This is a genomic window from Nostoc cf. commune SO-36 (assembly GCF_023734775.1).
GTDB classification, from domain to species: Bacteria; Cyanobacteriota; Cyanobacteriia; order Cyanobacteriales; family Nostocaceae; genus Nostoc; species Nostoc commune_A.
This window is the reverse complement of sequence record NZ_AP025733.1, coordinates 1-55931: the sequence shown is the minus strand read 5'-3', so window position 1 is coordinate 55931 and position 55931 is coordinate 1. Positions and strand designations below refer to the sequence as shown.

Annotated in this window: 56 protein-coding genes and 6 pseudogenes (1 of these 62 running past the window's edge); 27 read left to right on the top strand and 35 right to left on the bottom strand. The window is 41.5% G+C overall.

Features of this window, described 5'->3' with window-relative positions:
* Together ANSO36C_RS30955 and ANSO36C_RS30950 are read right to left on the bottom strand one after the other, a co-directional pair.
* Nucleotides 1-888, bottom strand: the 5' portion of a protein-coding gene (locus tag ANSO36C_RS30955; RefSeq protein ID WP_251960679.1) for an SDR family oxidoreductase. 153 nt of this gene lie to the left of the window's left edge; only the first 888 of its 1041 coding nucleotides appear in the window; it begins with the start codon at nucleotides 886-888; its stop codon lies beyond the left edge, outside the window.
* 463 nt (nucleotides 889-1351) lie between these two features.
* The gene (locus tag ANSO36C_RS30950; RefSeq protein WP_251960678.1) at nucleotides 1352-2041 is read right to left on the bottom strand and encodes an HAD family hydrolase; all 690 of its coding nucleotides are present in this window, start codon (nucleotides 2039-2041) and stop codon (nucleotides 1352-1354) included.
* Nucleotides 2042-2516: 475 nt separating this feature from the next.
* Between ANSO36C_RS30950 and ANSO36C_RS30945 the strand changes: the two genes are divergently transcribed.
* Together ANSO36C_RS30945 and ANSO36C_RS30940 are read left to right on the top strand one after the other, a co-directional pair.
* Nucleotides 2517-3629: a major royal jelly family protein gene (locus tag ANSO36C_RS30945; protein WP_251960677.1), complete on the top strand. Its 1113-nt coding sequence runs from the start codon at nucleotides 2517-2519 to the stop codon at nucleotides 3627-3629.
* 40 nt (nucleotides 3630-3669) lie between these two features.
* On the top strand, nucleotides 3670-4134 hold the full coding sequence (locus ANSO36C_RS30940; RefSeq protein ID WP_251960676.1) for a YbhB/YbcL family Raf kinase inhibitor-like protein: 465 nt from the start codon (nucleotides 3670-3672) through the stop codon (nucleotides 4132-4134).
* A 288-nt stretch (nucleotides 4135-4422) separates the two neighbouring features.
* Here ANSO36C_RS30940 and ANSO36C_RS30935 read toward each other — a convergent pair whose 3' ends face one another.
* A complete protein-coding gene (locus tag ANSO36C_RS30935) occupies nucleotides 4423-5817 on the bottom strand; it encodes an RNA-guided endonuclease InsQ/TnpB family protein (protein WP_251960675.1) in 1395 nt (464 codons plus the stop codon).
* 223 nt (nucleotides 5818-6040) lie between these two features.
* Between ANSO36C_RS30935 and ANSO36C_RS30930 the strand changes: the two are divergent.
* Nucleotides 6041-6418, top strand: a pseudogene (locus ANSO36C_RS30930) (zinc-binding dehydrogenase); the annotation flags it as partial.
* Between the two features lie 259 nt (nucleotides 6419-6677).
* Here the strand turns inward: ANSO36C_RS30930 and ANSO36C_RS30925 are convergent.
* Nucleotides 6678-8192, bottom strand: a complete 1515-nt coding sequence (locus ANSO36C_RS30925; protein WP_251960674.1) for an aldehyde dehydrogenase family protein — start codon at nucleotides 8190-8192, stop codon at nucleotides 6678-6680.
* Between the two features lie 969 nt (nucleotides 8193-9161).
* Between ANSO36C_RS30925 and ANSO36C_RS30920 the strand changes: the two genes are divergently transcribed.
* Nucleotides 9162-9644 (top strand): hypothetical protein, encoded by a 483-nt coding sequence (locus tag ANSO36C_RS30920; protein WP_251960673.1) that lies wholly within the window; start codon nucleotides 9162-9164, stop codon nucleotides 9642-9644.
* Here ANSO36C_RS30920 and ANSO36C_RS30915 read toward each other — a convergent pair.
* Nucleotides 9634-9798: a hypothetical protein gene (locus tag ANSO36C_RS30915; RefSeq protein WP_251960672.1), complete on the bottom strand. Its 165-nt coding sequence runs from the start codon at nucleotides 9796-9798 to the stop codon at nucleotides 9634-9636. The genes ANSO36C_RS30920 and ANSO36C_RS30915 overlap by 11 nt on opposite strands.
* Before the next feature lie 52 nt (nucleotides 9799-9850).
* Here ANSO36C_RS30915 and ANSO36C_RS30910 point away from each other — a divergent pair.
* Together ANSO36C_RS30910 and dinB are read left to right on the top strand one after the other, a co-directional pair.
* Nucleotides 9851-10188, top strand: a pseudogene (locus ANSO36C_RS30910) (Rieske 2Fe-2S domain-containing protein); the annotation flags it as partial.
* Between the two features lie 33 nt (nucleotides 10189-10221).
* On the top strand, nucleotides 10222-11343 hold the full coding sequence (dinB, locus tag ANSO36C_RS30905; RefSeq protein ID WP_267145380.1) for a DNA polymerase IV: 1122 nt from the start codon (nucleotides 10222-10224) through the stop codon (nucleotides 11341-11343).
* Here dinB and ANSO36C_RS30900 read toward each other — a convergent pair.
* Together ANSO36C_RS30900 and ANSO36C_RS30895 are read right to left on the bottom strand one after the other, a co-directional pair.
* Entirely contained in the window at nucleotides 11314-11517 is a 204-nt protein-coding gene (locus tag ANSO36C_RS30900) for a CopG family transcriptional regulator (RefSeq protein WP_251960671.1), read from the bottom strand. The two genes, dinB and ANSO36C_RS30900, sit on opposite strands and share 30 nt — an antisense overlap.
* A gap of 359 nt (nucleotides 11518-11876) precedes the next feature.
* Nucleotides 11877-12164, bottom strand: a complete 288-nt coding sequence (locus ANSO36C_RS30895) for a hypothetical protein (RefSeq protein WP_251960670.1) — start codon at nucleotides 12162-12164, stop codon at nucleotides 11877-11879.
* A gap of 582 nt (nucleotides 12165-12746) precedes the next feature.
* Between ANSO36C_RS30895 and ANSO36C_RS30890 the strand changes: the two genes are divergently transcribed.
* On the top strand, nucleotides 12747-13007 hold the full coding sequence (locus ANSO36C_RS30890) for a DUF7219 family protein (RefSeq protein ID WP_251960669.1): 261 nt from the start codon (nucleotides 12747-12749) through the stop codon (nucleotides 13005-13007).
* A gap of 245 nt (nucleotides 13008-13252) precedes the next feature.
* Here ANSO36C_RS30890 and ANSO36C_RS30885 read toward each other — a convergent pair whose 3' ends face one another.
* The 4 genes from ANSO36C_RS30885 to ANSO36C_RS30870 all read right to left on the bottom strand — a co-directional run bounded on the left by ANSO36C_RS30885 (nucleotide 13253) and on the right by ANSO36C_RS30870 (nucleotide 16950).
* Nucleotides 13253-13414 carry a hypothetical protein gene (locus ANSO36C_RS30885; protein WP_251960668.1) on the bottom strand — a complete coding sequence of 54 codons (162 nt, stop codon included), beginning with the start codon at nucleotides 13412-13414 and terminating at the stop codon, nucleotides 13253-13255.
* A gap of 38 nt (nucleotides 13415-13452) precedes the next feature.
* Nucleotides 13453-14694, bottom strand: a complete 1242-nt coding sequence (locus tag ANSO36C_RS30880) for an ISL3 family transposase (protein ID WP_251960667.1) — start codon at nucleotides 14692-14694, stop codon at nucleotides 13453-13455.
* Between the two features lie 567 nt (nucleotides 14695-15261).
* A complete protein-coding gene (locus ANSO36C_RS30875) occupies nucleotides 15262-16149 on the bottom strand; it encodes a DUF3574 domain-containing protein (protein WP_251960666.1) in 888 nt (295 codons plus the stop codon).
* Between the two features lie 294 nt (nucleotides 16150-16443).
* Nucleotides 16444-16950: a helix-turn-helix domain-containing protein gene (locus tag ANSO36C_RS30870; RefSeq protein WP_251960665.1), complete on the bottom strand. Its 507-nt coding sequence runs from the start codon at nucleotides 16948-16950 to the stop codon at nucleotides 16444-16446.
* A gap of 114 nt (nucleotides 16951-17064) precedes the next feature.
* On the opposite strand from ANSO36C_RS30870, the gene ANSO36C_RS30865 reads away from it, so the two are divergent.
* The gene (locus ANSO36C_RS30865) at nucleotides 17065-17460 is read left to right on the top strand and encodes a hypothetical protein (protein WP_251960664.1); all 396 of its coding nucleotides are present in this window, start codon (nucleotides 17065-17067) and stop codon (nucleotides 17458-17460) included.
* A gap of 190 nt (nucleotides 17461-17650) precedes the next feature.
* On the opposite strand, the gene ANSO36C_RS30860 is transcribed toward ANSO36C_RS30865, so the two are convergent.
* The gene (locus tag ANSO36C_RS30860; protein ID WP_251960663.1) at nucleotides 17651-20734 is read right to left on the bottom strand and encodes a calcium-binding protein; all 3084 of its coding nucleotides are present in this window, start codon (nucleotides 20732-20734) and stop codon (nucleotides 17651-17653) included.
* Nucleotides 20735-21134: 400 nt separating this feature from the next.
* On the opposite strand from ANSO36C_RS30860, the gene ANSO36C_RS30855 reads away from it, so the two are divergent.
* From ANSO36C_RS30855 to ANSO36C_RS30845, 3 genes and pseudogenes are all read left to right on the top strand, one after another.
* On the top strand, nucleotides 21135-21575 hold the full coding sequence (locus ANSO36C_RS30855; protein ID WP_251960662.1) for a helix-turn-helix domain-containing protein: 441 nt from the start codon (nucleotides 21135-21137) through the stop codon (nucleotides 21573-21575).
* Nucleotides 21572-21772, top strand: a complete 201-nt coding sequence (locus ANSO36C_RS30850) for a hypothetical protein (RefSeq protein WP_251960661.1) — start codon at nucleotides 21572-21574, stop codon at nucleotides 21770-21772. The genes ANSO36C_RS30855 and ANSO36C_RS30850 overlap by 4 nt, the downstream gene beginning before the upstream one ends.
* Nucleotides 21773-21896: 124 nt before the next feature.
* A pseudogene (locus tag ANSO36C_RS30845) lies at nucleotides 21897-22415 on the top strand (IS630 family transposase); the annotation flags it as partial.
* Nucleotides 22416-22436: 21 nt separating this feature from the next.
* On the opposite strand, the gene ANSO36C_RS30840 reads toward ANSO36C_RS30845, so the two are convergent.
* A complete protein-coding gene (locus tag ANSO36C_RS30840) occupies nucleotides 22437-22895 on the bottom strand; it encodes a TniQ family protein (RefSeq protein WP_251960660.1) in 459 nt (152 codons plus the stop codon).
* 162 nt (nucleotides 22896-23057) lie between these two features.
* Between ANSO36C_RS30840 and ANSO36C_RS30835 the strand changes: the two genes are divergently transcribed.
* From ANSO36C_RS30835 to ANSO36C_RS30815, 6 genes and pseudogenes are all read left to right on the top strand, one after another.
* Nucleotides 23058-26129 (top strand): amino acid adenylation domain-containing protein, encoded by a 3072-nt coding sequence (locus ANSO36C_RS30835; RefSeq protein WP_251960659.1) that lies wholly within the window; start codon nucleotides 23058-23060, stop codon nucleotides 26127-26129.
* 178 nt (nucleotides 26130-26307) lie between these two features.
* Complete coding sequence (locus tag ANSO36C_RS30830) at nucleotides 26308-27162, top strand: hypothetical protein (RefSeq protein ID WP_251960658.1); 855 nt, start codon at nucleotides 26308-26310, stop codon at nucleotides 27160-27162.
* Nucleotides 27159-28118, top strand: a complete 960-nt coding sequence (locus ANSO36C_RS30825; protein ID WP_251960657.1) for a diiron oxygenase — start codon at nucleotides 27159-27161, stop codon at nucleotides 28116-28118. The genes ANSO36C_RS30830 and ANSO36C_RS30825 overlap by 4 nt, the downstream gene beginning before the upstream one ends.
* Before the next feature lie 85 nt (nucleotides 28119-28203).
* Nucleotides 28204-28419 (top strand): annotated as a pseudogene (locus ANSO36C_RS35355) (IS110 family transposase); the annotation flags it as partial.
* Between the two features lie 41 nt (nucleotides 28420-28460).
* Nucleotides 28461-30530 (top strand): DUF6851 domain-containing protein, encoded by a 2070-nt coding sequence (locus ANSO36C_RS30820; RefSeq protein ID WP_251960656.1) that lies wholly within the window; start codon nucleotides 28461-28463, stop codon nucleotides 30528-30530.
* A 188-nt stretch (nucleotides 30531-30718) separates the two neighbouring features.
* Nucleotides 30719-31349 (top strand): annotated as a pseudogene (locus ANSO36C_RS30815) (pyridoxamine 5'-phosphate oxidase family protein).
* Between the two features lie 194 nt (nucleotides 31350-31543).
* Here ANSO36C_RS30815 and ANSO36C_RS30810 read toward each other — a convergent pair.
* The 14 genes from ANSO36C_RS30810 to ANSO36C_RS30745 all read right to left on the bottom strand — a co-directional run bounded on the left by ANSO36C_RS30810 (nucleotide 31544) and on the right by ANSO36C_RS30745 (nucleotide 42096).
* On the bottom strand, nucleotides 31544-32971 hold the full coding sequence (locus ANSO36C_RS30810) for a DNA cytosine methyltransferase (protein ID WP_251960655.1): 1428 nt from the start codon (nucleotides 32969-32971) through the stop codon (nucleotides 31544-31546).
* Nucleotides 32968-33360, bottom strand: coding sequence for an ASCH domain-containing protein (locus ANSO36C_RS30805; protein WP_251960654.1), 393 nt, complete (start codon nucleotides 33358-33360; stop codon nucleotides 32968-32970). Before ANSO36C_RS30805 ends, ANSO36C_RS30810 begins: the two co-directional genes overlap by 4 nt.
* A gap of 220 nt (nucleotides 33361-33580) precedes the next feature.
* Nucleotides 33581-34945: a replicative DNA helicase gene (gene dnaB, locus ANSO36C_RS30800; protein ID WP_251960653.1), complete on the bottom strand. Its 1365-nt coding sequence runs from the start codon at nucleotides 34943-34945 to the stop codon at nucleotides 33581-33583.
* 36 nt (nucleotides 34946-34981) lie between these two features.
* Complete coding sequence (locus ANSO36C_RS30795; protein WP_251960652.1) at nucleotides 34982-36286, bottom strand: helix-turn-helix domain-containing protein; 1305 nt, start codon at nucleotides 36284-36286, stop codon at nucleotides 34982-34984.
* A gap of 62 nt (nucleotides 36287-36348) precedes the next feature.
* Nucleotides 36349-36948, bottom strand: coding sequence for an alpha-ketoglutarate-dependent dioxygenase AlkB family protein (locus ANSO36C_RS30790; protein ID WP_251960651.1), 600 nt, complete (start codon nucleotides 36946-36948; stop codon nucleotides 36349-36351).
* Complete coding sequence (locus ANSO36C_RS30785) at nucleotides 36945-37637, bottom strand: hypothetical protein (protein ID WP_251960650.1); 693 nt, start codon at nucleotides 37635-37637, stop codon at nucleotides 36945-36947. Before ANSO36C_RS30785 ends, ANSO36C_RS30790 begins: the two co-directional genes overlap by 4 nt.
* Nucleotides 37634-38092 (bottom strand): hypothetical protein, encoded by a 459-nt coding sequence (locus tag ANSO36C_RS30780; RefSeq protein ID WP_251960649.1) that lies wholly within the window; start codon nucleotides 38090-38092, stop codon nucleotides 37634-37636. The genes ANSO36C_RS30785 and ANSO36C_RS30780 overlap by 4 nt, the downstream gene beginning before the upstream one ends.
* A 117-nt stretch (nucleotides 38093-38209) precedes the next feature.
* Nucleotides 38210-38425, bottom strand: coding sequence for a hypothetical protein (locus ANSO36C_RS30775; protein ID WP_251960648.1), 216 nt, complete (start codon nucleotides 38423-38425; stop codon nucleotides 38210-38212).
* A 66-nt stretch (nucleotides 38426-38491) separates the two neighbouring features.
* On the bottom strand, nucleotides 38492-39157 hold the full coding sequence (locus tag ANSO36C_RS30770) for a hypothetical protein (protein WP_251960647.1): 666 nt from the start codon (nucleotides 39155-39157) through the stop codon (nucleotides 38492-38494).
* Nucleotides 39147-39491: a hypothetical protein gene (locus ANSO36C_RS30765; protein WP_251960646.1), complete on the bottom strand. Its 345-nt coding sequence runs from the start codon at nucleotides 39489-39491 to the stop codon at nucleotides 39147-39149. The genes ANSO36C_RS30770 and ANSO36C_RS30765 overlap by 11 nt, the downstream gene beginning before the upstream one ends.
* Complete coding sequence (locus ANSO36C_RS30760) at nucleotides 39484-39858, bottom strand: hypothetical protein (protein ID WP_251960645.1); 375 nt, start codon at nucleotides 39856-39858, stop codon at nucleotides 39484-39486. The genes ANSO36C_RS30765 and ANSO36C_RS30760 overlap by 8 nt, the downstream gene beginning before the upstream one ends.
* A gap of 9 nt (nucleotides 39859-39867) precedes the next feature.
* Complete coding sequence (locus ANSO36C_RS30755; RefSeq protein ID WP_251960644.1) at nucleotides 39868-40680, bottom strand: KilA-N domain-containing protein; 813 nt, start codon at nucleotides 40678-40680, stop codon at nucleotides 39868-39870.
* Nucleotides 40681-40719: 39 nt separating this feature from the next.
* Nucleotides 40720-41178 (bottom strand): DUF1392 domain-containing protein, encoded by a 459-nt coding sequence (locus ANSO36C_RS30750; protein WP_251960643.1) that lies wholly within the window; start codon nucleotides 41176-41178, stop codon nucleotides 40720-40722.
* Between the two features lie 111 nt (nucleotides 41179-41289).
* Nucleotides 41290-42096, bottom strand: a complete 807-nt coding sequence (locus tag ANSO36C_RS30745; RefSeq protein WP_251960642.1) for a hypothetical protein — start codon at nucleotides 42094-42096, stop codon at nucleotides 41290-41292.
* 214 nt (nucleotides 42097-42310) lie between these two features.
* Between ANSO36C_RS30745 and ANSO36C_RS30740 the strand changes: the two genes are divergently transcribed.
* The 3 genes from ANSO36C_RS30740 to ANSO36C_RS30730 all read left to right on the top strand — a co-directional run bounded on the left by ANSO36C_RS30740 (nucleotide 42311) and on the right by ANSO36C_RS30730 (nucleotide 44303).
* The gene (locus ANSO36C_RS30740; RefSeq protein ID WP_225912893.1) at nucleotides 42311-42763 is read left to right on the top strand and encodes a helix-turn-helix domain-containing protein; all 453 of its coding nucleotides are present in this window, start codon (nucleotides 42311-42313) and stop codon (nucleotides 42761-42763) included.
* A gap of 159 nt (nucleotides 42764-42922) precedes the next feature.
* Complete coding sequence (locus tag ANSO36C_RS30735) at nucleotides 42923-43870, top strand: hypothetical protein (protein ID WP_251960641.1); 948 nt, start codon at nucleotides 42923-42925, stop codon at nucleotides 43868-43870.
* Nucleotides 43871-43991: 121 nt separating this feature from the next.
* Nucleotides 43992-44303 (top strand): YciI family protein, encoded by a 312-nt coding sequence (locus tag ANSO36C_RS30730; protein ID WP_251960640.1) that lies wholly within the window; start codon nucleotides 43992-43994, stop codon nucleotides 44301-44303.
* Between the two features lie 93 nt (nucleotides 44304-44396).
* Here the strand turns inward: ANSO36C_RS30730 and ANSO36C_RS30725 are convergent, their stop codons facing one another.
* Complete coding sequence (locus ANSO36C_RS30725) at nucleotides 44397-44834, bottom strand: hypothetical protein (RefSeq protein WP_251960639.1); 438 nt, start codon at nucleotides 44832-44834, stop codon at nucleotides 44397-44399.
* Between the two features lie 219 nt (nucleotides 44835-45053).
* Between ANSO36C_RS30725 and ANSO36C_RS30720 the strand changes: the two genes are divergently transcribed.
* A complete protein-coding gene (locus ANSO36C_RS30720; RefSeq protein WP_251960638.1) occupies nucleotides 45054-45317 on the top strand; it encodes a hypothetical protein in 264 nt (87 codons plus the stop codon).
* 190 nt (nucleotides 45318-45507) lie between these two features.
* Here the strand turns inward: ANSO36C_RS30720 and ANSO36C_RS30715 are convergent, their stop codons facing one another.
* The 4 genes from ANSO36C_RS30715 to ANSO36C_RS30700 form a co-directional block, all read right to left on the bottom strand.
* Nucleotides 45508-46008 (bottom strand): hypothetical protein, encoded by a 501-nt coding sequence (locus ANSO36C_RS30715; RefSeq protein ID WP_251960637.1) that lies wholly within the window; start codon nucleotides 46006-46008, stop codon nucleotides 45508-45510.
* 232 nt (nucleotides 46009-46240) lie between these two features.
* Nucleotides 46241-47308: a DEAD/DEAH box helicase gene (locus ANSO36C_RS30710; RefSeq protein WP_251960636.1), complete on the bottom strand. Its 1068-nt coding sequence runs from the start codon at nucleotides 47306-47308 to the stop codon at nucleotides 46241-46243.
* A 337-nt stretch (nucleotides 47309-47645) separates the two neighbouring features.
* Nucleotides 47646-48788, bottom strand: coding sequence for an IS4 family transposase (locus tag ANSO36C_RS30705; RefSeq protein ID WP_251960751.1), 1143 nt, complete (start codon nucleotides 48786-48788; stop codon nucleotides 47646-47648).
* Nucleotides 48789-48892: 104 nt separating this feature from the next.
* A complete protein-coding gene (locus ANSO36C_RS30700; protein WP_251960635.1) occupies nucleotides 48893-49747 on the bottom strand; it encodes an NERD domain-containing protein in 855 nt (284 codons plus the stop codon).
* A 132-nt stretch (nucleotides 49748-49879) separates the two neighbouring features.
* Between ANSO36C_RS30700 and ANSO36C_RS30695 the strand changes: the two genes are divergently transcribed.
* From ANSO36C_RS30695 to ANSO36C_RS30685, 3 genes are read left to right on the top strand one after another with little or no spacing between them, the layout of a single operon-like run.
* A complete protein-coding gene (locus tag ANSO36C_RS30695) occupies nucleotides 49880-50638 on the top strand; it encodes a hypothetical protein (RefSeq protein WP_323374632.1) in 759 nt (252 codons plus the stop codon).
* A gap of 43 nt (nucleotides 50639-50681) precedes the next feature.
* Entirely contained in the window at nucleotides 50682-51032 is a 351-nt protein-coding gene (locus ANSO36C_RS30690) for a DUF5674 family protein (protein ID WP_251960749.1), read from the top strand.
* Complete coding sequence (locus ANSO36C_RS30685; protein WP_251960634.1) at nucleotides 51013-51369, top strand: hypothetical protein; 357 nt, start codon at nucleotides 51013-51015, stop codon at nucleotides 51367-51369. Before ANSO36C_RS30690 ends, ANSO36C_RS30685 begins: the two co-directional genes overlap by 20 nt.
* 395 nt (nucleotides 51370-51764) lie before the next feature.
* Here the strand turns inward: ANSO36C_RS30685 and ANSO36C_RS30680 are convergent, their stop codons facing one another.
* Nucleotides 51765-52385 carry a glutathione S-transferase family protein gene (locus tag ANSO36C_RS30680; protein ID WP_251960633.1) on the bottom strand — a complete coding sequence of 207 codons (621 nt, stop codon included), beginning with the start codon at nucleotides 52383-52385 and terminating at the stop codon, nucleotides 51765-51767.
* Between the two features lie 474 nt (nucleotides 52386-52859).
* Between ANSO36C_RS30680 and ANSO36C_RS30675 the strand changes: the two genes are divergently transcribed.
* Nucleotides 52860-53231, top strand: a complete 372-nt coding sequence (locus tag ANSO36C_RS30675; protein WP_251960632.1) for a hypothetical protein — start codon at nucleotides 52860-52862, stop codon at nucleotides 53229-53231.
* A 552-nt stretch (nucleotides 53232-53783) separates the two neighbouring features.
* Here ANSO36C_RS30675 and ANSO36C_RS30670 read toward each other — a convergent pair.
* Together ANSO36C_RS30670 and ANSO36C_RS30665 are read right to left on the bottom strand one after the other, a co-directional pair.
* Complete coding sequence (locus ANSO36C_RS30670) at nucleotides 53784-55055, bottom strand: plasmid pRiA4b ORF-3 family protein (protein WP_251960631.1); 1272 nt, start codon at nucleotides 55053-55055, stop codon at nucleotides 53784-53786.
* Nucleotides 55048-55224, bottom strand: a complete 177-nt coding sequence (locus ANSO36C_RS30665) for a hypothetical protein (RefSeq protein WP_251960630.1) — start codon at nucleotides 55222-55224, stop codon at nucleotides 55048-55050. Before ANSO36C_RS30665 ends, ANSO36C_RS30670 begins: the two co-directional genes overlap by 8 nt.
* 247 nt (nucleotides 55225-55471) lie before the next feature.
* Between ANSO36C_RS30665 and ANSO36C_RS30660 the strand changes: the two genes are divergently transcribed.
* On the top strand, nucleotides 55472-55726 hold the full coding sequence (locus ANSO36C_RS30660) for a hypothetical protein (protein ID WP_251960629.1): 255 nt from the start codon (nucleotides 55472-55474) through the stop codon (nucleotides 55724-55726).
* A pseudogene (locus ANSO36C_RS30655) lies at nucleotides 55723-55905 on the top strand (PIN domain-containing protein); the annotation flags it as partial. The gene ANSO36C_RS30660 and the pseudogene ANSO36C_RS30655, both read left to right, overlap by 4 nt.
* Nucleotides 55906-55931: the final 26 nt, after the last annotated feature.

The following is a 55931-nucleotide window of genomic DNA, read 5'->3' as shown; positions in this document are numbered from 1 at the left end:
CTGCGGTTGACCGCCACTGACCTGGAGCGGTGTCCAGTAAGGCCCAGGCGCGATCGCATTCACACGGATGCCCTTTTTTGCAAGCTGCTTTGCTAGAGACTTGGTAAAGGCGACGATCGCCGTTTTGGTCTGGGCATAATCGAGCAGATTGGCGCTAGGGTCATAGGCTTGGACTGAGGAGGTATTGATGATGCTGGCACCGGGCGAGAAGTGCGGCACAGCAGCTTTGGTGATCCAAAACATCGCGTAGACGTTCGTCTTAAACGTTGAGTCGAACTGCTCGGTCGTCAGATTGAGAATTGAGTCAACAGACTGCTGCCTACCAGCATTGTTGACTAGAATATCGAGTCCGCCAAGTTCGCGCACAGCATTAGCGACGAGCTGATTGCAGAATTTCTCGTCTCGAATATCGCCGGGAATCGCCACCGCCTTACGTCCTGCTGCCCGAATCAGTTGGATTACCTCGCGGGCATCTGGCTCCTCGACGGGTAGATAGTTGATTGCAACATCAGCACCTTCACGCGCAAATGCGATCGCTGCTGCTCGACCGATGCCGGAATCGCCGCCTGTAACGAGCGCCTTGCGTCCTACTAACCGTCCAGAACCCTGATAACTTTTCTCACCGTGGTCGGGTCGCGGGGTCATTTGGCTGGCAAGACCAGGTGGCTCCTGCGGTTGTCGTGAAAAGGGCGGACTTGGATATTCGTTAACTGGGTTCTGCTTAACAGACTGGTTAGGTGTCCCCTGGGTGGGTGTTTCCTGTCGCTTTGCCGGGGTAGATGACTGTTGCGCTAAAGCTGGTACCGCTTGCGCTGCAACAATGCCAACGGATAGCCCACCAAGAACTTGACGGCGTGAGGCTTTTTTGAAGGTATCTTTTTGTTCCATGAATATTGATTGGGCTGTTTGACTCGGATTTCGCTCTATTGAATTGATTTGAAAGCAGCTTCAAAGGCAGATTTGCAAATGCCAGGGCAGGTTCAGCCGAAGCATCTGTGCTGCTCTTGTTCGAGGGGCTAGCGCAGTATTTGTTTTAATGTTTCTTATGGGTGTTATTTGATTCTTTCTTTTTACTAATTAACAATTAACTATGTATTCTTTTATCCAACCTCTAACTACAGAATGAGATTAGTTATAAATTATTATTTTTGTGTGTTTTTGAATACAAATTTATTTGAAGATATTGGGAATTTCATCAAGGTAAATATATCTAGATTAATGCTTAATCAGACTTTGATACAAAACCTTAGCTAGATATGCATTGTTTAATTCAGCTTTTAGTTATAGAGCGATTTCCTGCTTTATCTATCACTCTTATTGAAGTATTAAGTAGAGCATCTTAATTAGAGTGTCAGGTAGGTAATAAAAGAGAGTTAGGAACCTGTTGCAAAATTTGATTGGCAGCATCTCCCAGATCAGCTGCCACAATAGTTGATTGTGGGTAAACTCCCAAGTATGCTTTTTCTGCTGATGTGATAAAGACGGTTTGCAAACCAGCCAGTACTGCGCCCATTACATCCCAAGCGTGGGCAGCAACCAACCATACTTCGCCTTCGCTTTCTTGTTTTGCCAGTGCATAAACATCAGGATGTGGTTTGGTTTTCTCAATCGCATCACAAGAGAGGATACCATCAAAAAATGGTAGAGCGTTGGATTGTTGAAGCAGTTTCCGAGTAGACTCTTCGCTGCCATTAGTCAGTGCAATCAGTCTCCATCCATCCGATTGCAACTTGTCAAAGGCAATCAAAGCACCTGTTTGTAGTTCTAAGTGGCTGAATGTATCGAGTACTTGCGAACGCTGTTGTTCGGTTGTTTCTAGCCCAATGGCAGCAAGCGAGCGCGGTAGTTCTGCTGCTAAAATTTGCTTAAGGGGCTGGTAATGCACTGCATGAGAAAGTGCAAAAGCATCCCGCAGGGTTTGAGCAAACCAGAGTTCTAGTGTATATGCAGGAGCGCCCAACTCAATCAAGGCTTGACGCGGCTTATCCAGGCTAAAGCAAGTACCAAGGATATCAAAGGCGATCGTTCCTTTTGGACTCATCACAAAATATATTGAGTGGTAGTTTCTACGGATTTACAGACTTCTTTAGCGTAAATGCAAGACCCAACGAATTGCCCTACCTTTTGGCTTAGATTTGAACTGGTATAAAAAGCCGTTTGCGTAGGCGCAGCCCGCCGTAAGCATCGCGGGTGCTTCGGAGTGAACTGAAGCTGGATGCTTATATTGATAGAAAAGGCTTTAATGCAACTAGTGATACCAATTCACTAAAATTTTGAAACATATCCAAATCCAGAAAACCTTGTCAAATATGGATTTCTTAATTTTGAATTGGTCTGAAATAGTCTTCGCAGTCTGGTAGCTGACTATCTCCATTGACAGTTGTTATCCTTCACTAGGAAGACGCGATCGCACAACTGCTTCCCTAGTATGGTAGGGGTTGAAAGCTTGTAATCGGCTCAGACCGTCTGGTAACAAAAGAGAAGTAAGTATTAAGCAGCAAGCAAGGAAAAATTTTATGGTCAGTCAATTACAGAAGTTACCGACAGATAAATCATTAGGCACACTGGAGCCAGTTGCACACTTTGATGGTGCTATGCCCACGGGTGTAACGGTATCTCATCAAGGGCGCATCTTTGTCAATTTTCCTAAGTGGGGCGATGAAGTTGCCTTCACGGTGGCAGAAATCCGAGATGGTCGTCCGGTGGCTTATCCTAATGAGGCAATTAATCGCACAAACCCAGATAACCTTGCCCAAACGCTTGTATCTGTGCAAAGTGTTGTGGTTGATCCCCGCGATCGCCTGTGGATTCTCGATACTGGTAGCCCGATGTTCCAACCGACACAGTACGGTGGCCCCAAGCTGGTTTGTGTTGATCTAACAAGCGATCGAGTCATCAAAACGATTCTTTTTCCCCAATATGTAGCATTGCCAACAACCTACCTTAATGATGTCCGGTTTGATTTGAGACGCGGTGCTGAGGGCATGGCGTTCATTACCGATTCATCAGATCAAGGCGCGAACGGGATTATTGTTGTAGATTTGGCATCGGGCGAAAGCTGGCGCAGACTGCACGATCATCCTTCCACAAAAGCCCAAGAATTATCCACCTTTCTGCCTGTGGTTGAGGGTCGCCCATTCATGGAACGTCAGCCAGATGGGTTAACCAAACCCGTCAAAATGGGGTCAGATGGAATTGCGATTAGTGCAGACGGATCGCGTTTGTATTACTGTCCCCTTGCTAGTCGTCATCTCTACAGTGTTGCGGTTGATGCTCTTGTGGATCGAGCGATCAACGATGGTGCTGTTGCTGCAACGGTAATTGATGAGGGGGATAAAGGCGGCGGTGCAGATGGACTCGAATCAGATGCCGACGGATGTATTTATGCAACTAACTATGAACATAATGCAATTGGGCGTCGCCATCCTGATGGAGCCTGGGAAACGGTAGTACACGATCCTCGCCTCCTTTGGCCTGATACCCTTTCAGTAGCAACAGACGGTTATCTTTACGTCACAGCCAACCAGTTGCACCGTCAACCAAGCTACCAAAAAGGGTGTGATTTACGTCAGTTGCCTTATAGTCTTTTCCGCATTCGCATTAATGCTCAACCTGTGCTGCTGCGATAAATTCTTCAATGCAACCGATTGTTGCTAAAGGAAATACATAATGGCGTTGAATATCAAAGATTTACGGATTTATAGTCCTGCATTCACTTCTTTGGGACATATACCGAAACAGTATACCAGCGACGGTGAAAACATCTCACCTCCCTTGGAATGGAGTGGACTGCCAGCCGGAACCCAGCAATTAGCACTCATCTGCCACGACCCAGATGCGCCCTTGCCACAGGGGTTTACTCACTGGTTAATCTATGGCATCCCGCCAAGAATTAACCAGATTCCAGAGGGAGATGGTAGTAAATTTACTGAAGGCATGAACAGTTCCAATCAGCGAGGGTATACCGGGCCTGCTCCACCACAGGGGCACGGGCCTCACCATTACTATTTCTGGTTATATGCCCTAGATGCAGAGCTTGACCTGAAGCCAAATATGAACCGCGAGCAACTACTGAATGCGATCGCTGATCATGTGATTGAGCAAGCGCGGCTGGTTGGAGTCTATGAATCCTGACATCAAATAATTCTAAAAATCCAAAGAGGGTGCAAGCATGGGAGAGATGAGAGATAACTACACACCACAAGAGCAGAAAAACATTGAGCTTGTCAAGGAGTATATGCAGATTGCTTACGATCCCAAGCGTGCCAGCGCCGAGGCAGTAGGGCATCTGTGTGCATCAAACAACAAGTTAACGCGGTCTATCACGCTACAGGCAAACGGATTCGTGACCTGCCCATTAAATTAGACAAGCTGTTTTGACATACTCCCCGCCGTGAACGGTCGGGGATTCTAATTCATGGTTCACAGAAATCCACTTGCTATATCAAGTTTCCCATCAATAGTATTGGCGGTCTTCTCCCCATGCTTTCCCGATTGCTCGGCAGATCCTTCTTGCCCAGAAGTACTGTTGTCTTGAAAAAGTCCTCCACTTGGGGAAACCCCAGACGCAGGGTAGCGTAGCGGTAGCGACGGCAGGAGCGTCTGACTCGCTACCGCTTCTCTTCGAGACGCAACGCGAACGCTATCGCCCCTGGGGTCTCCCTTTGGGAGAAGACCGGATTTTCCGCTTTGCCACTCAACTCCTAATATCTTCATTCCTTTCTTGAGAATATTAACTGCCGCGTTCGTATCACGGCATATTTCAACCCTGCAATTAGGGCATGAATGAGTTCGGGTGCTGAGTGACTTTTTCACTCTATGTCCACAATTGCTACAGTCCTGAGATGTATAGTTGGGCGATACTGCCACAACTGCTTTATCCCAGATTTTCCCGTAGTATTCTAGCCATTGAGTGAACTGATGCCAACTACAGTCGGAAATTGATTTAGCCAAATGGTGATTTTTGACCATGTTCGCAATCTTCAAATCCTCGTAGACTACGACATCATTTAATGCCACTACGCATCGGGCTTGCTTTATAGCCCAATCTTTACGCTGTCTAGTGATTTTTAGATGAACTCTACCTAATCGTTTCCGCGACTTGTGATAATTGATTGACTGAGGTTTTCTGTCTTTAACAAACTTTTTACTTAACCGCCTTTGTGCTTTTTTAAGTCTGCGCTCAGATTTTCTTAAAAATTGCGGATAAATTACAGCATTATCATTTTGGTCTTTGGTGAAAAACTTTAACCCCAAGTCCAACCCAACAACCTTGCCAGTAAATTCCCCAACTTCCTTGCGTTCGGCATCAAAACAGAATTGAGCATAATACCCATCTGCTCTCCTGACTACACGGACGCGGTTGATTTTAAGTGTTAGGAGGTCTTCTCGTGTAGATGAATTACAAAAGACAGATAAAGAACCAACTTTAAAGCCATCCGTGAAAGTAATAATTTTACAATCATCAGATAGTTTCCAGCCTGAGACTTTGTACTCTACAGAACGACAATGCTTTTTAAACTTGGGATAACCAATATTTTTCTCCTGTTTTTTGCAACGTTTATAAAAATTTGAGATAGCAGCCCAAGCTCTTTCGGCACTGGCTTGACGCGCAGCAGAATTTAACTTTAAAGCAAAGTCGAAAACAGCCGCTAAGTCTTTGCACAGCTTATATAAGTCAGCTTTACCGACACTTTGATTATCCATCCAATAACGAACTGCTTTATTTCTAATAAATTGGGCAGTGCGAATGGCATCATCAAGAGCTTGGTATTGTGCCTTTGTTCCGTTTAGTAGCTTGGCTTCTCTTACTATCATCTAATTATTTTATCACGGAATATTGCAGATAAAATAATAGAATATAAAGCCGTCCTTTATGACGGGGCTTTAGACCCAATTTCTCGGTAACAAAGGTATTGTAAGACGACTTGTAGTTTTGATAGAAAAAACGAGCAAATAAACAGGCACAACCAATGACTAGTTCAATTAACCAACAAATCTTACTCAAAAGCCGTCCGGTTGGAGAACCGAAAGAGAGCGACACGGGGTGGATATTTACTTTGACAATACAGCTGGCCCTATTTTAGAAGCGGTGTTGCAGCACATTAATCAAGGAGCAAGAATCCCATTGGTTGGTTTAATCTCACAGTATAATGCTGAAAATTCTCCTCCTGGCCCTAATTTAATGCCGCTGTTGGTTAAACGGGCGTTAATCAAAGGATTTCTTGTGGGTGATTACCAACATCGGCAGGCAGAGTTTGTCAAAGATGTTTCTGGGTGGTTGCAAGAAGGTAAGCTCAAGTACAAGGAAGATGTTGTACAGAAACTGGAAAACTCCCCGCACGCCTTCATCGGCTTACTACAAGGGAAAAACTTCGGCAAGCTGATTGTTCAAGTCAGTGACGATCCGACACGATAAGCATATTTTATGAACGAATTACAAGCAATTTTATAGCACAAGCCTTGGTGGTTAAGACATCAACAGACGATAAAACTTAGACACAAAAAGGCTTTTCACCCAGTCCCCAGTCCCCGTCCCTTGCTATAAAAAAATGGTGAAACCACCTTCCTTGCTACTGTCGTCAAAACAGCAGCTTGGAGTTATTGCCGCTGTTTTTAACGTAGAAGGTTCAGTGAGTGTTAAAGTTTGGTAAATTACTTCTACTGCTTGGGCTTAATCACAAGGGATAAGTGCGCGGAGCCTGCTGCACAGTAATCCAATGATCGGTGGTGAACTCCTCAATTGCCCAATCACCACCAAAACGTCCTATGCCACTATTTTTTTCGCCACCAAAGGGAGCATTCGCTAGGTCGTTTACTGTCTGATCGTTGATATGCGTCATCCCCGCTTGCATTGAGCGTGCAAAACGCAGCCCACGTCCCTCATCACGGGTAAATACGGCACTTGATAAGCCATACTCAGTATCATTCGCCACTTGTAATGCTTCTGCCTCATTGCGAACTTTGATGATGGAGGCGATAGGCCCAAACATCTCCTCACGTGCCACTGACATCTGATTGTTGACATCGACAAAGACGTGTGGCGGGAGCATTAGTCCATCCGGGTTGCCGCCGAGCAATTGACGGGCACTTTCTTGATGCGCCTTCTGAATATGCTTGATATGTGAATTCAACTGAGCTTCATTAATAATCGGGCCGATGTCAGTATCTGCCTGATTCGGGTCGCCTATCTTTAGATTACGGACGCGATCGACAAAGCGATTGACAAACTCATCATGCACCCGCTCATCAACAATTAGCCGATTAATACTCATGCAGATCTGACCTGAGTTTAAGAACTTACCAAACACAGCAGCCTTTACCGCCAGTTCCAGATCGGCATCGTCTAAAACCACCAGTGGATTGTTACCCCCAAGCTCAAGGGAAGCCCGTTTCATGATGGGGCTAGTCATTGTCAGTTCCCCAATATGTCGGCCTGCTTTTGTCGAGCCGGTAAAGGTAATCACACGTGGGATAGGGTGGCTCACAAATGCATCTCCAATCTCACTGGCTGATCCTGCCACAACGCTAAACACACCGGCAGGAAGTCCCGCTTCCTCAAATATCTTGGCAAAGATCAGACCACCTGTGACGGGAGTATTCGAGGGTGGTTTCAGCACTACCGCATTGCCTAGTGCAAGGGCGGGGGCAATCGAGCGATTGGCGAGGTTGAGGGCAAAGTCCCACGGACTGACTACAGCGACTACACCCACTGGACGGCGATAAACTCGGCTTTCTTTACCTGGAATATCAGAGGGAAGAATGCGCCCCTGGGCACCATAAGGAGCCGAAACAGCTTGTTCCATGACATCACGCGCTGCTTTCCATTCCAGCATTGCCTTCTTGCGCGGGCTACCTGCTTCCCGAATCGACCACGAAATCATTTCCTCACGACGGGCATCCATAATATCAGCTGCACGACGCATAATCAGCGATCGCTCACTCGGCAAAGCCTCTGCCCATGCCACTTGAGTACGCTGTGCTTCTTGATAAGCATCTTCTAAGTCTCGTTTGTCCGCCGCCGGAATTTCTATAATCACGTCTCGGGAGTATGGGTTGATGGGCTGCAATTTGTGTTCGGAACGGCCTGTAACCCAACGTCCGCCAATAAACAGGCGATCAAATCCTGTGTAGGGAACAGGTGATTTACTAGGATTTGAACTAGTTGTACGATTAGATTTTGTAGTTGTCATTGAAAAAACCTCGTTAGTTTCAGTTGGGGTATTATTTAAGCCATAATCTCTTGTGTTCTAGCTGTGATCGCTAAAAAATTGATCGTCCTAGTAGTCGGACAAGGAAACTTTGCGTTGTGGTCAGCAGAGGAGCAGAGGGGCAGGGGGGAAAGACTTACTGCAAGTTTCTCCCCTGCTCCCTTGCTTACCTCCACGTAGCAATTTTGGGTTGGTACACTACTAGCTTACTTCTCAACTTTTGAATAAATTTATTAACAAATCGGCAATGAAATACAAGTTGCACCCCTGCTGCCTCAACGATTTTCCCTTTACAAGCGTGCCATTCAGACATGGGGTAAAGCGCAGGCAATTTTAATCGCCGTTTTAAAATCTATCTGACATTTAATTGCGATTATGTTAATTACAAACCCTTCTAGCCTATGGTTTAGCTGGCTGTTTCAGCCTTTACCTTCAGGTAGATTTTGTTCTTGATTTTTATACTGCGTGCAATACGCAAACAAATGCTTGTAGGGAACTTTGAAGGAATTTTTAAGGCTTATTGTTTTTGCCAGACCTTTGAGAACAGGACGTTAATACATCAATTCAGCCTCGTAAATTGGCGAAGGCATTGCTTTGGTGAAGAATTTACCAATTATCTGGCAAAAAAGCAGCACCAAAGATGTTTTAAGTAAATCGGTAGAGCGATTGAGCTAACTCTCGTCAGTTTGATGGATGCCTCAAAGTGCTGAATCTGGTGAAATTGTTGGTCAAGAAAACGTCTAATTTAAAATTTGTAGAGTATTTATGATACAAACACCAATCATCCGTCAAATTTTATTAGATCCAGACACTGGATTGCTACCATATCTTAGTCAAAAACTTTAAACACAGAGTTTTTCCCATTTTAAGGCTCAGTTTGGTTTTCATGTAGACGAGTATTGTACGCAAGTTACCTCTAATGATGATTCTTCACAAATACAAACGAAACTTTTGTTTACTCTCAAGTTATCGATTGTTATAGATAGCCAAACTTCCTCAGAGGATGCGACGTTACACGCTCTTGAGTTTCAAGAATTGCTAGATGCAGAAATTATTAGATGGAGCCAGGACAACGAAAAACTGCTTAAACCAATCTCAGAAATTAAAGGGGCGCTCAGTCAACTATTAGAAATACCGTTCCACGGCGGTTATGTTCCAGGTTTTGAAATTATGAGGCAGTTTTCTCTAATTTATACTGCTGGCACTGCACAGTTAAGCCAGTCAGGTGATCAAACATTGGAGGCTCAATCTTCATTGTATATTCCAGGGGAACGCACTCCCATTAGCGGACAGTACGAAGTAATCAATTCTAATGGAAAAGGCACAGGGCTAGAGGTAACATCAACTGCTGGAAATCCGTTTCCTCCGACGAGTGAATCTGACCAATCATATCGGTTAGTTGACCCTACTCTTCACAAAAAGTCTAAAAAATAGCAATTAGTGTTGCTTTGGCAATCGGATTAACTATAGTTATGATGTCTAATTCCATATTGATATCGGCGGATACAGAGCTTCCGGCTATTATGCAATACAGTTTTCCTCTTGCCCCTTGACTAGGAAATGCGATCGCCATACAGCCAATGTTCATAATAGCTAAAATAAATCTTAGAGTGGGCAATAAAAGTCAATAAACATCAAAAATGCTTGAGAAAGAAGTTAATGTCAGAGATAGTTTTCACTCAAAACAGCCTGGGGGCGGCAGCGATCCAATAGTTTTGATTGTAAAGAGACATGGTATCCCATCCATTACCTACAGGACTTAGACAAATCAAAACCAACCCCTTTTACAGTGTTGGGAAGAGATATTGTAATTTGGTGGGATAAACTTGCCCAATCTTGGAGAAGCTTTGAAGACCAGTGTCCTCATCGTTTAGCACCGTTGTCTGAAGGCAGAATTAGTGACGATGGGCTTTTGGAATGTCCTTATCACGGTTGGGGTTTTTCTGGAGATGGAAATTGTCAAAGGATTCCTCAACAAGTCAATAGTGCGTAATAAACGAGACTGCTTGTGGTGGAGCTACCCTTGGGGCAAGAATCAGTTGCTACAACTAGAAAAATTATCCATGTAGATATGGACGCTTTCTACGCATCAGTAGAACAGCGAGATAACCCTAGCTACCGAGGTAAACCGTTAGTCGTCGGTGGCAGCCCGAATCAACGAGGCGTGGTTGCAGCCGCCAGTTATGAAGCGAGGAAGTTTGGCATTCATTCCGCGATGCCTTCCATAACCGCTTTTGCCAAATGCCCTGGACTTATCTTTGTCAGACCGAGATTCGACGTTTACCGAGATATTTCCACTTCAATCCACGCTATCTTTAAACGCTACAGTGATTTAGTGGAAGGAGTTGCACTAGATGAGGCATACCTTGATGTTACTGAGAATAGGCAAAACATCCCCTACGCTTCTACTATCGCAAGACACATCAAAACTGCAATTGTTCAGGAAACTCAGTTGACGGCAACCGCAGGTGTGTCGATTAACAAGTTTCTTGCAAAAATGGCATCAGGGCAGAACAAGCCCAATGGACTAACGGTTATTTTACCGGAGGATGCGATCGCCTTTGTAGAACAGCTAGCGATTGAAAAATTCCACGGTATAGGAGAAGTTACGGCGGCGAAGATGCATTCGCTCGGCATTCATACTGGCGCAGATTTGAAAGAGCGTTCGCCCTTGGAGTTAACACACCATTTTGGGAAAGCAGGGAATTATTACTATAAGATTGCCAGGGCAGAAGATGACCGCCCAGTTGAGGCGAATCGGGTTCGCAAGTCCATCGGTGCAGAAACCTCGTTTGCACAAGACTTAAGCGATATCAGTCAGATGTTGCAACAACTCGAACAGATTGCCCAAATTGTCGAGCAACGCTTAGAGCAGCACGAAACGCGAGGTCGCACGTTAACGTTAAAAGTCAAGTTTTCTGACTATCATCAGATAACCCGCAGTAAAACAATGCTTGCTCCAATTAGTGAACTCTCTACGATTTTTGAGATAGCTAAAGCACTGTTTGAGTCGATTGATTTGGAAAACCGCAGTATTAGGTTACTGGGCATTTCCTTGTCCAATTTGGATAACGCCAAACAAACCCAAGTAATTCAATTGCCATTATTTCAAAATGGGAACATCATATTTTAGCGTAGGTGTAGTCTGTTCAGACGCTGACAACTCCGTTATGGAGAGAGAGCGAATCAACTGCCGAATCACATCAGTTGCAGGTCTACCTGTCATTGCACAATATCGTTCAAGTTTTTCGCTTTCAACTGATGCAAGATTTATTGTGATTCGTTTGATAGCCCATTTTTTGTTCATGACTTGCCCTAATAATTAAATTTAATGAATTATCTAGACTTTAAATGCCTTGTGCAATACTTAACAAATATATAGATGTTAACCACAGCATACTTGCCGGAAAACTATTTTTAGCACATCCCTCACCAGAGTATTTACTTGCAGCCCAAAACTTCACTGATAAATCATTAGCTGTTATGCCAAATTATTAGTTAGATATCAAAACTAGGCTCGACAATAAAGCTCAAAAGCCCGAATCAGTGCTAAACCCATAAAAAATAACTAGTTAACGTTTATTTTTCTTGCCTAGTAAGGCTTTTATAGCTTTTTTGAAGGTAATTTAGCATGATATATTAATTTCTATTCAGCCAGAGCTTAATTTACCCGCAGAAATCATCAACCCTCAACTCGCGCCACACATCAGATGGTTGCCACCCAGAGTTGCCAATAGAGCGTAGGGGGCGATAGTGTTCTGAAATGTATTCGGATTCGGATTCGGAAACGTAGTCTTCAATGTACACAGGTGGATTTGGTTCAATCACTGTTTCAGAAATATTTTGGCTCTCAGGAATCTCAATGGGTTCAGTCGGTGGTGGGGTTAGTTCTGTTTTATTGCGGATTGGGTTAGAGGTTTTTTTGATGAGTAGTTTCACATCTATAGGAATCATTTGGCTCTTCACAAAGAACGGATATCCTAGAATACAAGTGCTGTATTAGCGAATCCGAGACATTTTGCCGAGTTCTTTCTCCTCTGCCCCTCCGCTCCTCTGCTCGATCAAACGCCTGAAGGTTGTGAGAAATGCGGGTGTAGCCCCTCAATTACCCCTTCAGAGGATAGTTACTCAAAACGACGATTTTTTCTTCTCTGCATACAAAGGCGAAAATGAGAAGTTGATTTCTCTTGGTTGCGTTGCGATCGCAGCCCTTGAGATCAGCAGGGGCAATGCACGAATATGATCTATGCTGTCAAGGGATATCAGGAGATAGCCGCAGTGATGAGAGTGGGTTTTGGAGCGATTGACCTCATGCAGTGCTTCATGCGATCGCTGTAGGCAAGATTTGCAGTACTTATCCAGAGGTATAAATAGTTGCTAAAGTATAAACTGAATGCTTGTAAAAAATGATTATAGTAAATTTATATACTATATTAATGTGAATAACTCAGTAAGTATTTTTGTGAAAGTGCTAAGGAGATAGTTGAAACTGGATTGACATTATTGGTGAAAACTTATTAGTAGGGAGGTGAGGTCATGAATCAGTCTCATGAGGAAGACAAAGATAAATTCATTTCCCCTCGTGGTCGCTACTACGGACAAGTTAAACCAGAAAACTTAGTGTTTAATGCTAACTTACAAGAATTTGCTCAAAAAGTTGGCATGATCACCAGTTTAGAAAGCAATGGTAAGCTTGAACCAGAAGATGCTTATCAGCAAATTAAGGAACTTTGGAAACAGCTAAAGCGCAGTAAGAAGGGACTGGGAATTGGTGAGGAGCCATTGGCAAAAGACTGAAGTTATTCTAATTTCGGGATAATCACCTCAAACCGCACTTTTAAGCGAAGAAACCTTTTTGTTATGCTCTATATACGCGGAAATAAACCTAATTTAATTAATGCCATTTCCTCACTACAAACTTAACACTAAAGTTATGATAATCTCCTTAATTAGCAGCCATCATAGAAAATCAAACTACTCTTCTTATTGATGAGCGAAGGTTTATAATATTCTATAAAGATGATTAAGAAAAATGATTAAACCTAAAAATTTGTATCGAAGAATTCTCCTCCCCAGAAAGTAACAGCAGACATCCCAATAATTAACCCACCCAAAAACAAACGTCGCTTAACTCTACCAGGGAGCATTTTGGGAATCTTGTTTGAGATCGGAGGTGCTAAAAGTTCTCTTTTGTTTTTGTTCATACAACCTCTGTTTTAAAATTCAGGTTCTTGCGTTACTTTTATGGAGAATTAATACTAAAGTGCCAATTTAATAAACTGCGTAGTCGAAAATTGCTAAAATTACGAAAGCCATATCCAAGTCTTTTAATTAACTTAAGTTTATTATTAATTCCTTCAACAGTACCACTCGTAGTTCTACCATCGAAATAACCGACTATTTCACCAAACCATCTAATCATTGTACCTATACTTTTCGGAAAATATAAAAGTGCATCGTGCATCCAATCTAATAATTTAATTATGCTATCTCCCCAAGATTTGCAAGATTCAAATACATCTCTGAATTCTTCTTTCAGCCTATGCATTTTAGCAAGAATTGGTGAAACTTCTTGGGCTGCCTTTAATTTCTCTTTTTGCTTTTCATTTAAAGAATCTTCATTTTTAATGAAGCTATATTTACTTTTATTCAATCCTTCTAATATTCTGTCTCTTTCGGATTTATTTTCTAGCGATATTGCTGCCTTCTTCTCGGCTTTACGCATTGTATCTAATTCATCATTTACTTGTTTCATAACGTGAAATCTATCAGCAGTTATGTTAGCATTGGGCATTAATTCTTCTACTAAAGTTTTATAAGGAGACCAGAGATCAATGCTCACTTCAATGATTTCTTCAAGCACCTGAACTCCCCATTTGATAAGGACTTCACGTAGTTCTTCTATCCGCCTTGATTTGACTATTTCTATAGGTTTATGAGTATCTAAATCTACTAATACTGCTAAGTAATTCCCTTGTCCTTTAACTAGAGCAATTTCATCTATACCTAATCTTTTTATTTGAGTTAAGTTTATGTTTAATATTTGCGATACTTGCCCTTTTAACATTGATTCAACTTCTTCATCACTTAAGTCATTCCTTTTCGCTACACTATGAATGTTGCTATCTAATACTTGTTGTACTATGTCTTGGGCTAATCTCTTAGTATATCCTTTGTTTTTATCGACAAAATCTAGTTTTTCGCTAAATACTTTTTTACAATTGTTACATTTGAATTGGCGACGATTTATTTTTAATAACACTGTTTGCTCACTCCAAGATAAATCATGAATCATCCTCCAATGATTTTGATGTATACTGCGAGTAATTTGCCTACACGAAGGACAAGCAGAATAGTTGACATATTTCTCTATTGTTATAACTATTCCTATGCCTTCAATTTCTTCTCTGCGAGACGCTACGCGAAGACAGTCTAACACTTTCATCTCTGGCAGATTCAGGATTTGCTCTACAGGAAATTTCATAGCACTCGCTAAAATTTTTGCTTTTTATAAATAAGATTATATAATCTACTGTGTTTAAACATATTTAAAAACCTGTAAATTCTTAACTACACAGAACTCTGGGCTTCAAAAATCAAAATTATTACTCATTGAAATGTAATTATTTTAATTTTTACCATAAAAATAACGCAAGAGCCCGTAATCTTTGCTTTAAGTAATAGCTACTTGAAAAGCAAAGATGCTTAAAATGAGCTTTGTTGCTAAGGAAAGGCAGCAAATATAAGCTTGTTTTTACAAATGAAAACAAGCTTATATATTCACTGTTCCTGATTCTGCTTCAGTTTGAAGGCTATGCTTTAACGTTTATTTACCGATGACTTAAATTCAAGTTATGTTCGTGAAATCTTAAAAATGCTTCCGGAAATGCCTGAGCCTATTTTACTAACCCAGATTTTTGCCAAGCTTACTTCTTTAGGACGTATTCATAACGTTTCCACAGGCGTTGAACCCTCGTAAATTGGCAAAGGTATTGATTAATAAAAAATTGGGTATTTTAACTGATTGATAAAGGTGCTTTATCTTAATCTCTTACCGATGCTTATGCTCTTTCTTTTTCAATCTGCAAGCGACGATCAAAGTGCTAAATAGAAGCGCTCCAGTAACAGAAGAAGGTTCTGGAACAGGCTCAGACTCTACAAAACGCACACGGATATCTTCATCAACAACTGTCAAGACGCTTTCTTGACTAAACTGTTGAAGGTAAGCTTCAATAATTTGGTTAATAGAAGTTTCGTTATCCAGAGTATCTTCAAAGATAAGGCTGATAACCTTTGAGGGTTCTTCAATAATGATTCCGGTACTGTCTTGAAATTGCCCATTGGCATCAAAAATTGTTAGACCACTTGGGAAACGAGGGGTAATCACACTGTCAACAAACGCTTGAAACTCGCTCTGAGATACTTCGCCGTCCCCAGGAATGTTACGCCCAAAAAATAAATCCGTTTGGATGAGCTTTGGAACTGAACTATTGTTAAATAAATCCTCACCTAAATCGAAGCTAACTGCAAGCTCGTCAAAGTTTGCCACTTGCAAAACACTTTCCTGATTGAACTGCTTACGGTATGCCCTAACAATCTCGCTGATAGAAACTTCGTTTGTTGGAGTGTTTTCTCGGAAAAGGGTAACAACTTTGGCAGGTTCTTCGATGAGTTTTCCTGTACTATGTTGAAATTGCCCATTGGCATCAAAAATTGTTAGACCACTTGGGAAACGAGGGGTAATTACACCATTAACAAAAGCCTGAAACTCTTTCTGGGATACCTCTTGACCTCCGGCAATATTACGTCCAAAAAACAAATCTTCCTGAATTAGGGAAAATGCTTTAGCTTTAGGTAAATCTACCATGAACGCCAGAGAAAGGGCGGTACTAGTGGCCAGAGCGGTAGTAATCTTGTTGAAAATATTTTTTTTAGACATAGTTGTAATGCTTCTGAGCGAACAAACTAAATCCTAAGATTTAGCTCATGTTAGGTACTGAATAAATGTGAATACCTTTTTGCACTACAATGAAAATACTCTACATAGCAAAAAAAACTAGTGTTTGTGCTGAAGTTCATCAAATCTTTAAAATAAAATTTATAGTTTGCTCATTTTTAGCCTGTACTGCTCCCTCAAAACACGGTTGCAATGGCGATCGCAAAAGCTCAAGATTCCCCTATCGCTGCCCCCGATTTTTATATTGTGGTAAAACGATGGCAGCATATTGGCTAATTAGTTGAAGGTCGTGACCAAGGTTTTTTTAAAAGCCTCAAGTTTCTCTTTGTCCTGTTTTCGGTTGCATGGACGTGGTACTTTTAACTTTGCTTTGAGCCTGTAACGAGTCAAATAATGTACAGTTGCGTACTCGGCTTGCACACCTAAGGTCGAATCTAACCACTGTTGAATTTGTGTATACCGTTGAAACCCACTTTCTGCTTGTTCGAGTTGTTTTTTCAGACTCGATACTGCCCAATCTGGTATTACCCTTGTTCGACCTGAACTCGTCCCAAATTCAACAACTGCCTCGATTCCTCGTTTTCGATAATCTGCCAACCATCGATGTATTGTACCCCGATGTTTTCCCAATATTTTAGCGATCGCACATACGTTCATGCCTTGGGCTTTAATCAGATAGAGTGCTTGTAAGCGTTCTTTGAGTCGAGCATTTTTCTGTTGCCGAACTAACCCCTCTAGCTCCTCGACGCTTTCTTCGATATCGATATTCACTACCCCTGCCATTGCCCACCTTGAATTATACCTATCCTACATTTACCATTTGTCGCATTCTTTTTTCAAATTGGTATTAAATATAAAAAGCGATTATTTGACCCATTTATTACTTTGTGGGCATTTTTGTCGCAAGTTTTGGATAGTGATAAAACTTGTCATAATGCTGTGAGTAAAATAATTGCTCATTTAGCAGATTCAGATGTAGAAATTCCTTCTCTTCGAGACGCTCCGCGAACATCAGATACGAGTGCTTACTGTCAAGCTAGGGCGAGATTCCCAGAAAAGTTATTAGAAAAACTTTTCAATCATTCAGCACAAAGCTTAGAAGAGAAAGTGAACCAAGAAAATTTATGGTGTGGTCGAAACGTAAAAGTAATAGATGGCTCTACTGTATCTATGCCAGACACAGTAGAGAACCAAAAAGAATATCCTCAACCTAACACTCAAAAATCAGGATGTGGGTTCCCAATTGCCAAAATTGGTGTGATATTCAGTTTAACAACTCAAGATAAGGGCTGAAGTCCTCACTACAAACAAAAAACTTTTATTTTTTGTGACACATGCGTAAGTCCTAAGTAGGTGGGGGAAATCAAACGTAGGATGGGTTAGCGATAGCGTAACCCCTACGGATGTTAGGTTTCGTGCCTAAACCCAACCTACATAGGTCTTATATTTAATTAGTCCCGCCTACTTAGAACGCTAATCACAATTAAACGACCACAAAGTTGTTTTTGGTTAGTGTCACATTGCCCAAAAGTTGTGCAAATTTTACCTGAGTAAATTCACTTGCACTACCATCTGCATCAAAGTACAATGCGCCCGTAATATTGTCATAGATAAATCGTTGATTACTTGTCGTTGCAGATGTTCCGATTGTAAACTGATTAGCAAAAAGTGAACCTATTGATAACCTTGCAGATGTTCCGGTAAACTGACTAGCTAATGATAACTCCTCATCAAAACCAGCAGCCGATACCTGAATTAGTTCATTGGTGGCGTTGAAGTCATAAATAGTATCAACACTTCCATAGTAACTATTGAAAACAAAGGTATCAGTACCAGTTCCTCCATAGAGACTATCATTACCCCGGCCACCTCTGAGGATATCATTACCGTCATCTCCAGAGAGTAGGTTATTGCCTGAATAGACAGCAGCACTCAAGCTATCATTACCTGCACCGCCAATAATGGTATCATTGTCATAGTTACTATACCCCCCAAAGAGCGTATCGTTGCCATTGCTCCCCACAATATTGTCATTGTACTCTGTACCTGAGATATTTAATCGTTCGATATTCTTGTAGCTAACGCTATTCGTGCCCGCCGTCATTGAGCCAATGTTAGTAGTGGCATTGAATGTCGTTGTGATTCCTCCGTTAGCACCGTTAAAATTGACGGAGTACAAATCTTCACCCTTACCCCCATCTATCGTATCATTGCCACTGCTACCACCATTGGAATCATCATTGTTCCCGGAGAGCGTATCGTTGCCATCGTTCCCTACAATGTTGTCATCGTACTGTGAACCTGAAATATTTAATCGTTCGATATTCTTGTAGGTAACGCTATTCGTGCCCGCCGTAATTGAGCCAATGTTAGTAGTGGCATTGAATGTGGTTGTGATTCCTCCGCTAGCAAACCTGTAATTGCCGGACAACACATCGTCACCCTTACCGCCATCTATCGTATCATTGCCACTACCGCCTGTGGAGAGGGTATCGTTGCCACCGTTCCCCACAATAAAATCATCGTACTGTGTACCTGAAATATTTAATCGTTCGATATTCTTGTAGGTAACGCTATTCGTGCCTGCCGTAATTGAGCCAATGTTAGTAGTGGCATTGAATGTGGTTGCGATTCCTCCGGTAACATAATAGGTGTCGTAATCGACGGACAACAAATCGTCACCCTTACCCCCATCCATCGTATCTTTACCACCATAGCCCGTAGAAAGCGTATCGTTGCCATTGCTCCCCACAATGTTGTCATTGTACTCTGTACCTGAGATATTTAATTGTTCGATATTCTTGTAGGTAACGCTATTCGTGCCCGCCGTCATTGAGGCAATGTTAGTAGTGGCATTGAATGTGGTTGTGATTCCTCCGGTAGCATAATAGTTAAAAATGACGGACAACACATCGTCACCCTTACCCCCATCTACCGTTTGTGTAATTAAATCAGAGGCGGCAGAAGGTTCGGATAAGAAGTTTAGATAGAAGGAATCATTACCATCGCCCCCAGAGAGTAGGTTATCGCCTGTCGAACCCCTAGCATCCAAGGAATCATTACCAGCGCCACCGTTAAGGGTGTTATTGCCTAAGGAGCGATAGTCGTAGTAGAAGTCGCTAGCTTGATTCTCATAGCCAGAGATGTCAAGAAAATCATTGCCATCGCCCCCAGAGAGCAGGTTATCGCCTCTTGAACCGCCAGCACGCAAGGTATCGTCACTAGCGCCACCGTTGAGGGTGTTATTACCAGATGAGACAGAGTTGCTGGAAGAGGAGAAGTAGTATCCGCTACCTCTATACTCATAGCCAGAGATGTCAAGAAAATCATTGCCATCGCCCCCAGAGAGCAGGTTATCGCCTTTTGAACCACTAGCACTCAAGGTATCTTTCCCTGCACCACCATTGAGGGTATTATTACCTAACAAAAGAAGGTCATCTTTTTGTGGGCCGTAGAACGAGCCGGACTCATACTGGTAGCCAGAGGCAAAGAGAAAATCATTGCCATCGCCCCCAGAGAGCAAATTATCGCCTAGTAAAGAGTCAACGTTCAAGGTATCATTACCAGCACCACCGTTGAGAGTATTATTGCCCGCGCTACCCCTCAAAAGGTCGTTGCCACTCTTGCCATCAATGATGTCATCACCCCCCTGACCATTGATGACATCATCTGAGTTGTCAAAGCCCTTAACATTATTGTCGAGGTCATTAAGAAAAGTAACAGTGTTCAAGTTGAAGATAGTGCTTTGAGTGGAGTTGGCATTGAAGACATCAAAGCTGTCTGTGATGGTAGTTTGCCCATTAAACAAAATATTGCCCAAGTCTACAGCGGCTCCTGTAGATTTGCTCAAGTTTTCCAGGTTTTCCAGGGCAAAGTTTTCCAGGATGAGTTTGTTAGGCCCATACACCCCAGAAAAGCTGATTTCCAGATTCTTGCCATTCTGGGTCAACAGTAGATTTTTGGCAGTGAAGCCTGCACGTTGAAATGTTAGGGTGTCCACTTCGGCAATGACTGCTGCTGTCGGGTTTGTTCCTTTTCCTACGCCACCGAAATCAGTGATATTATTATTGTTGTAGGAGAAAGAGGTGTAAACAAATTTATCCTTGCCACCGCCACCTATGAAGATATCCTTGCCATCGCCATCTGTAAAGATATCATCGCCATTACCACCGTTAAGGGTATTATTACCAAAAGCGCCAGAGGCAAAAAGAGAATCATTGCCATCGCCCCCAGAAAGCAGGTTATCAGCTGATGAATTGCTAGCATTCAAGGTATCGTCACCTACACCACCGTTGAGGGTGTTTTTGTCACGTTGTTCCTGGAAGTAGTCCTGTGGTTCGGGAGGGGATTTAGAGACAGAGAGAGAATCATTGCCATCGCCCCCATTCAGTAACTTATTGCCTGATGAATCGCTAGCACTCAAGGTATCGTCACCAGCACCACCAATGAGAGTATCATTTCCTGCACCACTTCTCAAAAGGTCGTTACCTGCTTTACCATTGATCGTGTCCGCGCTGTCGCTGCCCATTAGAGTATCATTACCGTTGGTTCCAATGATATTTGCCATAATTTTTACCTACCTAAATCGATTTGTTCAGTAACTTAACTTCAGAGGTTGTTTGAAAAGTAGTTGGCTGTGATTATTAATCACAGGAATTTTTAGGACTGATTGTTTTTGCCAAGCATCAGAGAAATGGGAGTTAATGGTTAAAGCATCATCATCTCACCCTCTAAATTGGCGAAGGTATTGACACTACTACAGACTTTTCAAACATCCTCTCAGTTATTAATCAGTTATTAAGTTGATATTTATGCAGTTTTCAGGCACAATAAATTACCAAAATTTGATGTTTTCTGCATCCTTTATATGTCATATTTGAGCATTTGATGCCCTCCTAGTAGTCTGCCAAGGGAACTTTGCTAAGTAAAACCTCTAATTAGTAAAATAGCCAAAAACGAGGTGTAACATGGCGAAAAAGTACATTGTTGACTTGGATGAAGATGAAGTTTCTCAATTGCAATCGATAATAAAAAAAGGTAAGCACAAAGCAAGAACCATAACCCGTGCAAACATTCTTCTAATGGCTTCTGAAGGAGAAACGGATCAAGCGATCGCTGGCATAGTTAGAGCGCATGTTGCGACAGTGCAACGTATACGAGAAAAATTTGTCGTTGGGGGGTTAGATTTTGCTTTAAAGGATGAAGTTCATCCACCAAAACCTAAAAAGTTAGATGGAAAACAAGAAGCATTTTTGATTGCAACTGCTTGTTCTAATCCACCAGTTGGAAGAGTACGTTGGACAATGCAATTATTAGCAGATCATTTAGTGAACGTTGGTATCATAGATTCAATTTCAGATGAAACAGTACGTCAGACTTTAAAAAAAACGAAATTAAACCTTGGTTGAAAGAACAGTGGTGTATTCCTGAAGTAAATGCTGAATATGTTTTCCGAATGGAAGATGTACTGGATTTGTACAATGAGCCTTACGATCCTAAACGCCCCGTACTCTGCTTTGATGAACGCCCATATCAATTAGTAGAAGAAGTAAGACTTCCTGGTTCTTCGGTTATTTTTATGGAGAATACGGTTCAAGATCGTTGAAAGCCTTATCCTATAAGGATTTTATTCAGAATAATTCCATGATCCTTTATAATCCTTGCCTAGTAAGGGTTCTGTCACGATAAATCGTCAATCACCATAAAAGTAACGCAAGAACCGACTTCCTTTACCACCAGAGCCAGAGCAACCTGAACGTTATGATTTCGAGTATAAACGTAACGGGACAGTAAATTTATTCGCGTGTTTTCAACCCTTAGCAGGCTGGCGGCATATTGAAGTTACACAGCGTCGCACAAAAGTAGACTTTGCTCTTCAAATGAAAAAGTTAGTAGATGTTGATTACCGAGATGCTGATGTGCTTCTTTTAGTAGTAGATAACCTTAATATTCATACCCCAAGTGCGTTATACGAAGTTTTTCAACCAGAAGAAGCACGCCGAATTATTCAAAAGTTAGAGTTTCACTATACTCCTAAACACGCTTCTTGGCTGAATCAAGTAGAAATCGAATTATCTGTTTTATCTCGCCAATGTTTAGAACGGCGTATTCCTAATGCAGAAACATTAACTTCTGAAATTGCCGCTTGGGAGAAACAACGTAATCAACAAAAAGCCAGCGTTTATTGGGGTTTTCAAACCAAAGATGCTCGTCGCAAAATGCAGCGTTTATATCCAAATTTAACCTAGCAAAGTTACCTTGGCAGACTACTAGGTACGCCAACTGGTGTAACACAATGGACACCAAGCTTGATACAAGCGCAGAAAACTAAACTCAAAGGTCAAACTTGCCCACTTTAGGGGTGACAAATTAGCTAAATCTCGACGTAAAGTTAACTCTTCAAGAACCTGAATTAGAGTTGTAGCAAAAATACCTCTGATTTCATTTGCAGCTGCTAAAGAGTGGTGAATTCCAAAAAAATTATTAATGATGTCTATGGGACTTGTCCGAGACATTTTTTGCCCCATCAAGGGAAGAACCTGAGACAAAATTAATTGTTCGGTAGTAGTAAAATGATGTTCAGCAAGACGAGCTACATACCCGCTCAAGCTTTCTACGTAGATTGTACCAATGCCAATAGGTTCTAAAGGGAACAACCGACTACGTTGTGGAATAACTGGTTTTTCTAAGTTCCACAACTTTTCACTAGTATAATGATTAACTAACATCTAGATTAATGCCTACAGTATCTCTTTTAGCAAGACGCTTTCCGACACGGCCCCTTTTCAAACCTGCTGAATGCAAGTTGTATACTTTTGTAAAGATTTCATAGGAATTCGCGTAAAGCTATCTATTTGATACTGATAAATTAATATAGGTTCCCTTTAAGTATGAAAACATTTGTACAACAAGCAGTCGAGATACACCGTCAAATATTCCGCGATCTTGCTCATTCAATGGTCTGTGGTTTAGATATTCTTCAAGAGCGGAATCGTCATGAGGGTTCAGCATTTCATGCTGCAAGCCCAGTGGCATTTGTCAGTATGCTGAACGAACATGAAAATAAAATTATACCGACATTATTTCAGCTTGAAAACGATAATATGGTTTTCAGTGGTCTTGAAACACCTCAAGTTCTTTTAGACCATCAAGCTATTAGTAGACCTGATGGTGGTGTTTCCTTAATTTGGGATGCTATGGATTTAGCGTTTGCAGAGGGAGTCGTTGACGATATGTTCAACGCATATATATCATTAGTATCCAAATTTACCGAAGATGAAAGCGTCTGGAACACATCTTATTTTGATTTTAGGTCGAAAGAAGAAAAAACACAGCATTCAGAATATAACGAACCAAAGACTTCTTTGTCAGATCGATGTTTGCATGAATATCTTTACAGCCAAGCAAAGCTATTACCAAATAAACCTTTGCTCATCGACTCTCGCAGAACAATAAGTTATGGTGAGGCAACTTATATTTCTAACCGAATCGCCTGGACATTACGTCAGCGATGCAATGTCAAGCCCAACGAATTAATTGCAGTATATGCCTCAAAAGGTTGGGAACAGGTTATTGCGGTGCAGTCTATTATCGCCGCCGGTGCTGCTTATGTACCTATCGACCCTGCCTTTCCCGAAAATCGAAAGTTAAATATATTAGAACGTTGTGGGTGCAAAATAGTATTAACATCTGAGGCTCACTTGAATGATAAATGTATCAGTAGCTTCGAAAAAATCGCAGTCGATCTTACTGATAACTTAGTTACGGAATCTGAAAATTTACCCCGGATTCAGTCTTCAAACGATCTGGCCTATGTAATTTTTACCTCTGGTTCAACTGGTGAATCAAAAGGAGTCATGCTTAACCATCTGGGAGTAGTTAATACTATAGATGATATAAATCATCGTTTTAATATTGGCTCCAATGATGTAATATTTGGTATTTCTGAACTGAGTTTTGATTTATCAGTATATGATATATTTGGAAGTATAGCTGCTGGTGCGACGCTTATTATTCCTCCACCAGGGGCAAATCTGGAACCTGCTTTATGTGCAAGATTGTGTGCAGAACATAATGTAACTGTTTGGAATTCAGTTCCGGCATTAGTTCAGCTACTAGTAGAGGATTTTGAAATCAATCCGCGATCGCACAAACTGTCGTTTAGGCTGTTTATGATGAGCGGCGATTGGATTCCTATTAAATTACCGGAAAAAATTAAGCAGTTGTTTTCCGCAAAGATAGTAAGTCTTGGTGGTGCAACCGAAGGCTCTATTTGGTCAATATATTATGACATTAATGAAGTAGACGCAAATTGGAAAAGCATACCTTATGGATATCCCCTAACTAATCAAGAGTTTTATGTACTTGATCAGAGAATGCAACCGCGCCCTAATAACGTTCCAGGTGAATTGTACATAGGTGGTGTTGGCGTAGCACAAGGATACTGGTTGGATTCCCAAAAAACAGCACAATCATACGTATTCCATCCAGTTTTGAAAAAGCGAATTTATCGAACTGGGGACTGGGGAATACGGCGCAAAATCGGTTATATTGACTTTTTGGGGAGGGAAGATGGACAAGTAAAGGTGCGAGGGCACCGAATTGAGCTAGGCGAGATAGAGAGCATATTACAGCAGCATCCTAGTGTGGCAAATGCGATCGCAAAAGTTATCGGATATCAGACACAAGACGCTTACTTAGCCGCATATATCGTCTCCAAAGATGAAGCAACACCCAGCTTGCAAGAGCTACATCAACACGTCGCTGCATTTTTACCTGAGTATATGGTTCCGGCAAAATTTATCTTTCTCGAACAACTTCCCCTTGGTGCAACAGGAAAGATTGATCGCAAAGCATTGCCAATACCAATTGATATTAAAAAAGCTCAAGTTAGTACTCGGTCTCTAACTCAAACAGAATCTACAATGGCCAGATTATGGTCAGAGATTCTGGAGATAGACACACCTGTTGCCGAAGATGATTTTTTCAACATAGGTGGAAACTCTTTTGCAGCAGCACGCCTAACCATTGCTATTAATAATACCTTTGGGGTCGAGATTCCAGTAACCGCGCTTCTGCAACATCCAACATTAGAAAAAATTTCCAAATTAATTGATGAACAATATTACAATAATTCGTCGAATCGGTGGTCGTTTCTAATTTCAATTGCTGGTCGAGAACCTAGTCCAAAAACATTTTGGTTTCACCCATCTGGTGGAGGAGTCTTGTGTTACAGAGATATGGGACAACTATTGTCATCACATCTACATTTATTTGGCGTTCAGGCACAGCCTGTAAGTCAACAAAATTTAATGAATTCGATACCTGAAATGCTTGATCTCTATCTAAATGAAATACGTGCTGTCCAACCATCAGGGCCATATCATTTAGGTGGATGGTCAATGGGTGGAGTTATTGCTTACGTTGCAGCTCAACACTTAATTCAGCAGGGTATTCAGGTAGAAAGTCTAGTTTTAATTGATAGTCCTGCACCTTTACAGCGCAAGATTCCCGAATTCGCAGAAATTGTCTCTTGGTTTATATCCGATCTGGCTGAAGTAGAACAAACGTTAAAACTTAGTTGCATAAAACAAAAAGAGTCCGATAACAATGTACTATTTGAAGCATTACAAGAGGCGCAAGAGATGGGTTTGATCTCATTTGGGAAGATGGAGGATTTACGCCCTATTTTTAATGTCTTCCACTCTAATATCCACGCCCTGTATAACTATCAAGCATCACCAATGAAAGAAGATGTTTCCTGCTTGCTTGTAATGGCAACCCAAAATGTGCAAGAGCGTGTCGCTAGTGAGTCTATGCAGATATGGCGTTCCCTACTACCAAAAACAACTTCATTTCGTGAAATTGAGGGAAATCATTATTCACTTCTAAAATATCCGTTAGTAAGTGAAGTGACACACCTAATTTTAGAACATTTGAAAACAAAGGTAAAAGTAAGCTAAGTACTTGATTTTACAGTTTTGTGGTAGATGAATCAGCCCTGATTTTTGCCTAATTAGCAACGAAAAATATCTAAAAGCCTGATTTTATTGGACATATTAGCTAATTTATGAGGATTGCATTTATCTCTTAAATCCAGGCTTTGATTATTTTCACCAGACATCTAATAAGTGGTACATTATGAAGCCAAAAAAAATAAAAACTAATCTGCTAGTAGCATTCTTTGTATTCAGCATTGTATTGACTACATCCATAGCTGGATTCGCGTATCCATATATGGGAAACAAGCAACCGAATAACAGCTTATATAGTCCTCCGATCGCTCACACAAATTACTTAGTACTGATGGCTAACGGTGTTTACGATCCGAAAGACCCATATTTCACGCCTCCTGACTTCAACTTTTTTTCACATAAAATCATGGGTTGGAACGATGCACAGATAGCCCAATATCGGCAAAAAGCTGTAAGTTTCTTTGTAAAACGCTTTGGGATTAATCCTGATAGTGCTGAATATACTGGGCGCGTCATCATGGTTCCTTTCATGCTAGACCCTCGATGGGAGTACCGCGTATACAATAAATCAAACGCTTATGTGCCACCGCAAGGATGGGTTGCACGCGATGGTGGATTTCAGTTGATTGCGATCGCTCCTGATGGTGTTGAGCTTGGTGGAGAATTTAGTGGTTGGCACGCATCCAAAGGTGCGATCGCCGCTTTTGGCGAATTCAATATTCAGGTAGCTCCTCAAACTTATAAGCAACCCAAGGAAATTATCATTCATTACGAATCGCGGCAACCTGTCCTCCAAAATAGTGGGTTTCCTTTAGAACGAAATGGCAATGGAACATTAATAGCCCCGTTTGATGTATATCATCCAGAATGGGGGCATGGATGGGCATTTGCTCATATCACCGATGTCCTACAACCGGATGGTAAGTTGCAAACAAATAACCGCAACATTATGACATTCCCAGCCGGCGCAGCATTTCCTAACACAAATTCCACTAAGACAACTTTCGACTCTTCCAAATGATAATTCAAAAGCAAAAAATAAGCTTTAATTCAGGAGCAAAAATTGTGAATAAATCAGTCTTGATCAAAGATAAATCCGAATTTGAGAAAACTCTCCTTACGCTCATTAATCTAACGAACTCTGATACTTATGACCCATTCAAAGAAATTGTTTGGCCGGATAGTATAGAGAGCGGCAAATTATGGATGTCACCGAGTCTGATGTCGATTCATGCAACTCGGTTTGAGCAAGAGCTTTCTGAAGAACAATTAATTGAAATAAGCAAGTGGGAATTTATCAATTTTTGCAGTTTGAATGTAACTGGTATCCGCGAATTATTAGCAGGGACAGCAAATCGGTTGCATACACCAGGATTTGAGGTTTTATCAGAATATTTGCATCATTTAATTGCAGAAGAAAATGAACATATGTGGTATTTTTCTAAATTTTGCTTGCAATACGCGGGTAAAATTTACCCCGATCGAGGTTTGGCAATGGTTAGTTTGCCAGAAGCTGATATAGCCAACTTTATGTTCTTCGTTCGCACCCTGATATTTGAAGAAATTGTCGATTTTTATAATCGAAAAATGGGTCAAGATAAGATGTTGCCGAAGTTTATTCAAGAGATAAATTGGCTTCACCACTTAGACGAAGGCAGACATATTAAATATGGCCGTCAGTATGTTAATTTAATCTGTCAAGAGTTGCTAAATAAGTATCCAAAGGAGCGAATTTTGGAGATTGAGTCTGCTGTTAAAGGTTTTATGGAACTTTCTGTGCAAAAGCTTTATCGACGGGAGATATTTGTTGATGCCGGAATTGATGAGCCAGGTAAGATGCGAAAAGAGTTGCTCTCGCATCCAGTGCGTCAACAATTCAACATAAAATTAATAGCAAGCACTGCAAAATTTTTGACCCAAATAGGCTTATTTTCAGATTCAGACGTATTGCCTGAACCTGAACAAGTTCTTAACTAAGCTTAGGACTTACGCAAGGCTATACACTGTAGGTGCAATTCATGAATTACACCTACAGTAAATCAAGGCTTTCACTGTTTTTGGCGCTCGACTTGGCTCTCCTAAAGCTATTACTGCTACTGCTCATAAGATTGCGCGGATTTTTTACAAACTTTGGACATCTGGAGGCGATTATACTGATCCTGGCATGGATTATTATGAGCAGCGTTACCGAGAGCGAATGGTTAATAACCTCCACAAGAAAGCCCAGGCTTTTGGTTTTGAGCTTATTCCTCAGCCCTCAGAAAATCTGGTTTCTTAGAAGAGAGTTAAGTAAATACCATCTAATCAATTTTTACTGTAATGCTAAACACACCTAATCAAAACCCCTCTGTTGAACTAATTCTCGATCCCATACTTCAAGGAGTTACAGTTAATGACCCAACACCTACTATTTCTGTGTTGTGGGATAAAGTTGCTCAACAAGCTGTAAGTAATGCCATTGTCGGCCCCACCATAGCCGATCGCGTCTATTCTATGGTGCATACGAGTATGTTTGATGCTTGGGCTGCTTATGACCCAACCGCAATTGCTACCCAACTCAAAGACCAATTACAACGTCCCCAAGCCGAAAATACAGAAGCTAATAAAAAGGAAGCGATGAGCTTTGCAGCTTATCGGACTTTGAAAGATTTATTTCCGAGCCAAGTGAGCATTTTTGACGAATTGATGGGCAAACTTGGCTTTAACCCTAACGATACAACTACTGACACGACTAAAGCTGCTGGAATTGGCAATGTTTCTGCCGAAGCGTTATTAAAATTTCGTCGTGAAGATGGTTCTAACCAACTTGGAAACAATCCTAAAGGTGTACTTGGCGTTCCCTACTCTGATATCACTGGCTACAAGCCCGTTAACTCTCCAGGCAATGTCATCAACATAGAGCGTTGGACGCCAGAAACAATACCGATTGATGCCCTCCCAGGACAAGGGAGAGTTCAACAGGTTCTAGGTGCCAACTGGAGTGGTGTAACCTCCTTCAGTTTGGAAAGCAACAAGCAATTTCGACCCCCCGCACCCCAACCCTTTCTTTTAGTCGATGGACAAGTAAATCTGCAAGCAAAGACAATTACTCTCAAAAATGGGCAAGTACTTCCCATCACTAAAGATTTAATCGGAACAGTCATCAATCCTAAATTTATTGCCCAAGCAGAAAAAGTAGTTAATGTCAGCGCCAATCTCACCGACAAGCAAAAGCTGATTGCGGAATTCTGGGAAGACCAAATTGGTAGTTCCTTCCCCGCCGGTTCCTGGATGACCTTTGGGCAATACGTGTCGGCGCGGGATAATCATACTCTTGATGATGATGCTAAACTCTTCTTTACTTTAGGAAATGGCGTTTTTGATGCAGGAGTTGCAACTTGGGAAGCTAAAAGATTCTACGACTATGCTCGTCCAGTGCGGGTAATCCGTTCTCTAGGCGAACTAGGACTGATTGGGGAATTCAACAAAGAACTAGGAGGTTATGCCATTGAGGCTTGGAAACCAGGGCAAGGAACTCAGACAATTTTGGCAACCGACTTTGTGGCCTATCAACTCCCTGGCAGCAATCCATCACCACCTTTTCAAGAATATACTTCCGGTCACAGTGGATTTAGTGGTGCAGGTTCAACAATTCTTGAGCTATTCACAGATTCAGACTACTTTGGTGGCAACGTCACCTTTCAACCTGGGCTGTCTCGCTTTGAACCTGGTATTACACCTGAAAAAGCCGTTACCTTGAGGTGGGATACTTTTTCCGAGGCCGCAATTGAGGCTGGTGACTCTCGCATCTACGGTGGGATTCATTTTGATGAAGGAAATCTTAACGGTCAGATTGTAGGACAAAAAGTTGGTTTGAGTGTTTGGGAGCAAGCACAGTTTTTTATTGAAGGTGGTAAGGAGCAGAAAATCCTTTTTGGCACTAAAAATTCAGATAGACTCGTTGGCACCAATGCTGATGAGAAGATTTATGCTCGTTCTGGTAATGACTCGGTTATTGGTGGCTTAGGTAATGATCAAATCTTTGGTGGTGATGGGAATGACCGCCTTTGGGGTGATGGTGGCGATGATGTTATCAGAGGTGGTCTAGGTAGCGATCGCATTTGGGGTGGTGGTGGCGATGACATTCTCAGAGGTGGTCTAGGTAGTGATCGCATTTCGGGCAATAAAGGTCGTGATACCTTCGTCGTAGCTGCTGGTGAAGGTACTGACACGATTATTGACTTCCACCTTGGCAAGGATCTCCTTGGTCTGGCTGATGGTCTAAAATTCGGTGAGTTATCTATCTATTCAAGGGGAAACCGAACGCTAATTGGGTTTGAAGACCAAACACTAGCTATCCTGGATGGAGTGAGACATGACCTCACAAGTGCAGATTTTATCGTGATCTGAAAACATTTCGCAGAATTTGCTCAGGCGTTCACACATTCATCGCAATCGTGTGAGCGCATTTCTTTCAGTGGCAAGATTTCTCTAAACCCTATTTTCATGTTCGAGCTTGGATTGAACGGCTCAAGTATCTCCCCGGTTTTATTAGAATAATTGGCATTGAAGAACCTGCTAGAATTTAGGAGCGCCCTATGCCACGTAAATTTGGAGAAATTGCTTTTACTCCTGGAGTTGAAGCCGCGCAGTCACAACGGGGGGTCGCGGCAAACCTATGAACGCTATATTGCCAATGGCCCTGCTAATGACTCAATTACCCTAGAAATTGCGGAATTTATTGCTCATCTGGATGGGTTTTATTTGGGAACGGTCAGTTCTAATGGCTATCCCTATATCCAGTTTCGAGGGGGAGCGCCCGGTTTTCTGAAAGTGTTGAATGAGAAAACCCTGGGATTCGCCGATTTTTCTGGGAATGTGCAGTACATTACCGTAGGCAACCTTGAAGGAGAAGCAAAAGCATTTCTGTTCCTGATGGATTACCGCCAACGCAGACGTATCAAAGTTTGGGGTAAGGCAGAATATGTTGAAGGGGATAGTGCTTTAATTGAGCGACTTCGCATCCCTGGCTATCCAGCAAAAGTTGAGCGAGCTATTCTATTTCATGTCGAAGCTTTGAGTGAGAATTGTTCTCAGCATATTCCTATCCGCTATTCTGCTACCGAGGTTGAAGCTATGATGGCTCCCCTTTTGGCTCGAATTGAAGAGTTGGAACAGAAATTGGATGAATTTACTCCGCAAACATTGAGCGATCGCAACAGCGTCTAATTGAGACCAGCTTCACATCCTCTCACTGATGAAGCTGCTATAAGAGAAAAAACTACTGATAAGGTAGCGCTTATTAGGTCATTTGAGCGATACGAAGGCTCCCCGCATTTCGTCCCTATGACCCATTGTTGACATACGGACAGTCCAAAACCGCGAATATCCTTTGATGCTTGGATTGATGAAGGAGTAGAGCTTTAGCTATTGCCTACATAGCTATAACTTTGTGCCGACATCAATAATTGACTTGCAAAACTGGGAGGCACGGAATACCCGATAATTGACCCCGCCGTAGCAGTTTCGGGCGGGAATTCGTACCAGCTAGGGAAACCCTGTAAAATGGCTGCCCCTTGGATAGACAAAGATTTGACCGTACCATCCGGCAACCAGATATCAGCGAATTTGCTCCGGTTGCAGCCCTTGTGATCTGTGAAATGCGATCGCAGTATGGTATTGCAGGGTAAATGCCCAGGTTTGTACTTGGACTGTGAACGTCCTCCAACCCTTTCAATCAGCAGAGGTGTGGGCGCATTTCCTGCTAAAAATTTCTCCAAAGCTTGTTGCTGTTTGGGCAGCAGGTGTGAATCAGCCATTGCGGGGATGAGATGGGCGATCGCCTCGTACCAACCACAGGATTTACTCTCTGTTGGTAGGGCAACCTGAAAACCCCTACTGGCAACCAGAACTAACCGCCGCCGCGCCTGGGGCAACCCAAAGTCAGCCATGTTGACCACGCTATAATTAATCAAGTATCTATAACTTTCGAGAGTTTCCAAAATAGCAGCGAAACTCTGACTGTTCTGATAGCGCGGCACATTTTCGAGCGTGAACACCCGTGGCTGTAACTGTCGGATGGCTTCTGCTACCGCGATCGCCGCCGTCAGATCATCAGCCGTTTCCTCACCCTTACCCGCTTTCGCTGTATGGGCTTGGCTAAAGTTGGCGCACACCGGGGAGGCGTGGAGGTAATCAGGGCGGCGGGGAAAACCTGCAAATCCTAACCGCGCTACTTCTTGAACTGTTAGCTGGACGACTCTACAGCCGCACTCACTAAAGTTGCAGTGATGGTTGAGAGCGATCGCGCGGCTCAGTTCTGGTTTTGTGGGGTCGAACTCCACTGCAATGACTGGACGAATCCCGGCTTCAACCATCCCCGCTTCTATCCCGCCGCCACCCGCGAAAAGTACTACAGCGATCGGGGCATTATTTGGCAGAACTGGTTTTATTTTTGTGTTCTCAAAATTTGTGCAGACATCTAATTTTGGTGATGGCTTTTTGGTTTTCGCTTTTTTGATAAAAGCGATGATATTCTCTCGCGTTGCCCTCTCTTGTTGCAGTGTCCGAATCATTGTCACAGTGCCAGGGGGAATTGAACCTATACTTTTGCCTTTCCATGCCCCGTTTATCTTCTCTTTCCAATTGAATGCCCATCGCCAATGAAAGGGATTATTCGGGTCACGTTCACCAATCACACGGGGATAAGAAACAGTCTCCCCATCAAGTAGTTTTTTAGTTTCGAGGTACTGATAAAGACAACCGACTGATTCCCCCTGTAAGGCTTTGCCCCCTTTCTCTAAGAATTTTTCGGGTGTTGCAGATAACTCAAGTAGTACTGATTTAGTCATGCAGCCACCTCCATGACCAAATCATCCGGCACTTCAAAAATCCCCAACCGCCCAATGTAAGGAATCGGTGTAATCTCGCGTGGATTCTCCAACTTCCAGTGGTATTGCTCAGGCATTCCCCAGCCAGACGCAACCGGTGAAAACTGGCAATCAACTATTGTGACAATGCCAATGATTTGTCCGCGACGTAAAGAGATTAATTCTGGTATTATTACCCCCATATCTTGACAAAATTCTTTCGCCTCAAAGTACGCTTTTTTTGTGCAGGTTTTCGCAGCGTGAATCAGAATATCGCCGCGATAATTGATAGGCCAGCCTCGGTTTTCTATGTTTTTGGTGGAGTGAATGATGGCATAAGCCCAGGGTTGGCGAACGGATAGCGCTTTCATCTGTTTTAAAACTCCAATAGTTGAACGCACAGGTCTAATGCAGCGATCGCCGGATGTGGTTGTGACTTTAGACCATTGCAGATTGTGGCGATAGTCCCAAGCTGTGTAAAGTTAAAATTGATACTGGAGTGCGAATTTGGGAATACCTGCGTGACCGAAATGGCGGCAGTAGTATGCCCAATTGAGATCCATCAAATTACAGCGATGTATTCTCATATACTTAAAACTGCCGATGACGCACTAAGTTTTTAAACTTGGTAAACTGGTTATCAAATAGCAGCTTGACTGTACCAGTAGGGCCATTTCTCTGCTTGCGGACAATTAACTCGGAAATGCCACGGTCAGGGGAATTGGGATTATGAATCTCATCACGGTAAAGCATAATCACAACATCACTGTCCTGTTCCACCGCCCCACTGTCTCGAAGATCACTCAATATAGGGCGTTTATCATTACGGTGTTCGACTTCCCGGCTTAACTGAGACAAGGCTAGGACTGGAACATCAAGATCCTTAGCTAATTTTTTCAGTCCTCGGCTGATTTGACCGACTCTCTGGGTCATGTTCATTCTTGAATCAGTACCCTCAGCCATCAACTGTAAATAATCTACGATAACGAGTCCGACACCGCCATGTGTGGCTGAGATTTTTCGGACTTGACTACGAATTTCATTCATTGTGGGGCAGGAATTATCATTGATAAAAATCCCTTGTTCGGAAAGTTGTGCTACCGCTTGACTCAGGGGTTGCCACTGATTGTTAGAGAGCCGCCCCGTTTCGAGTAAACTGTTCTCAATGCCGGATTCACTTGACAAGAATCTCTGCACATATTCTTCGCGGCTCATTTCCAAACTGAAGATAGCTACAGGTAATCTTTGGGATTGAGCGACATTAAGAGCTAAGTTACCAGCAAGGGCGGACTTACCGACAGATGGACGAGCAGCGAGTATATACAGGCGTTTGGGGCGAAAGCCACCACCGAGTAAACCATCCAAATCATAGAATCCAGTAGAAATGGCGGGACTAGATGTACCGGCGTGGCGCGACTCGATTTCTTGGTAAGCGTCAACCAAACAGTCAGAAATATGAATCAGGTCATCATGAGAGCGCTGTTGTGTGACACTGAAAACTTTTTGTTCAGCAGCGTCAAGAACCTGTGGTAATTCAGTTTCAGTTTCATAGCCGAGATGTAGAATCTCGTTTGCCGCCTTGATTAATTGTCGGCGGTGGTATTTTTCCATTACCAATTCTGCCAGAGCGTCGATGTTGATGGCTGAAACTGTACGGTCAATGAGTGTAGCCAGTTTATCTCGACCACCAACACGAAACAAAAGCCCATTGTCAGTTAGCCAACTGGTTACAGATAATAAATCTGTAGGTCTGTTTTGTGTATGGAGCCGCAGCGCAGCTTGGTAAATGTCTTTGTGGGAGGAAATGTAAAATGCTTCGGGGATTAAGCGATCTACTATTCTGCTGATTGCTTCCGGGTCAAGCATAATACCGCCGAGTATAGCTTCTTCTGCCTCAATGTTCTGAGGTGGTAAGCGGTCTTGTTCGGATGAAAAGTTCAGTTTGTTTTGTGTCATGACTACCTGGAGAGGAAGATAAATTGCAAATTATTTTTACGCAGCATTTTGATGTAAATAGAGATACATGGAGGGATGTGTGAACTTTATCCACTCCAGCCATTTGTCCGTTGCACCTGGAAATTGCTGGTCATAGCGGGTACTAAAAGAAGCGCAAGCTTTGTCCTTGCCAACTTCATCGACACGATCTAAAAACTCGCTGAAGGTGGACTTATGCCAATCAAGAGAACGGTTAGCGAAATAGCCGATGGGTCGTTTTTCATCTGGTTTTTGTTGTTTTGTTAGTGATGATGTGGCTTCTGGTTCAGAAATTTGTGACCAATAGCCCAGTAATTCTTCTAGTCCGGCTTTGGAGCCTTCTAAGTTACCAATTGACTTGAGAACTGTGGGGATTTTCTCTTGCCAAGATTCACTCTCACTCCACTTAGCTCTGTGTTTAGCTATCAACTCCACCAGTCGGCGATCGCAGGTTTGGTAAATCTTGTCCCTGGTAGCAGTACGCCAGGGGAAGCGCCAATTACGCATTTTGATTTCTGTTCTGTACACGGTAGGCAATGAGTCAGTTGCCATGATGCTTGGATCTACTAAAACCATGTCAATCAAATCTTCAATCGACTGGAATTTTGGTTGTTTCGGGTTGTTCGATTGTTCGTTTTTATCGAACGACCCGACCGCAATAGTTGGTCTACAAGAGGGGTTATCGGTTTGTTGCGAAGACTCGGAATTTTTTGACAACGAAGTGAGTTGTTTTGGGGTTGGTTCTTCTGGAGTTGGTTCTTCTAGACTTGGTTTTTCTGGAGTTGGTTTTTCAAGGTTTAGTTGTTCAGTTTCACACACACACGATTCTTGGGCGGGAAGTGCGTTCTGAGTTGGGGGTGCTTCTTGTATGTGTTTTTCTTCTAATTTATTTTCTTCTAATTGTTTTTTTATATGAGGGGTGGATGACCCACCTATGGATGACCCATCTATGGATGACCCACCTATGGATGACCCACTTACGGATGACCCACCTATGGATGAATGATTTTCTCGAAATAACTTTGTGTCTTCTTTGCTGGTAAAAATGTAATATTGCCAGTCAAACTTACCATTGTTCGGATTGTTCTCTTGAACTCTCACTAAATAGTCATTTTGTTCAGCGTTTTTGATAGCATTACGGATTTTGTCTCGTTTATACCCCAAATGTTTTTCGATTACCGTAAAATTAATATCAAAGTTTTCATCGTGAGAAGCTACCCAAGAAATTAACCTAAATGTTGAATCAGTAACGTTGTGATCGCGAATTAAACTGTTGGGAATTGCAGTAAACTGTTTAGAGGGTTTACCATTACGAAATCCCATAGAATCCTCCTTGAATATTAATAATTTTGGATATAAACCTCAGCAATAGCGATAACTTGAGGTCATCTTTTACCTCCAACGTGCGGTCGAAAAGTTAGATTAATCCGTGTACTAACGACCTTATTGGTCTTCGGAACTTGATGCAGATGTGTTGATTGGCAACCTGGAAGCATCACCAGCAGACTCCCGTGTTCCAACCAAAAGTCAGTAGGCTTACCCCCAATGGGCTTGATTTGGAATTTCCTCATTGAACCCAGACTGACAGAGGCGATCGCTGGATTTAACCCCATTGAAGCTTCACTGTCGTTATGCCACCCTATCGAGTCTTGTCCGCTTCTGTACTGATTACCAATGACAATACGGAAGCTGTAACCAGTAGCCGCAGTAATTCTATCTCGCAGTTGGACTAGCGATGAAGTCCAAGGTAATGGCTTAAGCAGTACGCTCTTGGAGTAGAGGTAATCACAGTCTTCGTCCCCATAAATACACTCCAGACGCGGAACAGGCATAGTTTTACCTAACATCCTGATTTGGTTTTGCTGCCATTGCAGTTCTTGGCAATGTTGGTAAAGTTCGTCTGCTTCATGCTTGCTCAAGAAATCTGGATAATAACTGACTGGTAAAACAGCAGTTGGTTCATCAAAAAGCGACATCTGTTTCATAATTCTCCTTTGGCGATTGCCCGAACGATTTCAATAGCCCGTTCTTGTGAAATAGCCTGTTCTGGATTTTTGTAAAACCCAATAATTTCTGGTTTGGGACGCACGATAATGCGCTGCCCTGTTGCGCGTTTGTCCCACACAAAGCACGAGATTGTAACGTTATCAGTAGCCCAACGAGTACCCCGTTTGTCTTTCCGAAAGCAGAAGCGCGGCATGATTAAGACAAGTGACGGCGGGTGCTGCTGTAAGAAATCAGCCCGGTCATCGCAAGGTTCAAGAAAGCTGGTAAGTAAAAAAGCGGCAACACCCACATGCGCTTTCTGGTAAGCATTTCTGATGATTGGTGCAGCAAATTCCGCGTATGGTGGGTTAGTACAGATCCAATCGCAATCAGGAAATTTAGACCATGACTCGGATAGTGTTGCATCCAGATGGTAATCAGCCGCTTTATGTGGATCAATATCGTTCGTCCACATTTGCTTGGTGTAGGGCCACACTCTGAGTAAAGATGCGATCGCTCCATGCCCCACACACGGCTCACCAATGACACCTGACAACCTAACGTGACGTAGTAGTTCTGTAGTAAACCACGATGGAGACTCGTAAAAGTTCAGTGGATGTCTACCAACAGTTTCTGCTGTAGATGCACTTGTATGTGATTGTGGTGTTAGCAATTGTGTGGCATTCATACTGAATCCTCATTAAATTCAATGTGGCTTAAAGTCTGAAGTTCAACAGCGAGTCCAGATAAGAAATTTTGGAGTTCGACTGTTGCCAATTCTTTGGATACCTCTTTTTCCGATGTGTAAATAAGTTGCTTAAAATTGCCTAAATAAGCTTCTGTACGAGTCAAGTTTTGTTCTGTATCAGTTAACAGAGTCAAAGTAAATCTTCCCAGTTTGCAGAAGTAATACGCACGGTGATCACAAGGATTGCCTTGATGCCAAGTAATATAAGTTTTTGAACCAATATGAGCGCTGATAGATTCAAAATCAACGTGAAAAATGTTCAAATCTGCTTGCATTTCGCCACTGTTGTAGCGGTCTACAATGTGCTGGCTAATTGCTGTTACTGCTAAACCGTCAGGAATATTAATGTGAGCTTCCGATGTGATTTTTTCAACAACTGTGACTATGGCTTTCATTTACGCTCCACTCTCTGTATTTTGTAATTTGTAAGAAAGTATTTCTCTGGTATATTACTCGCGCTTTAACTGAATATTTTGCAATAAGCTTTCTTCAGTAAATAAGAAATTAGTAGACTATTCTTCATCTGATTCGTACTCATCTGATTCCTCTTCTGTGATTAGTTGAAATTCTTCTACTGCAAACAAAGCCATAGCCACACAAGCTCTTTCTGCTGGATGTGTAGCTGATTGCATTCGATATGATTCGGGGACTACATAGCCCTGAATTGCGTAGAACTTCTTGGCTAATTTTTCAATGAGTACATCTTTTTGGAAATATCCGAGTTCCATATCTTTTCCTTTCAATGTGAAAATTGTTAGCTTAAAATTAGTTTCCTATGGCACAAGAAATCGCTCTCACTTCCAAGGTGTAAAATTATTCCACTGGAACCAACTTGAGCCAGCTTCGGAGTAAGCCGCAGTACGATGGATTGCTTCTGGATTACCCCAGCAGCAGCAAGCGTTGATAGCAAATGTGGGTTTATCTAAGAGTGTTCCGTCTTTTAATTGAATCTGGTAAACCTCATCCTCAGCCCACAGTTCTAACCATTGCCCATGCAAGTACTCTGCGTAAAACTCGCTCCATCGACTTTGATTCCAGCGTGATTCAGCTTCACGGTCGTAGTGCCACAGTTTAAACACCATGTTCCAGTGTGCGAGGAAGTCGAGCGCCACCGACTTGGACTGCACAAGAATCTCTTTATCCCCAGGAACGAGCGTCAATTCCTCACACAGCCGGGGAAGCTCTACAGCCATGCCGCCGTACTCAACGGTGTACCATTCGATTCCGCTAATACCCTGGCTTAATTGTTCTGCCCAAATTCCTTTTCTTTTATTGGCAGTTTCTTCTGTCCTGGCGAGGAACATATCGAAACGTAATACTGTTTCTACTGGTGAGAGTCCACCTTTAACTGCGTGGTTTTGTAGTGCTAAGTCACACGCCGACCCCCAACCGATTGCGTTGATTTGGTCTATCTGTTGGGCAAGTGCGGCGGCTCTTGGATCTTGAAATTTAGTCATCATTTTTTACCTCTGTAATACCTGCTTCTAATGCTTCTTCTGGGGTGGTATAACTGCCACTCAAATAACGGTCTTCCGAAAACTCACTAAACATACAAACTCCACCACCGTAGGTTAGAGAAAAAGAATAACGTTCTGGGTCTGTAGGGCAGTGCCAAACTGTTACATTATGTTTACCCTTCATTGCTCCTCGGCTCATGTAAACGCTAGTTTCAAGAATCGGTCTTTTTGGTTGTTTATCTTCCCAAGAGTGATGACAGCAATCGCAATAAACTACTAAATCATCAAGAGCTTTTCTATAAATTTCTTTACTTCCGCATTTGGGGCAGTTATTCATGGTTGCATACCTCAAAGTCTTTTATAAATTGAGGTGCAATTGCTTTTTGCAGGTCAATCATAACGACCAATCTTTCTATGTCAGCTACATTCACGCCATCTCCAAAAACTGTTTGTCTGCCTGAGTAAGTTCCATGTAGCATGAAGTATGAAAGGTATCGTCTCCCTCGTTGATTTTCCGAGTTGTGGACAGCATCGCTAATTAAATCGACTGCACGCAGATCCAAGATTGTTTTGTACTGCCAATTTACTAAAGACTCAATACCTAACCATTCGGCAACAGTAGCCGAGAGGAAGTAGCCATAACCTTGATAAAACCTGTAAGCAAGGCTAATCTCTTTACCAATTTCATCAATCTGTTCTTCCACTGTTTCACCTCAGTTGCGTTCATTAAACAATTGTGTAATGCTTGGCAACCACCGTAGTTGAAAAACAGTTTGGTTTGAGGATTTGGCGACTGCGGGAACCATGCGACCCCATTGCTTACCAGATTCAGTAGGACGATAGGGAATTTTCTTGTCATTTGTTCTGTATTGCAGTCCAGAATTTAGTAAGCAGTGGTTAACAGCCCGTGCAGACATTCCCACTACCTCACCGATTTGTGTTGGGTTGAGAAATGCGTCCTCTGCGGTATTAGTGGAAGCGATCGCAGTCTTAAGCTCATCTGCTGCGGGTTTGAGTGCGGGGTTAACTCTAGTGGCAGCATTAACTGCTAACTGAGCGGTGAGGGATTTCTCTAACCCTGCGAATTCTCCCACCAGCAGGGCTAATTGTGCAGCTTCATGGGATGGGGTTAATGCTTTTGGTGGTTCTTGCTCTTGTACTGGCTTCGACTCTATTTCACTTGAGATCATCACCCTCATTAGAGTTCTGTTTGCCCAGAGGCGAAATGGAATAGATACCCACTGAGCTAAATCAATTGCTACCTCTGGGTGTACCCAAGTGCCTTGAGTGCTTCCACGTCCTGAAACTTCAATAATTAATGACGATATCGGAATGACGATATCGTTAGAAAGCTCCAGCCAGTAAGCCTTTGTAGATTTTCTCTCTTTGTAATGTCCCCAAAGTTTCCCATTTGCCGCGCACATCTGAGTTGCATTTACATAGCCTTTGGGTATTGTGTATTTACCTATTTCTCCATCCTGGAGCATTTGCTGAATTTCTGAGTCGCGCCATGAATGTGTCAACATAGTTTATTACCTGCTTATTGAACAAAATAGTTAATTAATTCAGGCATTCACGCATACCAAACTTTTTTCACCAACTAGCGAGAAGCGATTAAGTATGGTTGGTGTTTCAGCCAATGTTGGCGATACCAATTCGACAAGGTAAAACCAAAACTTATCCACAAGTACAACTCCTAAAATCAGCCGTTGCTTTGTGTCATCACCATAAGAACATAGGATTACTTTCTGCCCTAAAACGAAAGCAGGTTTTTGCACAGTGAGGGTTTCTAATTGACCAGTCCCAATAAATTGATATTCTGTGGCGTGGACAATTTCATCACGACAAATAACTGTATAAAGCCAACACTCATGTTTCCATTGCATACCGCAACAGTAGCCGAATGTTCTCGTGGTTCTCAAGTAAACTCTCTCCAGTAAATTCACCTCAACAGGTGGAATTGTTCCACGCCAAGGTGGAGAGAGATACCAACTTGTTTTGAGTGTATTAATATGGTCAATCATGCTTTTCTTCCCTGGGATTAATAACCTAAGAATCTTCGGCAATGTTTGGAGAATAACGCCCAAAAAATACCTTAAAGTGAGCAGCAATTTCACTGCTGCCCACATGAGGCTTTACACTGTCACTAATTCTTGAAGAAGAGATCGCACTTCATGGTTGAAAAGCTGCTGTAATTCATTAGAACTCAGTTGTTCCAAGGGTCGGGATTGCAAGTATTCGTGAACTGGTTCAGCCAGCGATGTATCCACCATCGACAATGAGCGCACAGCATCAAGCACCGAGTTAGAATACTGCTGCTGGACTGAATAACGCCTCTTCACCCACCAGTTACCATCAGTGCATCCGACTTGCCCCAGTTTCACGCCGTTGTTGTTGTAAATGCCATCATTGAGAACTTCAAACCCATAATTCTGGCACTCGTTGAAGATATGCGCCATGATTAGGTTCTCAGTCGTGGGGGGTGTTGCTTCTTGTTCCTGCACAGGTAATGAACCGTCTTTGTAGTGAGTGCAGATGAAGCGATCGCAACGCATTAGAGTGCTGGCACGGAATACTTCTTTATCGTTGACCATGACTACCCAGCGTTGCGTTAAGTGGTTGTCGTCATGGCTAATGCTGGCTATCAGTTCATCACCAGCATAATATTCGTGATCCCCAAACGAAATTTCGACTATTCTGAGGAGTTCGGGAGCTATAACTTGGGCTTGGTCAGTGATGTAGTTGTTGAGTTCGGCTTGGGCTGTGGCTTGGTTGTCAACTTTCTGAAGCTGGGTGGATTGGTGGGTGATGATTGCGTTTACCCAGGTGTCAGCCGCTCTTTTGTCCCCGGTGGGTGTTACGCCGCGTTCAGTGGCGATTCTTTTGAGGCGGGGGAGATTATAGCGGGAAAGGGCTTGCTGTGTGTAGGTTGGATGGGTCATAATTAAGTTTCCTTATTATTAGGGACAGAGAAAGCGCTTCAGATTGGTAGTCGAGGGCGCTTTCTCTTTATCTTTTACTATTATGCGCTAATTTTTTAGCGCTGTCAAGAATATTTTAGCTATTAACGCTAATATATTAGCGTGTACATTACAAAGGAAGCGCTAAAAAGTTATGGTTTATATGGAGGATATTAATTTATGGGAGCTGCCATTTGTGGCACTTGAAGACAGAAACTCATTGCCGGATGAGCCTTGTGTTTACTTGGCAATCGATAAAGATAACTCGGTGCTGTACGTAGGTATGTCAGATAATTTAAGGCAGAAATGGAAAAGCCATCCTAAGCTAGAAGCCTTAAGTCGTCTTGAAGGCGTTAAAATCTCGTACATTAGAACCGAAGCTGAATTACTCAGAAAGCTAGAAAATGCCCTAATCAAAGTTTTCAAACCTCCGTTGAACTTAACGGAAGCACCCAAAAAAGGCATTGCAGCTTTAAGGGAAAAAATTGGATTAACTCAAAAGCAACTAGGTGATTTAGTTGGAGTTGATACTTCGACAATCAGAAATTGGGAATATGGCAAAGGGTCAGAAACTTTCGCAAAAGTAGCAAGACTTTGTAAAGTGCTGGAATGTGATATTGAAGATTTGTTTGAGGAAGAAGCAGTGTGATGATTGAACCTGCTGAAGAACCTCTTTTTGCTCTAACCTCTGTCTCATTTTATAAGCGATGCCTGCGGTGGGTTACGCCTACGCATTTACCATCTACATTCAAAAGCTGTGTTGCGATTGACTTTGAGCAAATACCATTGAGTTAGAGGAGGTGGAAACATGAATAAGCCACCTTCTAGGCGGAAAAAAACCACCCCTGCCGCATCTAATGACAGCACATTACCAAATGACCTTGTAGAAGAGGATATCTCCCCTCAAGAAAACCCAGCTACAGCAACAATTAACGTTACTGCTGTTGAAGTCCCAGAGTTAACCGAGCAGGAAATTAGCGATCGCCTGCACTTTGAGCGGAAAGTGGAACGGGCGTTTTTTGAAGCAGGGAAGGCATTGACTGAGTTACGCGATCGCAGATTATATCGTTCCACACACAAAACCTTTGAGGAGTATTGCCGCGATAGGTTTGGTCACAGCCGCCAAAAGTCGAACTACTTGATTGCAGCAGCTGATGTGTACGAAAATTTGACAACAATTTGTTGTCAAAACTCTGGGATTGAGGATTTGACAACAAATGGATCACAAATCTTACCTACCAGTGAAGGTCAAGTTCGACCAATGACGAAGCTAGAACCTCAAGAACAATGGCAGGTGTGGCAAGCGGCAGTGCAAGAAGCTGATGGCAAAGTGCCAACTGGCCGTGTTGTCAAAGATGTGATTGAGCGAATTCTAGAGCGTACTAAAGCCCCTAATCCTTACCACCTTGGCGAAGTTTGCCAAATCATTGTCAAAGATAATCCCGAACTCAGGGGTAAAGGTGGTTGCTGGTGCATCGTTAGCCATGTGGGTGAATTCACTTGTACAGTGGCAATGTGGGATAGGGAATACACAATGAGAATTGACCACCTCAAGTCACTGAATTACCTGGAATCGGAATGTCAGCAGATGCAGGAGATTAGCGATCGCATCAGTAGGTTATGGGAAAAAGGCAAGCTAGAAGCACCAACAGAGGCAGTGCTAAAGTGCTTGGGAGAACTGAAGCGCCCGTATTTGACTGAGTTTGAGGAAAAACTATTAGGTTTTATTGAACAAGAATATGGGATTGTAGATTAGGGCAGATTTAACCCGATCTTTGAACATACACTGGTGTTCATACAATCGCTATTTTTTAACACAGAAGTATTTCTTGGGTCATACAATCTGAACATGATCTCAAATCACCAACCAGAGTATTATGTCTAAACTTTTTGCCGTTGTGGTTGCAACCGTTCCAGAGTATTACGACTATAAATTGGCTCACCCAGAGCATGACCAAAATCAACTCGCTTGGTTTAATGAGCAACATGAGAAAGGAACACTACTGTGCTGTGGGCCGTTTTTTCCCCATGATGGAACTGGGCTTTGGGTAATCCAGGCAGAGAATCTTGAACAGGCTCAAGCTGTTGTAAACAGCAGTCCTCGTGTACGAGATGGTATGCTAGCGGACTCTGCTAGAGTTGTGGAGTGGGAAGTTCACATTGGGCGCGATCGTTTTGCTCCTGTGTGAATAATTAGAAGCAACAATTGCTAAATAACTTGAATACAAGCAGATAAACGCACAGTATAAAATTCTTATAATTGAGATTAAATATAAGCTCAGTTACCTTCTCATCCTCTTAGCTACTTCGTTTAACCCGCCTTCTTTAACACAAGTTGCACCGAGACTTTCAGTGTAAGTACCGTAGTCTTTGTAATGTTGTATTTTGATTAACATTACGTTGTTGTCGCTCCATTTACCTTTAATTTCGCTAATCTTTAATGTTTTAGGATCAAGGAAATGGTTTAAGTTGCCGCTTAGTTTTCCCCACCAGTAAGAGGCCCCAACCATTCGGGTATTAGTAAACTTAACGCCAGACATCTTAACGACTGAATTAGTTTCGGTGTTGAAAGAACATGCAGTATTAGTTTTGTTATCCAGTGCGATAATCAAATTATTATTACCCCCGAAGAATGACAAATCGTCATTTGTGCTGCTAGCTACAGCAGTTACAGGTAATAAAAACACCAAAATATTAAAAGTTACAAATAGTTTTTTCATTAGCTAAATTTTAATGTACCGAATAGTTTACTATCTTAGTTTGCTGTAAGACATCAGTATATTTATTTACCTGCTATTCGGTATAATAGCCTCGATATTGCTAACTGCTAGTCAAGCAAGCTCCTACTGACATTAAGGTGAGTTTGTGTCTGCCGAATCCTTGCAAAGGATAACCCCGAACTCAGAGGTAAGGGTGGCTGTTGGGGCATAGTCAACCATGTGGGGCAACTCAGTTGCACCGTCAGAACCTGGGATGGTGAGTATACAGTTGGGTTGCAACACCTAAAGTCTTACGATTACTTGCCTGCCGAGTGTGAGCAGATGCGGGTGATTTGCGATCGCATCAGTCGAGTGTATTCCGATTCGCTGGAAGAGACAGTCAAAAGTCTGTTGCAGTTATTGGGTAAGTTGAGCCGTCCTTATCTTACTGTTGTGGAAGAGAAGTTGTTAAGTGTTTTGGAGTCTGAATATGAGATAGGATAACCCTTTCACTGGGTAAGCCTACACAACACTGCATCAATTAATTTACTAGCTACAGTATTTAGATAGCTGAAGCAACGCAACTGATGGAGTGATCGAAGAATAGCGAATGTGCTAATAATTTTATAGAACTACATATCTATTTGAGATTTCAGATTCACGGTTATCTTATATGTTTAAAATTTACTATAAGCTAGAAACCAGGATAAAATTTTAATTCATCACTTAATCTTAATAACTCTTTTGTTACGCCTGTCTCATCATTTGCTATGTTAGTCATCCCAGTTCTCATGTACTTACGTTCAAAAGTCACAAAATTTGTAATTGTATCTAAAACAATAGGCTTTTCCTTAAAAATTGTTGCTCTCTTTTCTCCAGAAACGTAATAATATTTATAGTTCCCACCTCCATAATTACTTACATTTTGCACATAAAATTTTTGCCAAAGTATATGGATAGTTTTTTTAGTTGTAGGAAGCTGTTCATAATTAGAAAATTTATTAAACCCATAAAACTCACGCTTTCCTTTCACAATACAAAAAGCTAGTCCTTGATTTTTTTCGTCATCAATCCAGGATTTTGATGTTGAAAATCCACATTTATAAATATCTAAGGTATTGTCCCAATCATCATTTTCTAAATTCCAAACTTGAAGAAGTATTTTTATATTGTTAATTTTTTTAGTGGTAGACATATATACTGAAATTTATGCAATAATAAGTTACTACAAAAATAACCTAGTTTGTTGTTAAGTATCTCAGTATTTATACTAAAAAGATATAATAGTATCGTTGACCCTAAGATACTTTGTCCAACTTCTCCTTACAGAAGCTGTCCAAAATCTTCTTAAAGTCATACATCGGATACCCAAAACAGATACATCAAACAAACCTAGCGCTGTATAAGTGAGCGCTGGTTTCTATTAGTTACCTTATATCTATTGTTTCTCCAATATCTACTTTTGGAGGATAGTATTCAAATTGGAAGCTATTACCACTTTCCATTACTTTTCTCAATTCTTCGTAGAAAGGATGATTCCCATCAACACCACTTAAATTTACCCAAGCACGAGAGCGAGTTAATGCAACGAACAGTTGGTTTCTCAGTTTAATATCACTTTCATTACTAGCAATATTGTCTAAACCAACAATGTAAACCATATTTGCTTCATTGCCTTTTGCTCTGTGAATACGAGATACTGTGACTGCACCTTCATACCAAAAGTTATTCGCATTAGTATTTGGAAAAATTGGATTCAAAATATTAGACTCTAGTGCGCTAGGAATAAAAATCTCTACATTATGAGATATTAATGTTTTTGCTACTTTTTGTTCTAAGATTTGAGCATCTTGGCTATTTCCCAAAACAATTACTAGAATGTCATGGCTAGGTTTTAGAAGGTCATATTCTAGATTAGCTTTAACTTGATTGGCTAATACTTTTAATTCTTCTTCTCTATTTTTGTAAGTTTCAAATTTTATCAGTGGTGATTCTGTCCATATAGATGATATTGGATTACAAGAATTCTCAGAAGGACGAGATATAACAAGAACTTGTCCAATTTTTCGGAAGTCACCTGTTACTTCATATCCTATATCTTGCCATTCTTTTTTAGTGGTCAGCCCTGTTAACATACCTTCTTTTCTTAGCAAACCCATTCCAATTCCATGAGCCATTGTAAGAATAGGGCCGGGAGTCCGATAGCAACGAGACATTACTTCACTCTTTTTTATCCCACCAGGATACTGCCCTTTCAGCATGGAAGTTCCTAGTTCTTGCCCAAATAATTCTTTAGCTGTCGGAACTTTAAGGGCATCTAGACTTTGAGCCATGTCATAAGTCCAGATTAAACGCCTTTGTTCTTGTTTTTCAGGAGTTACAGGTCTTAATGTCTGCCATGCTAACCAGAAGATAGGTTGCTTACCTTCAAATTTAATTTCATCGCTATCTACAACTAAATCCATACCTTCGTCAATCAAAATTGCATCAAACATAGGCTGAATTTGGTGATTGAGAAGGATCTGTTTACATAGATAAGCTAATTTCTCTGGTGGGCTTAGTTTTGGAAAACTTGGATGTGGCCCATCTAAGACTGTACCTATATGATGAGTTTCTTTAACTAAAGAGTAAAAGCCAGGCTGTTTAGAACCTCGATCATCATTATCTATACTGTTAACTCCCCAAGCATGAAGTATTTTTAGCTTTGAGTTTGAATTAGTCGGGTCATACTGAAGTTCGCCGTCGCTAAATTGATGTAGCCAAAAGTTAATTTCTTTGATAATTAAGTTGTAGAGACTGCGTGTAAAGAATCTGAAGGGGGGACAAAATCAGCTACAAGACAGACTCTATAAGCTTCATAGCTCTTAGACCTTGTTGATAATACTTACATTTATTGCGATTTAATTTCATTAATTCCGTGACTAAATCCATACAAACATCCTTGAAATTGACCCAATTTTGACCATATAAGCCGATATAAAAACTACTATGTCTCCGTTCCGTTCGACCATGTTCTTTGATCCGAGCAATATATTTTTGTATTCCTTTACGTTTGATTTGTTGACCCTGAATTGTTGCAGAAGAGTAAGCAATTGCTATCAATAAAACTAGAGAAATAAAGCGTTCATCAGTTACATTAGTATCCTCTAAATTATAGCCTCCCTTCTTGAAATCTCTAAACATTTCTTCAATATCAAATCTTTGTTTATAGGCAGAAATAGCCAATTTTAACGCCTCAAAATTCGTTAAGATGAACCATCCTTCTTTCGGTGCTACTCCGTTAATTTTACGTTTCCATTTACAAGCAACGTTAAAGCTCATAAAACCGCGAGTCTTTGTTACCTTTACACCTTGAATAAAAAATGATACTCCTGGTTCTAATCCCAGACTGTTTAATTCCTGAAAAATATCTTTTTCAACCTCTACAAATTCGTTCTTTTTTAATCGCAAGCAAAAGTATACACCCAATGATTGAAGGTACTTAGCGAGTTTTACAGAACAAAATTCTCTATCACCTAATACACATATTTTATAGTTGTGAAAAAGTGGACTTACTTGAGACAATAGTTTTTGTTGCTCATCTATGTTACTACTCCCTAATTTGGGCAATAATTTAAAATAGATTGGAAATGCTCTTTTATCCCAAATGACACTCACCATAAACAAATTTATCCGACTCCAATTAGTTCTATCAATTGCTACATAAATTATTTTTTCATTAGTAAAATATATTGATAACCATTCTTTTATAATGGGAAACCAAATTTTTTCAATTGTTAAATTTGGTAATGAGAGAAATCTTTGTATTCTTTTTCTTCTACTCTCAAATTTAATTGGCAAAGGTATCCCATTCGCTAACCTTTCTAAATTCACATTTTTAATTGACTGTAAGATGTTCACCAAAATTTGGAGAAACAGGTATTCTGCTAGACTCAATTGACTTTTTAAGTGCTTTTGATAGAATAAAGGTATCATTTTCATTAGATAGGTCTTATTGACAATATCTGACCTATCTTTTTTTTACCATACATCGTTACATTCTTTACACGGTCTTGTTTTCAGCCTTGTTTGTCGCCCCGTCAGGTAAAGAATATTAAAGCTATATCCCAATCAGGATGTTTGAGGTGCATATTTGCAGCTTTTTGACAGAGCAGTACTGTTTTTCCTGAACCTGCGATCCCTGAGAACCTTTGAACACCAGGAGGAATTGTTTTTCCTATATGTTCTTGCTTTATATCTATTTCATACAGATATTTGTTTAATTTATCAATAGCAGCCTGTTTAAGATAAAGCTCAGGTGATGGTGGATTAATGGGGATTATTGGTACTGGTCGTCCGCTAATAACCAACTCTAAATTCTTCCATTGTGTTTTGTTCAATTGATTTCCTGGAATAACTAGAGAGCTATTACGAATTATTTTAAGTAAATCCTTTGGAGCTAGTTCATCTCCAAAAATGATAGGAACTTTAGCTGCAATCTGAGTAAAACTTTTCTCCTGCCACTGTTTCCTTGTAATATAAGGAAGAGCAACCATTGCTCTTCCTAAAACTTGATTCCATAAGTCATCTATTAAAATAAAATGACCCGTAACTGCTTTTAACTGTTTTTCAGCTTGTTTGTAAGGATGAATACTTGGAGAATAAAATCCTGGCTTCATTAGCCAATCATCTCCCTGAATTGCCTGTAAATCATCAATCTTGATTCCTTTGACTTCAATAACTATCAAGCCCAATTCTTTCTCAGCTATCAAAATGTCAGGCCGTCTAAGAACATTACTAAATTTTGGAGGGAACAGTGGATATTGCCAATAAGCTAAACACTCTTCTTGTTCTGCTTTTTGTTTAAAAGCTTGACATATAGCCTCCCAAACTATTTGTTCAGCTTTTTCTCCAGGTTCTCCCGTTAACTCTGTAGCGATAAATCTTTCTGACATATCAAGTGTCCTTAGCGTTATAGCCTTAGTAATCCCAAATTAAAAAAAAATTACAAATTACAGTAGTTTTCATCTACTTAAGTAGATCCCGCTTCAGCAACAATTACAGTTAGCGCTGTTGAAGTAACAGAGTTGACCCAAGAGGAGCAAAGCGATCGCCTACATCTGGAGAGGAAAGTGGAGCGGGCGTTTTTTGAGGCATGTAAGGCACTGGCAGAATTGCGCGATCGTCGGCTTTACCGTTCAAGTCACCGCACGTTTGAGGATTATTGTCGTGATCGCTTTGGGCATAGTCGTCGCCAGTCTTATCTTTTAATGGATGCGGCTGTTGTTTTTGATAACTTGGTTGAAATTTGTGATCAATTTGATCACAAATTGCCCACAGCAGAGGGACAAGTTCGACCCATGACAAAGCTTGAACCCCAGGAACAGCAGGAAGCATGGCTAAGAGCGGTAGAACTCGCTGGTGGGAAAGTGCCAACTGGTAGAATCGTCAAAGATGTGGTGCAAAGAATTATGGAGCGAACCCAAGTACCCAATACCTACCAGATTGGCGAAGTCTGCCAAATTCTTGCAAAGGACAACCCGGAACTGAGAGGCAAAGGTGGCTGTTGGGCAGTTGTCAGCACAGTGAATGACTTTAGTTGCACGGTGACAATGTGGGATGGGGAGTACGCCGTTGGGTTACAGCACCTGAAATCTTACAATTACTTGCCCGCCGAGTGTGAGCAGATGCGGGTGATTTGCGATCGCATCAATCGGGTGTATTCGAGTGGGCTTGAAGATTCGGTGCAGAAGTTTTTGGAGATGCTGGGGAAGTTGAATCGGGCTTATTTGACGGCGTTGGAAGAAAAATTGTTGAGTGTTCTAGAGTCTGAGATAAAAGATTAATGCAACAATGCTTTCTGTAATCTATTGTGGTAGGGGTGTAATATTGGTACTGATTATCAAAGAAAGGGCGACGCTAGAACAGGTTGAGCAAATGCTGCAAACTTTGGGACTTTATATCAAAATAGCAGTAGACATAGAAAGAGGTATTTTAGCGGGGGGAGGGGAAAAACACGCCTACTGTGAAGCAGCATTGCTTGAAGACGGTAGTAGACAGCGAGATATCTGGGGTGCGGATTGGACTCCCTTTAACCAATCAATCGCCTATGAATCGATTATTAACATACGTCCAAGCCAAAATAATCGCTCAATGGTAATTCAAGACCCAGCGATTCAAGAACGTGTTAAAAAAATAACTCAGGAGTTAATTGGTGGATATGAACCAGAATTTAGATGAAAAACAAGCACGGTTTCAAGGCGAAAATACATCACATCGCTTAGGTCATATAGCTTCTAATTTAGCTAGGCTGAGAACATTTTGTGACACTGCTTACCCTGAAGCGGTCAAAAGTGTTGCAGATGAAACTATGTGTTTTATTGAATGGACGGCAGCAGAAATTGAACCTGAATATGCTGAAGAACTGGTTAACATTCAAGTTCAACTGGCACGATGGAAATTAAAATTTGATAGTCTTTGGTCTGAAGAGAGTGAACGGAAAAATATGTCCGAGCAATCTAGTGCTTGGTCAGAACAAGTATTAGATATGTCAGGTTTGTTGTCCGAATCCATCTAAATCGCGTTCGCACATCGGAGAATGGGATGGGAGTATACGTATTGAATGTGGTCGTGACGGGAAACCATTTTATGTGAATAGCCCCCATGATAACCCGAAAAAAATCATGAAAACATTGAAGAGAAGTAGGGGGGAAGGTAATTTTGATTTTCTGATTGGTTCAGATCCTATTGAAAAGAATTTTTGGTAGATGCAATTAATTTGATTGTTCTGGTGCGTCATTATTAATAGGCATCATGTAAAAATAAGTTATACAAATTTAATCGGGAACGACTTGTGAGCTTAACTTCCTAATGAAAATTATTCAAATTATTTTTGCAAGGCTCCTAAGTAGGGTTTGCTTGAATAACTAACCAATCCTGATCTTTGCTTTCTTATTACTTTTTCAGCAACCTCTAAGTAGGGATCTTTTTTGGAATAGTTGATTTGACTGATTCACGCTCGTGTAATCTATTAAACCAGTCTCTCAAATAAGGATACTGAAGAAGCCAGTCTTCATTTAAGCGAAAGCTGTAGTAACCGAGGGAACATAACGCTGCCACATCTGCTGCTGTCCATGTTTCACCCTCTAACAAATATTTAGCTGAACGCAGTTGTCCATCAAAGATTGGTAAAAGGCGATTAATTAATGTTTCATATTTTTTTCGATAATAAGCAGGAGCTAGATCACCCATAAAATCTAGTACCCATAAACTGATAATATTGTCGCCTAAAGTATCTGCTAGTTGTTCCCATTTGCGGCACTCAAGCCGTATGTGAGGAGCGCTTGGGTAGAAGCTAGGCTGTGGATAAGTTTCGTCTAGATACTCCGCAATCAATGTAGAGTCCCAAATTACCGTGCCATCTTGATCTACAAACACAGGGACTTGACCAATAGGAGAAATTTCAAGGAATTCAGGGGGTTTATTGGCTAAATTAATTTCAAGGAATTCACAATCTAAATTTTTCTCTATTAAAAATATTCGGATTTTCCGAGAAAAGTTTGATTGCTGATGATAATATAACGTTCTATTCATAGATTTATTTTCACTCAAAAAGTGGGTCTAATAATAGACTGCATTCAAAAATAGTACCCCATCATTGCGACGTTCGCTCTTAGCGTTCCCGCAGGGTAGGAAGCAATCTCATGGACTCTCACTAAAACCGTTTTATCTTAATCTCTTAGGCATGGTAAACCATTGAGTTACAACACCTAAAGTTACTGAAATACCTGGAGTTGGAATGTCGGCAGATGCAGGTAATTTGCGATGCCTACGGTGTGCTGTTCGGTGTCGCACTATCAAACAGGTGATTCATACTCCTAATTTTTCGCACCTCACAAAATCGCGTTGCTCCCTCCCATGTTGTACTGTTCCACGCATAAAACCTGTCAAAAAGCTGCTTCTTAAACCCTGCTTTAATAAATGATTATCTTCAGATAATGTCCGTATATTAGTTAGTGAGTCTATGTTTTTGTAAATACATAAGTTTAAGTCGAGTGAGGAAAGAAAATGAATAAGTTCACCTGTTTAATGATTGTTGGGGCAGTATTGTCGATGAGTGCGCCAGCATTGGCTGAAAGTCGTGCGGTTAATATCAGTGTTGGCAGTATAGGTGGCGCTCTAGATAATGCTGCTTTGCGAACAGTTCGCCAAGTTATCGGGTTTGCGGTTGGTACTGGTACTGTTGATAAATTTATTGTATATAGCCCAAGAGAAGGCGCTCCTATTGCCATTGAAGGGGGGTTATCTGCTTGTGTTGAAGCTGGGTTCGGCGTAACTGATGCTAGATTTAATGGTTTTATCCAGCAGTTGCGTTCAATTACACCCCGCTCAGGAACTTTCCTCAATGTAGAACTGACTGCAAGCTGTAGACTCAACTAAAAATGTTGGCACTTAACCCTCTTGTGTCACTTTTGGAAAACATCATCAAAGCCTGATTCTGAAACTTTGAGTTAGTCAAGGTTTAAAGCTTTATTTTCTTCTAGAAACTAAAATTTTTCGCAAAAAACTGGAAGATAAAGCTCTCAAAACTTTGAGAGCGATAGGGTTCTCCTAGTTTGACACAAGAGGGTTAAGTGCTTTAGATACACTGATTCGTTTGACTTTCTTCCCCTGTGTTCTACACAGGGGATTCTTCCTCAGCAGCGAACTGCCAAGCTAAATCAGATGTGCAGCTGATAGCACCCTGGAACCAAATGGAATATGCATTATCTAAAGTCTTACAAATACTTGCCCCAGGAATGTGAACGGATGTGGGAGATGTGCGATGCCTGACGGCAAGCCACAAAGCGTCTACGCATCAATCGGGTGTATTCCGACTTAATAGAGGATATAGCCAAAAATCTGTTGCAGTCGTTGGGTAAGCTGAATAGACCTTATTTGACTGAGTTGGAAGATGTATGGATTGGAACGTAGCCAATCACAGTAGCAAATCTATTCCCAGCTTTCTTCTTCTTCACCATACTGCGCTGGCGGTTCACCATGAAATTCAAGAATCTTAGGCTTTTTCATTTTGTCATTAGCTGGTTCAATTTTCTCTACATATAAATCAAATTCCCATTCTTGCAGTAAATCAAAGATAAATTGTAAATGACTACCTACCTCTAAGGATAAATCGCCTAAACGAAAATCGCAGGTATCAGGGGGAATTTCGACAACAGGATGATTAAATTCCAAAGTTCTTCCTAAACGGTCTTTGTGAATAAATCTGTAAAGGTGTTCTGGGTCAAAATCAAATGCTTGCACAATTGCAGAGGTTACTTCATCCAAATTAAAGTAACTAGGAATAGCAATCCGTCGCCAAGCATTCTGTAAAGTGGCTTTAAATATATAAACACCCTCAGTAAAACCGCCTTCTGCAATCACTAATGTTTGTGACCATTCCGGGAAATAGGGTTGGAGATAAGGTTTTAAATTGTCAAAAGCTATGCGAAAATCTAACCGAAAAGTGGCGTAATCTTCTACTTGGATATTTGAGCGACTTTCTGTTAGTACAGCCATGAGAGCATTACCCCAACCCTTGGGGTTTACATGAGTAAAACACCAGCCTTTAGAGGCTTGTGGTTTTCCTGATGTCAGTTCAATTAATCCAAATAAATGTAAGAGAGCGAGATTGTGGAAACCAGGATAATAAACTAATTTATCTTGTTCTGAGTAATTATTAATTTTTAATCCTGATGATGGGAGATTGTTCCAAAATAATAAACAGCGATATGCTTGGTCAAACATATCTCTTTGGTCGCCTAAGAGTTCGCTTTCTCCCCAAACTAACCAAGATTCTAACAGTGTGAAATATTGTTCTGTGTAGTTTAATCCTTGCCAAATTTGCAGAATTTTTGGGTCTAAAACTAACTTGCTCTTTTTACCTTCGGTAATAACTTGAGACAGTCCAGAGGCGCGGAGAAGGAAATAAAGACCGTGAATATAAGGATAGGATTTTTGTACAGGACGTTTGAGGTTAATATCTATGGGATAACTCAATTGTGAGTTAAGTTGTTGGAGATATTTAAGGGATAATTGGTGATAAGTGCTACTAACTTCAACGCCGTTGGGTTGGAGAAATTCTAAAATAGTTTGAAAATCCCGCAGAATTGTTCCTGGAGTATTTTGACTAATAGTTTGCTGTTGAAGTAGTTCTTTTTTATCTTCCGTCAGTGGTAGTTTATCTCGGATTTGATCTGGAATGAGGGAAAATAGGTTACTCATCTGAGTTGAAAGGAGGAATTTGTATGGCGGTTAATCTCACAACTTGGCCATTTTGCCAAATGCTAATAGATTCTACTAGACGGCGATGTTTTTCAATAGTTTTCTTCATAGCGAGTTTAACACCTGCGTCGATTTGGCTAGATAATTTCTCAGAAATTGGCTTATTCATCTGAATGTCAGCAGATGCAGTTAATTAGCGATGCCTGCGGCGGGTTGCACTAAACATCAGTAGGTTACAGGAAAACAAGAACTTGGAAGAGGCTGCCCATGCTGTCTTAAAGCACTTGGGGGAGTTGAAGTAACCGTATTCGACTGATGTGGAAGAGAAACTGTTGAGTTTGATTGAGAAAGAATACGGCATCATAGATGAGGTACTACCCAATTCTTGATAAACCAAGGAATAGGAGAAAACAGTAATGCAAAGTATTAAGTTATGTTCTCATGTTGGGGCTGACGGCATTTTACACCTTAGTATCCCCACGGGGATAACAGACAAAGAAATAGAAGTAACAGTAATATATCAACAGCTAGAACCATCAGTGCCCCCGAAAACACCCCAAGAATTAGGATGGCCAGCCGGATTTTTTGAACAAACAGCTGGATCATTAGCGGATGACCCAATTCAAAGATATCCCCAAGGTGAGTATGACACTAGGGAGCCATTAGAGTGAGATTTTTGTTAGATACCAATGCTTGTATTGTTTATCTGAATCGTCCTATGTCTGCTGTGAGGCAGAGGTTAGAATCGCTATCACCAGCAGATATTGTTGTTTGTTCGGTAGTAAAAGCCGAACTATTCTATGGTGCAATGCGAAGTAATAATCCCACACGGACTTTAACATTACAAGAAGCTAGGACTTACGCATTGACAGAATA

What these genes read in the sequence shown, in the direction of transcription:
- ANSO36C_RS30685 (WP_251960634.1), top strand. Translation starts at nt 51,013, where the DNA reads ATGAACCAGAATTTAGATGAAAAACAAGCACGGTTTCAAGGCGAAAAT.
- ANSO36C_RS30900 (WP_251960671.1), bottom strand. Translation starts at nt 11,517, where the DNA reads ATGAACAAAAAATGGGCTATCAAACGAATCACAATAAATCTTGCATCA.
- ANSO36C_RS30925 (WP_251960674.1), bottom strand. Translation starts at nt 8,192, where the DNA reads ATGACAACTACAAAATCTAATCGTACAACTAGTTCAAATCCTAGTAAA.
- dnaB (WP_251960653.1), bottom strand. Translation starts at nt 34,945, where the DNA reads ATGACACAAAACAAACTGAACTTTTCATCCGAACAAGACCGCTTACCA.
- ANSO36C_RS30765 (WP_251960646.1), bottom strand. Translation starts at nt 39,491, where the DNA reads ATGAATAACTGCCCCAAATGCGGAAGTAAAGAAATTTATAGAAAAGCT.
- ANSO36C_RS30705 (WP_251960751.1), bottom strand. Translation starts at nt 48,788, where the DNA reads ATGATACCTTTATTCTATCAAAAGCACTTAAAAAGTCAATTGAGTCTA.
- ANSO36C_RS30665 (WP_251960630.1), bottom strand. Translation starts at nt 55,224, where the DNA reads ATGAATAAGCCAATTTCTGAGAAATTATCTAGCCAAATCGACGCAGGT.
- ANSO36C_RS30805 (WP_251960654.1), bottom strand. Translation starts at nt 33,360, where the DNA reads ATGAAAGCGCTATCCGTTCGCCAACCCTGGGCTTATGCCATCATTCAC.
- ANSO36C_RS30675 (WP_251960632.1), top strand. Translation starts at nt 52,860, where the DNA reads ATGAATAAGTTCACCTGTTTAATGATTGTTGGGGCAGTATTGTCGATG.
- ANSO36C_RS30715 (WP_251960637.1), bottom strand. Translation starts at nt 46,008, where the DNA reads ATGTCTACCACTAAAAAAATTAACAATATAAAAATACTTCTTCAAGTT.
- ANSO36C_RS30755 (WP_251960644.1), bottom strand. Translation starts at nt 40,680, where the DNA reads ATGTTGACACATTCATGGCGCGACTCAGAAATTCAGCAAATGCTCCAG.
- ANSO36C_RS30880 (WP_251960667.1), bottom strand. Translation starts at nt 14,694, where the DNA reads ATGAAATTTCCTGTAGAGCAAATCCTGAATCTGCCAGAGATGAAAGTG.
- ANSO36C_RS30710 (WP_251960636.1), bottom strand. Translation starts at nt 47,308, where the DNA reads ATGTTTGATGCAATTTTGATTGACGAAGGTATGGATTTAGTTGTAGAT.
- ANSO36C_RS30885 (WP_251960668.1), bottom strand. Translation starts at nt 13,414, where the DNA reads ATGAACAAAAACAAAAGAGAACTTTTAGCACCTCCGATCTCAAACAAG.
- ANSO36C_RS30795 (WP_251960652.1), bottom strand. Translation starts at nt 36,286, where the DNA reads ATGGGATTTCGTAATGGTAAACCCTCTAAACAGTTTACTGCAATTCCC.
- ANSO36C_RS30830 (WP_251960658.1), top strand. Translation starts at nt 26,308, where the DNA reads ATGAAGCCAAAAAAAATAAAAACTAATCTGCTAGTAGCATTCTTTGTA.
- ANSO36C_RS30945 (WP_251960677.1), top strand. Translation starts at nt 2,517, where the DNA reads ATGGTCAGTCAATTACAGAAGTTACCGACAGATAAATCATTAGGCACA.
- ANSO36C_RS30700 (WP_251960635.1), bottom strand. Translation starts at nt 49,747, where the DNA reads ATGTCAGAAAGATTTATCGCTACAGAGTTAACGGGAGAACCTGGAGAA.
- ANSO36C_RS30775 (WP_251960648.1), bottom strand. Translation starts at nt 38,425, where the DNA reads ATGGAACTCGGATATTTCCAAAAAGATGTACTCATTGAAAAATTAGCC.
- ANSO36C_RS30730 (WP_251960640.1), top strand. Translation starts at nt 43,992, where the DNA reads ATGTCTAAACTTTTTGCCGTTGTGGTTGCAACCGTTCCAGAGTATTAC.
- ANSO36C_RS30670 (WP_251960631.1), bottom strand. Translation starts at nt 55,055, where the DNA reads ATGAGTAACCTATTTTCCCTCATTCCAGATCAAATCCGAGATAAACTA.
- ANSO36C_RS30870 (WP_251960665.1), bottom strand. Translation starts at nt 16,950, where the DNA reads ATGGCAGGGGTAGTGAATATCGATATCGAAGAAAGCGTCGAGGAGCTA.
- ANSO36C_RS30890 (WP_251960669.1), top strand. Translation starts at nt 12,747, where the DNA reads ATGAATCAGTCTCATGAGGAAGACAAAGATAAATTCATTTCCCCTCGT.
- ANSO36C_RS30860 (WP_251960663.1), bottom strand. Translation starts at nt 20,734, where the DNA reads ATGGCAAATATCATTGGAACCAACGGTAATGATACTCTAATGGGCAGC.
- ANSO36C_RS30895 (WP_251960670.1), bottom strand. Translation starts at nt 12,164, where the DNA reads ATGATTCCTATAGATGTGAAACTACTCATCAAAAAAACCTCTAACCCA.
- ANSO36C_RS30680 (WP_251960633.1), bottom strand. Translation starts at nt 52,385, where the DNA reads ATGAATAGAACGTTATATTATCATCAGCAATCAAACTTTTCTCGGAAA.
- ANSO36C_RS30875 (WP_251960666.1), bottom strand. Translation starts at nt 16,149, where the DNA reads ATGTCTAAAAAAAATATTTTCAACAAGATTACTACCGCTCTGGCCACT.
- ANSO36C_RS30940 (WP_251960676.1), top strand. Translation starts at nt 3,670, where the DNA reads ATGGCGTTGAATATCAAAGATTTACGGATTTATAGTCCTGCATTCACT.
- ANSO36C_RS30770 (WP_251960647.1), bottom strand. Translation starts at nt 39,157, where the DNA reads ATGATGACTAAATTTCAAGATCCAAGAGCCGCCGCACTTGCCCAACAG.
- ANSO36C_RS30745 (WP_251960642.1), bottom strand. Translation starts at nt 42,096, where the DNA reads ATGACCCATCCAACCTACACACAGCAAGCCCTTTCCCGCTATAATCTC.
- ANSO36C_RS30835 (WP_251960659.1), top strand. Translation starts at nt 23,058, where the DNA reads ATGAAAACATTTGTACAACAAGCAGTCGAGATACACCGTCAAATATTC.
- ANSO36C_RS30855 (WP_251960662.1), top strand. Translation starts at nt 21,135, where the DNA reads ATGGCGAAAAAGTACATTGTTGACTTGGATGAAGATGAAGTTTCTCAA.
- ANSO36C_RS30825 (WP_251960657.1), top strand. Translation starts at nt 27,159, where the DNA reads ATGATAATTCAAAAGCAAAAAATAAGCTTTAATTCAGGAGCAAAAATT.
- ANSO36C_RS30660 (WP_251960629.1), top strand. Translation starts at nt 55,472, where the DNA reads ATGCAAAGTATTAAGTTATGTTCTCATGTTGGGGCTGACGGCATTTTA.
- ANSO36C_RS30935 (WP_251960675.1), bottom strand. Translation starts at nt 5,817, where the DNA reads ATGATAGTAAGAGAAGCCAAGCTACTAAACGGAACAAAGGCACAATAC.
- ANSO36C_RS30725 (WP_251960639.1), bottom strand. Translation starts at nt 44,834, where the DNA reads ATGAAAAAACTATTTGTAACTTTTAATATTTTGGTGTTTTTATTACCT.
- ANSO36C_RS30750 (WP_251960643.1), bottom strand. Translation starts at nt 41,178, where the DNA reads ATGATTGACCATATTAATACACTCAAAACAAGTTGGTATCTCTCTCCA.
- ANSO36C_RS30810 (WP_251960655.1), bottom strand. Translation starts at nt 32,971, where the DNA reads ATGACTAAATCAGTACTACTTGAGTTATCTGCAACACCCGAAAAATTC.
- ANSO36C_RS30790 (WP_251960651.1), bottom strand. Translation starts at nt 36,948, where the DNA reads ATGAAACAGATGTCGCTTTTTGATGAACCAACTGCTGTTTTACCAGTC.
- ANSO36C_RS30780 (WP_251960649.1), bottom strand. Translation starts at nt 38,092, where the DNA reads ATGAAAGCCATAGTCACAGTTGTTGAAAAAATCACATCGGAAGCTCAC.
- ANSO36C_RS30735 (WP_251960641.1), top strand. Translation starts at nt 42,923, where the DNA reads ATGAATAAGCCACCTTCTAGGCGGAAAAAAACCACCCCTGCCGCATCT.
- ANSO36C_RS30950 (WP_251960678.1), bottom strand. Translation starts at nt 2,041, where the DNA reads ATGAGTCCAAAAGGAACGATCGCCTTTGATATCCTTGGTACTTGCTTT.
- ANSO36C_RS30785 (WP_251960650.1), bottom strand. Translation starts at nt 37,637, where the DNA reads ATGAATGCCACACAATTGCTAACACCACAATCACATACAAGTGCATCT.
- ANSO36C_RS30915 (WP_251960672.1), bottom strand. Translation starts at nt 9,798, where the DNA reads ATGAACATTGGCTGTATGGCGATCGCATTTCCTAGTCAAGGGGCAAGA.
- ANSO36C_RS30840 (WP_251960660.1), bottom strand. Translation starts at nt 22,895, where the DNA reads ATGTTAGTTAATCATTATACTAGTGAAAAGTTGTGGAACTTAGAAAAA.
- ANSO36C_RS30820 (WP_251960656.1), top strand. Translation starts at nt 28,461, where the DNA reads ATGCTAAACACACCTAATCAAAACCCCTCTGTTGAACTAATTCTCGAT.